Source organism: Candidatus Pelagibacter communis, assembly GCF_012932795.1.
Taxonomy (GTDB): Bacteria; Pseudomonadota; Alphaproteobacteria; order Pelagibacterales; family Pelagibacteraceae; genus Pelagibacter; species Pelagibacter ubique_S.
Map to the genome: position 1 here is coordinate 262,642 of NZ_LANA01000001.1, position 57,671 is coordinate 320,312.

60 protein-coding genes and 3 tRNA genes (1 of these 63 running past the window's edge) are annotated in these 57,671 nt (G+C 27.7%); 22 read left to right on the plus strand and 41 right to left on the minus strand.

Translation table 11 applies throughout. The features are described from left to right. The coding region (locus VP91_RS01380) for a DEAD/DEAH box helicase (protein ID WP_248289194.1) at positions 1-1,229 on the minus strand (1,229 nt) is incomplete at its 3' end. A 173-nt stretch (positions 1,230-1,402) separates the two neighbouring features. Between VP91_RS01380 and typA the strand changes: the two genes are divergently transcribed. Beyond that, positions 1,403-3,229, plus strand: a complete 1,827-nt coding sequence (gene typA, locus VP91_RS01385; protein WP_169035655.1) for a translational GTPase TypA — start codon at positions 1,403-1,405, stop codon at positions 3,227-3,229. Here the strand turns inward: typA and VP91_RS01390 are convergent. Continuing rightward, positions 3,226-3,873: a YczE/YyaS/YitT family protein gene (locus VP91_RS01390; protein WP_169035656.1), complete on the minus strand. Its 648-nt coding sequence runs from the start codon at positions 3,871-3,873 to the stop codon at positions 3,226-3,228. The two genes, typA and VP91_RS01390, sit on opposite strands and share 4 nt — an antisense overlap. A 94-nt stretch (positions 3,874-3,967) precedes the next feature. Between VP91_RS01390 and VP91_RS01395 the strand changes: the two genes are divergently transcribed. Beyond that, positions 3,968-5,404 (plus strand): hypothetical protein, encoded by a 1,437-nt coding sequence (locus VP91_RS01395; protein ID WP_169035657.1) that lies wholly within the window; start codon positions 3,968-3,970, stop codon positions 5,402-5,404. A 21-nt stretch (positions 5,405-5,425) separates the two neighbouring features. Here VP91_RS01395 and VP91_RS01400 read toward each other — a convergent pair whose 3' ends face one another. The 15 genes from VP91_RS01400 to VP91_RS01470 form a co-directional block, all read right to left on the minus strand. Next, positions 5,426-6,301, minus strand: coding sequence for a class I SAM-dependent methyltransferase (locus tag VP91_RS01400; RefSeq protein ID WP_169035658.1), 876 nt, complete (start codon positions 6,299-6,301; stop codon positions 5,426-5,428). Positions 6,302-6,339: 38 nt separating this feature from the next. Next, the gene (hisG, locus tag VP91_RS01405; RefSeq protein WP_169035659.1) at positions 6,340-7,029 is read right to left on the minus strand and encodes an ATP phosphoribosyltransferase; all 690 of its coding nucleotides are present in this window, start codon (positions 7,027-7,029) and stop codon (positions 6,340-6,342) included. Continuing rightward, positions 7,013-7,867, minus strand: a complete 855-nt coding sequence (locus VP91_RS01410; protein WP_169035660.1) for a sulfotransferase domain-containing protein — start codon at positions 7,865-7,867, stop codon at positions 7,013-7,015. The genes hisG and VP91_RS01410 overlap by 17 nt, the downstream gene beginning before the upstream one ends. Continuing rightward, the gene (locus VP91_RS01415; RefSeq protein ID WP_169035661.1) at positions 7,864-8,919 is read right to left on the minus strand and encodes an ATP phosphoribosyltransferase regulatory subunit; all 1,056 of its coding nucleotides are present in this window, start codon (positions 8,917-8,919) and stop codon (positions 7,864-7,866) included. Before VP91_RS01415 ends, VP91_RS01410 begins: the two co-directional genes overlap by 4 nt. Continuing rightward, on the minus strand, positions 8,897-10,294 hold the full coding sequence (gene hisS, locus VP91_RS01420) for a histidine--tRNA ligase (RefSeq protein ID WP_169035662.1): 1,398 nt from the start codon (positions 10,292-10,294) through the stop codon (positions 8,897-8,899). The genes VP91_RS01415 and hisS overlap by 23 nt, the downstream gene beginning before the upstream one ends. A 5-nt stretch (positions 10,295-10,299) precedes the next feature. Further along, positions 10,300-10,374 (minus strand) — tRNA-His (locus VP91_RS01425). 179 nt (positions 10,375-10,553) lie between these two features. Further along, positions 10,554-10,629: transfer RNA gene (locus VP91_RS01430), tRNA-Phe, on the minus strand. A 5-nt stretch (positions 10,630-10,634) separates the two neighbouring features. Continuing rightward, on the minus strand, positions 10,635-10,850 hold the full coding sequence (infA, locus tag VP91_RS01435) for a translation initiation factor IF-1 (protein ID WP_006997427.1): 216 nt from the start codon (positions 10,848-10,850) through the stop codon (positions 10,635-10,637). 2 nt (positions 10,851-10,852) lie between these two features. Next, positions 10,853-12,139: a histidinol dehydrogenase gene (gene hisD, locus VP91_RS01440; RefSeq protein ID WP_169035663.1), complete on the minus strand. Its 1,287-nt coding sequence runs from the start codon at positions 12,137-12,139 to the stop codon at positions 10,853-10,855. Next, positions 12,139-12,534, minus strand: coding sequence for a DUF2948 family protein (locus tag VP91_RS01445; protein WP_169035664.1), 396 nt, complete (start codon positions 12,532-12,534; stop codon positions 12,139-12,141). Before VP91_RS01445 ends, hisD begins: the two co-directional genes overlap by 1 nt. Further along, complete coding sequence (gene murA, locus VP91_RS01450; protein WP_169035665.1) at positions 12,534-13,793, minus strand: UDP-N-acetylglucosamine 1-carboxyvinyltransferase; 1,260 nt, start codon at positions 13,791-13,793, stop codon at positions 12,534-12,536. The genes VP91_RS01445 and murA overlap by 1 nt, the downstream gene beginning before the upstream one ends. A 2-nt stretch (positions 13,794-13,795) precedes the next feature. Continuing rightward, positions 13,796-14,353, minus strand: a complete 558-nt coding sequence (dcd, locus tag VP91_RS01455; protein ID WP_169035666.1) for a dCTP deaminase — start codon at positions 14,351-14,353, stop codon at positions 13,796-13,798. A 100-nt stretch (positions 14,354-14,453) separates the two neighbouring features. Further along, positions 14,454-14,651, minus strand: a complete 198-nt coding sequence (locus VP91_RS01460) for a hypothetical protein (protein ID WP_169035667.1) — start codon at positions 14,649-14,651, stop codon at positions 14,454-14,456. A 184-nt stretch (positions 14,652-14,835) separates the two neighbouring features. After that, on the minus strand, positions 14,836-15,546 hold the full coding sequence (locus VP91_RS01465) for a glycosyltransferase (protein ID WP_169035668.1): 711 nt from the start codon (positions 15,544-15,546) through the stop codon (positions 14,836-14,838). Positions 15,547-15,637: 91 nt separating this feature from the next. Beyond that, a complete protein-coding gene (locus tag VP91_RS01470; protein ID WP_169035669.1) occupies positions 15,638-16,366 on the minus strand; it encodes a TVP38/TMEM64 family protein in 729 nt (242 codons plus the stop codon). A 92-nt stretch (positions 16,367-16,458) separates the two neighbouring features. Here VP91_RS01470 and rpmH point away from each other — a divergent pair, with 92 nt between their 5' ends. The 10 genes from rpmH to VP91_RS01520 are packed head-to-tail and all read left to right on the plus strand — an operon-like array spanning position 16,459 to position 23,858. Continuing rightward, entirely contained in the window at positions 16,459-16,599 is a 141-nt protein-coding gene (gene rpmH, locus VP91_RS01475) for a 50S ribosomal protein L34 (protein ID WP_169035670.1), read from the plus strand. 4 nt (positions 16,600-16,603) lie between these two features. Beyond that, positions 16,604-16,948, plus strand: a complete 345-nt coding sequence (gene rnpA / locus VP91_RS01480) for a ribonuclease P protein component (protein ID WP_169035671.1) — start codon at positions 16,604-16,606, stop codon at positions 16,946-16,948. Continuing rightward, on the plus strand, positions 16,948-17,196 hold the full coding sequence (gene yidD / locus VP91_RS01485) for a membrane protein insertion efficiency factor YidD (RefSeq protein WP_169035672.1): 249 nt from the start codon (positions 16,948-16,950) through the stop codon (positions 17,194-17,196). The genes rnpA and yidD overlap by 1 nt, the downstream gene beginning before the upstream one ends. Next, positions 17,196-18,872: a membrane protein insertase YidC gene (yidC, locus tag VP91_RS01490; RefSeq protein WP_169035673.1), complete on the plus strand. Its 1,677-nt coding sequence runs from the start codon at positions 17,196-17,198 to the stop codon at positions 18,870-18,872. Before yidD ends, yidC begins: the two co-directional genes overlap by 1 nt. Then, positions 18,873-19,739, plus strand: a complete 867-nt coding sequence (gene argB, locus VP91_RS01495) for an acetylglutamate kinase (RefSeq protein WP_169035674.1) — start codon at positions 18,873-18,875, stop codon at positions 19,737-19,739. Further along, positions 19,736-20,413, plus strand: coding sequence for a pyrimidine 5'-nucleotidase (locus tag VP91_RS01500; RefSeq protein WP_169035675.1), 678 nt, complete (start codon positions 19,736-19,738; stop codon positions 20,411-20,413). The genes argB and VP91_RS01500 overlap by 4 nt, the downstream gene beginning before the upstream one ends. Before the next feature lie 22 nt (positions 20,414-20,435). Further along, positions 20,436-21,263 (plus strand): 2,3,4,5-tetrahydropyridine-2,6-dicarboxylate N-succinyltransferase, encoded by an 828-nt coding sequence (dapD, locus tag VP91_RS01505; protein WP_169035676.1) that lies wholly within the window; start codon positions 20,436-20,438, stop codon positions 21,261-21,263. Continuing rightward, positions 21,264-22,421, plus strand: a complete 1,158-nt coding sequence (gene dapE / locus VP91_RS01510; protein ID WP_169035677.1) for a succinyl-diaminopimelate desuccinylase — start codon at positions 21,264-21,266, stop codon at positions 22,419-22,421. Continuing rightward, positions 22,418-23,347 (plus strand): histone deacetylase family protein, encoded by a 930-nt coding sequence (locus VP91_RS01515; RefSeq protein WP_169035678.1) that lies wholly within the window; start codon positions 22,418-22,420, stop codon positions 23,345-23,347. The genes dapE and VP91_RS01515 overlap by 4 nt, the downstream gene beginning before the upstream one ends. Before the next feature lie 31 nt (positions 23,348-23,378). Beyond that, on the plus strand, positions 23,379-23,858 hold the full coding sequence (locus tag VP91_RS01520) for an SET domain-containing protein (protein ID WP_169035679.1): 480 nt from the start codon (positions 23,379-23,381) through the stop codon (positions 23,856-23,858). Here the strand turns inward: VP91_RS01520 and truA are convergent. Genes truA through VP91_RS01545 form a run of 5 tightly spaced genes read right to left on the minus strand, consistent with a single transcriptional unit; the run spans position 23,848 to position 27,973 of the window. Continuing rightward, positions 23,848-24,588, minus strand: a complete 741-nt coding sequence (gene truA, locus VP91_RS01525; protein WP_169035680.1) for a tRNA pseudouridine(38-40) synthase TruA — start codon at positions 24,586-24,588, stop codon at positions 23,848-23,850. The two genes, VP91_RS01520 and truA, sit on opposite strands and share 11 nt — an antisense overlap. Continuing rightward, positions 24,581-25,513, minus strand: a complete 933-nt coding sequence (gene fmt, locus VP91_RS01530) for a methionyl-tRNA formyltransferase (RefSeq protein ID WP_169035681.1) — start codon at positions 25,511-25,513, stop codon at positions 24,581-24,583. The genes truA and fmt overlap by 8 nt, the downstream gene beginning before the upstream one ends. A gap of 3 nt (positions 25,514-25,516) precedes the next feature. Beyond that, positions 25,517-26,035 (minus strand): peptide deformylase, encoded by a 519-nt coding sequence (gene def / locus VP91_RS01535; protein ID WP_169035682.1) that lies wholly within the window; start codon positions 26,033-26,035, stop codon positions 25,517-25,519. A 26-nt stretch (positions 26,036-26,061) separates the two neighbouring features. Further along, on the minus strand, positions 26,062-27,822 hold the full coding sequence (locus tag VP91_RS01540) for a hypothetical protein (RefSeq protein WP_169035683.1): 1,761 nt from the start codon (positions 27,820-27,822) through the stop codon (positions 26,062-26,064). Next, positions 27,797-27,973 carry a hypothetical protein gene (locus VP91_RS01545; RefSeq protein WP_169035684.1) on the minus strand — a complete coding sequence of 59 codons (177 nt, stop codon included), beginning with the start codon at positions 27,971-27,973 and terminating at the stop codon, positions 27,797-27,799. The genes VP91_RS01540 and VP91_RS01545 overlap by 26 nt, the downstream gene beginning before the upstream one ends. Before the next feature lie 58 nt (positions 27,974-28,031). Between VP91_RS01545 and VP91_RS01550 the strand changes: the two genes are divergently transcribed. After that, on the plus strand, positions 28,032-28,544 hold the full coding sequence (locus tag VP91_RS01550; protein WP_169035685.1) for a shikimate kinase: 513 nt from the start codon (positions 28,032-28,034) through the stop codon (positions 28,542-28,544). Next, the gene (gene aroB / locus VP91_RS01555) at positions 28,531-29,637 is read left to right on the plus strand and encodes a 3-dehydroquinate synthase (RefSeq protein ID WP_169035686.1); all 1,107 of its coding nucleotides are present in this window, start codon (positions 28,531-28,533) and stop codon (positions 29,635-29,637) included. Before VP91_RS01550 ends, aroB begins: the two co-directional genes overlap by 14 nt. Here the strand turns inward: aroB and VP91_RS01560 are convergent. Continuing rightward, a complete protein-coding gene (locus tag VP91_RS01560; RefSeq protein WP_169035687.1) occupies positions 29,626-29,886 on the minus strand; it encodes a BolA/IbaG family iron-sulfur metabolism protein in 261 nt (86 codons plus the stop codon). The two genes, aroB and VP91_RS01560, sit on opposite strands and share 12 nt — an antisense overlap. Positions 29,887-29,911: 25 nt before the next feature. Between VP91_RS01560 and VP91_RS01565 the strand changes: the two genes are divergently transcribed. The 3 genes from VP91_RS01565 to VP91_RS01575 are packed head-to-tail and all read left to right on the plus strand — an operon-like array spanning position 29,912 to position 33,212. Continuing rightward, positions 29,912-30,439 (plus strand): J domain-containing protein, encoded by a 528-nt coding sequence (locus VP91_RS01565; RefSeq protein WP_169035688.1) that lies wholly within the window; start codon positions 29,912-29,914, stop codon positions 30,437-30,439. Beyond that, complete coding sequence (gene cobS / locus VP91_RS01570) at positions 30,429-31,403, plus strand: cobaltochelatase subunit CobS (RefSeq protein ID WP_169035689.1); 975 nt, start codon at positions 30,429-30,431, stop codon at positions 31,401-31,403. Before VP91_RS01565 ends, cobS begins: the two co-directional genes overlap by 11 nt. Continuing rightward, entirely contained in the window at positions 31,404-33,212 is a 1,809-nt protein-coding gene (locus VP91_RS01575; RefSeq protein ID WP_169035690.1) for a cobaltochelatase CobT-related protein, read from the plus strand. On the opposite strand, the gene VP91_RS01580 is transcribed toward VP91_RS01575, so the two are convergent. From VP91_RS01580 to VP91_RS01590, 3 genes are all read right to left on the minus strand, one after another. Next, on the minus strand, positions 33,209-34,489 hold the full coding sequence (locus tag VP91_RS01580; protein WP_169035691.1) for an ActS/PrrB/RegB family redox-sensitive histidine kinase: 1,281 nt from the start codon (positions 34,487-34,489) through the stop codon (positions 33,209-33,211). The two genes, VP91_RS01575 and VP91_RS01580, sit on opposite strands and share 4 nt — an antisense overlap. Before the next feature lie 2 nt (positions 34,490-34,491). Further along, positions 34,492-36,549 (minus strand): DNA gyrase subunit B, encoded by a 2,058-nt coding sequence (locus VP91_RS01585; RefSeq protein ID WP_169035692.1) that lies wholly within the window; start codon positions 36,547-36,549, stop codon positions 34,492-34,494. A gap of 114 nt (positions 36,550-36,663) precedes the next feature. Further along, positions 36,664-36,753 (minus strand) — tRNA-Ser (locus VP91_RS01590). Positions 36,754-36,796: 43 nt separating this feature from the next. Between VP91_RS01590 and VP91_RS01595 the strand changes: the two genes are divergently transcribed. Further along, positions 36,797-38,647, plus strand: coding sequence for a hypothetical protein (locus tag VP91_RS01595; RefSeq protein ID WP_169035693.1), 1,851 nt, complete (start codon positions 36,797-36,799; stop codon positions 38,645-38,647). Positions 38,648-38,652: 5 nt separating this feature from the next. On the opposite strand, the gene VP91_RS01600 is transcribed toward VP91_RS01595, so the two are convergent. Together VP91_RS01600 and VP91_RS01605 are read right to left on the minus strand one after the other, a co-directional pair. Next, the gene (locus VP91_RS01600) at positions 38,653-39,525 is read right to left on the minus strand and encodes a hypothetical protein (RefSeq protein ID WP_169035694.1); all 873 of its coding nucleotides are present in this window, start codon (positions 39,523-39,525) and stop codon (positions 38,653-38,655) included. Positions 39,526-39,538: 13 nt separating this feature from the next. Then, positions 39,539-40,225 carry an acetyltransferase gene (locus VP91_RS01605; RefSeq protein ID WP_169035695.1) on the minus strand — a complete coding sequence of 229 codons (687 nt, stop codon included), beginning with the start codon at positions 40,223-40,225 and terminating at the stop codon, positions 39,539-39,541. A 66-nt stretch (positions 40,226-40,291) separates the two neighbouring features. On the opposite strand from VP91_RS01605, the gene VP91_RS01610 reads away from it, so the two are divergent. Both VP91_RS01610 and VP91_RS01615 read left to right on the plus strand, forming a co-directional pair. Further along, positions 40,292-41,269 (plus strand): SDR family oxidoreductase, encoded by a 978-nt coding sequence (locus tag VP91_RS01610; RefSeq protein WP_169035696.1) that lies wholly within the window; start codon positions 40,292-40,294, stop codon positions 41,267-41,269. Then, on the plus strand, positions 41,266-42,384 hold the full coding sequence (locus tag VP91_RS01615) for a DegT/DnrJ/EryC1/StrS family aminotransferase (RefSeq protein WP_169035697.1): 1,119 nt from the start codon (positions 41,266-41,268) through the stop codon (positions 42,382-42,384). Before VP91_RS01610 ends, VP91_RS01615 begins: the two co-directional genes overlap by 4 nt. On the opposite strand, the gene VP91_RS01620 is transcribed toward VP91_RS01615, so the two are convergent. Beyond that, a complete protein-coding gene (locus VP91_RS01620; RefSeq protein WP_169035698.1) occupies positions 42,381-43,184 on the minus strand; it encodes a DUF4422 domain-containing protein in 804 nt (267 codons plus the stop codon). The genes VP91_RS01615 and VP91_RS01620 overlap by 4 nt on opposite strands. A gap of 57 nt (positions 43,185-43,241) precedes the next feature. On the opposite strand from VP91_RS01620, the gene VP91_RS01625 reads away from it, so the two are divergent. Then, on the plus strand, positions 43,242-43,979 hold the full coding sequence (locus VP91_RS01625; RefSeq protein ID WP_169035699.1) for an FkbM family methyltransferase: 738 nt from the start codon (positions 43,242-43,244) through the stop codon (positions 43,977-43,979). Here the strand turns inward: VP91_RS01625 and VP91_RS01630 are convergent. From VP91_RS01630 to VP91_RS01675, 10 genes are read right to left on the minus strand one after another with little or no spacing between them, the layout of a single operon-like run. After that, complete coding sequence (locus VP91_RS01630; protein ID WP_169035700.1) at positions 43,974-44,780, minus strand: glycosyl transferase family 17; 807 nt, start codon at positions 44,778-44,780, stop codon at positions 43,974-43,976. The two genes, VP91_RS01625 and VP91_RS01630, sit on opposite strands and share 6 nt — an antisense overlap. Further along, a complete protein-coding gene (locus VP91_RS01635) occupies positions 44,777-45,796 on the minus strand; it encodes a Gfo/Idh/MocA family protein (RefSeq protein ID WP_169035701.1) in 1,020 nt (339 codons plus the stop codon). Before VP91_RS01635 ends, VP91_RS01630 begins: the two co-directional genes overlap by 4 nt. Positions 45,797-45,799: 3 nt before the next feature. Then, complete coding sequence (lepA, locus tag VP91_RS01640; RefSeq protein ID WP_169035702.1) at positions 45,800-47,605, minus strand: translation elongation factor 4; 1,806 nt, start codon at positions 47,603-47,605, stop codon at positions 45,800-45,802. 2 nt (positions 47,606-47,607) lie between these two features. Then, on the minus strand, positions 47,608-50,016 hold the full coding sequence (pheT, locus tag VP91_RS01645) for a phenylalanine--tRNA ligase subunit beta (protein WP_169035703.1): 2,409 nt from the start codon (positions 50,014-50,016) through the stop codon (positions 47,608-47,610). Continuing rightward, entirely contained in the window at positions 50,013-51,080 is a 1,068-nt protein-coding gene (pheS, locus tag VP91_RS01650) for a phenylalanine--tRNA ligase subunit alpha (RefSeq protein WP_169035704.1), read from the minus strand. The genes pheT and pheS overlap by 4 nt, the downstream gene beginning before the upstream one ends. A 43-nt stretch (positions 51,081-51,123) precedes the next feature. Then, entirely contained in the window at positions 51,124-51,480 is a 357-nt protein-coding gene (rplT, locus tag VP91_RS01655; RefSeq protein ID WP_169035705.1) for a 50S ribosomal protein L20, read from the minus strand. Between the two features lies 1 nt (position 51,481). Further along, a complete protein-coding gene (gene rpmI, locus VP91_RS01660; protein WP_168606837.1) occupies positions 51,482-51,688 on the minus strand; it encodes a 50S ribosomal protein L35 in 207 nt (68 codons plus the stop codon). 53 nt (positions 51,689-51,741) lie between these two features. Beyond that, on the minus strand, positions 51,742-52,287 hold the full coding sequence (gene infC, locus VP91_RS01665; RefSeq protein WP_169035706.1) for a translation initiation factor IF-3: 546 nt from the start codon (positions 52,285-52,287) through the stop codon (positions 51,742-51,744). Beyond that, a complete protein-coding gene (thrS, locus tag VP91_RS01670) occupies positions 52,288-54,204 on the minus strand; it encodes a threonine--tRNA ligase (protein ID WP_169035707.1) in 1,917 nt (638 codons plus the stop codon). Beyond that, complete coding sequence (locus VP91_RS01675; RefSeq protein WP_169035708.1) at positions 54,205-55,359, minus strand: glycosyltransferase family 4 protein; 1,155 nt, start codon at positions 55,357-55,359, stop codon at positions 54,205-54,207. It lies immediately after the preceding gene. 43 nt (positions 55,360-55,402) lie between these two features. Here VP91_RS01675 and VP91_RS01680 point away from each other — a divergent pair, with 43 nt between their 5' ends. After that, entirely contained in the window at positions 55,403-56,158 is a 756-nt protein-coding gene (locus VP91_RS01680; RefSeq protein WP_169035709.1) for an alpha/beta hydrolase, read from the plus strand. Here VP91_RS01680 and VP91_RS01685 read toward each other — a convergent pair. Both VP91_RS01685 and gltB read right to left on the minus strand, forming a co-directional pair. Further along, positions 56,129-57,004: an NAD-dependent epimerase/dehydratase family protein gene (locus tag VP91_RS01685; RefSeq protein ID WP_169035710.1), complete on the minus strand. Its 876-nt coding sequence runs from the start codon at positions 57,002-57,004 to the stop codon at positions 56,129-56,131. The genes VP91_RS01680 and VP91_RS01685 overlap by 30 nt on opposite strands. A gap of 1 nt (position 57,005) precedes the next feature. Further along, a protein-coding gene (gltB, locus tag VP91_RS01690) for a glutamate synthase large subunit (RefSeq protein ID WP_169035711.1) crosses the window boundary here: on the minus strand, positions 57,006-57,671 show its 3' end. Its footprint extends 3,840 nt past the window's final position; only the last 666 of its 4,506 coding nucleotides appear in the window; its start codon lies off the right edge, out of view; it ends in the stop codon at positions 57,006-57,008.

Below are 57,671 nucleotides of genomic sequence, written 5' to 3' on the forward strand. Positions count from 1 at the left end.
TTTTTCTCTCCATCTCTTGATGATCTGTCGGATCTTCCATAGCTAGATTTTTTCTCATCTCTGAATTTTCTTTTTTTGTTGTATGGAGGTTTTCCTTTTTTTCCACCTCTTGAATTTCCTCTTACTCCACGTGGTACGGGTTTAAAGTTTGGATCAATTAATTTACTAATTTCATTCCACATCGATCTATCATCTGGTGTAAGAAAAGTTAAAGCAGAACCTTCTGTTCCAGCTCTAGCAGTTCTTCCAATTCTGTGAACATAATCTTCTGGCACTTGTGGAAGGTCATAATTTATTACATGTTGAATTAATGGAATATCTAATCCTCTTGCAGCAACATCTGTTGCAATTAATATTCTCTTAAGTCCTTTTCTAAATGAAGTAATTACACGATCTCTTTTACTCTGACGTAGATCTCCATGAATAGCATCAGCTGAATGTCCTTCTTCTTTTAAACGCTTGACCATTTTGTCAGCACCTCTTTTAGTTTTAACAAAAACTAAAATTGACCCTTTTCTAGCTATAAATTGATTTACTAATTCATCATATTTTTTTTCTTTAAACACTTGAAGTGTTTCTTGTTTAATTTTTGCGATAGGAACTGATGTTGATCCTGTTGATATTCTTTCAGGCTTATTTAAATATCTTTCAGAAATTCTAACTATATTTTGAGGTAAAGTTGCTGAAAATAATAAAGTTTGATGATCTTTTGGAACAAATTTTAAAATCATCTCTATTTGTGGAGTAAACCCCATGTCCAACATTCTATCAGTTTCATCTAATACTAAATATTTAGTAGCTGACAAATTTAAGCTTTTTCTTTTTAAATGGTCATTAATTCTTCCTGGTGTTCCAACAATTATTCTGGATCTATTGCCTAGCTGTCTAAGTTGTTTTTGCATTGCCTCTCCACCAATAAGCAAAGCAGTTTTGATATTAATTTTATCACTTATAATACTTTTAATCGCAGCCATTACTTGAGTTGCAAGTTCCCTTGTTGGACACATAACTAACGCAAATGCATGTTTGTCTAATATTAATTTATTAATTAAAGGGATGCTGAATGCTAAGGTTTTTCCAGTTCCTGTTTGAGCTGTTCCCAAAACATCTTTTCCTTCTAAAGCAACTGGTATTGCCATGCTTTGAATTGGGGTTGGCTTGGTAAACTTCTTTTTTTCCAGTGAATTTTTTAACGAATCTTCTATTTTTAATAATTTAAAGTTTTCCATTTAGGTATTTAGATTTTTTAAAACTTAAGGAGATATGCTCTTAATCCTTTAATACATCTAATATATATTGGGATATCTATAGGTTTTTGAACTAATCACAAGAATTGTTTTTTTTAAAGAATAGCTTTTTTAAGTTTTCAAATAAGACATTTAATGTATAAGAACCTCAAATTATGGCTAATAATATTAGAAACATCACTATTATCGCTCATGTCGACCATGGTAAAACAACCATGATTGATAACCTGATGAAGCAAAGTGGATCATTTAGAGAAAATGAAGTTGTTGATGAAAGGCTAATGGACTCTGGTGAGCTAGAAAAAGAAAGAGGAATTACCATTTTGGCTAAACCTGCCTCAATTGATTGGCAAGGTTCCAGAGTTAATATTATAGATACACCTGGACACAGAGACTTTGCAGCCGAAGTTGAGCGTGTTTTAAGTATGGCTGATGGAGCGTTACTTCTTATTGATTCTGCAGAAGGTGTAATGCCACAAACAAAATTTGTATTAGCTAAAGCTTTAAAGCAGGGATTAAAACCAATTGTTGTAATTAATAAACTAGATAAAGCAGATCAAAGAGCTAATGAAGTTTTAGATGAAACTTTTGATTTATTTGTGAGTTTGGATGCAAACGAAGGACAATTAGATTTTCCTGTTTTATACGCAAGTGGAAGATCGGGATGGGCAAGTAAAGAAGTTGATGGCCCAAGAGAAAACCTACATCCTTTGTTAGATTTAATTATGGAGCATGTAAAGCCTGCTGAACTTGATAAAAAAAAACCTTTCGCAATGTTATCAACATTGCTTTACGCAGATAGTTTTTTAGGAAGAAGTTTAGTTGGAAGAATTTCACAAGGTACTGCAAAAGCGAATCAACCTATTAAGGCAATAAACCTTAAAGGTGAAAAAGTTGACGAAGGTAAGTTAACAAAAATATTTAGATACGAAGGAACAAAAAAAGTGCCGATAGAAATTGGTGAAGCTGGAGATATAGTTGTAATTGCTGGACTAGAAAAAGCTAATGTTGCGGATACTATTTGTGACCATGAGGTAAATGAACCTATTGCTGCAACACCAATAGATCCACCTACAATGTCTATCACTGTAAGTGTTAACAGTTCTCCTCTTGCAGGAACAGAAGGGAAAAAATTAACAAGTACTCAAATTAGAGATAGATTGGTTTTAGAGGCACAAAATAATGTTGGAATTACTTTTTCTCAAAATGCTAACGTTGATTCATTTGTAATCAGTGGACGAGGAGAATTAATGCTCGAAATTTTACTTACACAAATGAGGCGTGAAGGTTTTGAAATGACAGTTAGTCCTCCAAAAGTTTTATACCAGCAAGATGAAAATGGAAATCAGATGGAACCAATTGAAGAAATTACAGTTGATCTAGATGAAGAATTTTCATCAAAAATAATTGATTCCATGAATAGAAGAAAAGGTAAATTACTCGATCTTAAAGATACTGGAAAAGAAAAAAAACGATTAATTTTTCATGCTCCAACAAGAGGTCTGATGGGTTACACAAGTAGATTCTTAACTTTAACAAAAGGAACTGGTGTAATTAATAGAATTTTTCATGGTTATGGAAAATTTGAAGGTGAAATGGATGGAAGAAAAAATGGTGCTTTAATTTCAATGGCCACAGGAAAAGCTGTAGCCTTTGCAATATTTAACCTCCAAGCTAGAGGTGAGATGTTTGTAACTCACAATGACCCAGTTTATGAAGGAATGATTGTCGGATTAGCACCAAAACCTGGTGATATGATTATTAATGTTATGAAGGGAAAACAATTAACAAATATGAGAACACAGGGAACTGATGAAAACGTTGTACTTACCCCAGTGAGACAAATGTCAATTGCAGAACAGCTTAGTATGCTAAACACTGATGAAGCATTAGAAATTACCCCTAAATCTCTTAGATTAAGAAAGGCAATTCTTAATCCTAATGATAGAAAAAAGAACGAAAAATCTGGAACACCTCTTTAATTAAAAGATTTGCCAACTATAAATAACCCTAAGGCAACAGCTGGTCCAATTCCAAATGCAAATAGTAGAGTTCCAACCCCAACTGTTCCTCCTAAATACCAACCAATTGACATTACTGTAATTTCAAGAGACCCTCTAACAGCTGCAATTGGCAAATTTGTTTTTTTCTGCAAACCTACCATCAAACCATCTCTTGGACCAGCTCCCAAGTTTGCTACTAAATATATACCTCCACCAAACCCTACTATAAGAACTGCTACAGTAGCCAAGAGTATTTGATAAATATAATTTTCAGGTGTTGGAACATACTTAATGCAAATATCAATCATTAAACCAATAATTATTGCATTTAAAATTGTTCCAATTCCAGGTTTTTGATTCAATGGTATCCAAAAAATTAAAACAGCAATACTTATTAAGATAGTTATTATCCCAATAGAAAGATTAACATTCAATGAAATACCTTGTGCAAGAACAGACCAGGGTGAAGCCCCAGCAAAAGAGACTATTAACAAACCTTCACCTAAACCAAACAAAGTCAATCCAAAGCACAAAAAAAAGAAAGTTGAAAATTTTGGTTTAAGATTTAGGGGTTTTCTTGAACTCCATGAAACATTGGGTATATTCTTTATTGATAAAAACATATTACAGATAGGTATTTATCAGATAAACATTATTAGTAAATAAACTAATAAAAATAACTTTCAGTAACGAAAAAATTCATTTATTCTAATTTTGATGATAAAAAAATTAAATAACAAAAATCTAATTATTTATTTTTCTTTTTTCTTTATTTTGGTGGGTGTTTTTCTTAGATTCTATAATCTTAATTATGAAAATTTATGGTTTGATGAAATAGTTAGTTATTGGATAGCAGATCCAAAAATATCTTTTTTTGAAAGTTATCAAAGAAATAATATTGGTGAAGGTACTCCATTTTTATTTAATTTTTTAATCAAAATTTTACATATTATTTTTGGTTATTCACCAAATGTAGGTAGATATCTATCATGTACTGTTAGTGCATTAAGCATTATTTCAATAGTTTTTTTGATGAAAACTATAAAAAATAACAGTTCAACACTATTAATTATTTTTTTAGTTAGCTTTAATATTTTTTTAATAAAATACTCTCAGGAATTAAGAGTTTACTCTCTAGTATTATTTTTATCTTCTATGTTACTTTTATTTTACTTTAGAATGCAAAAAGAGAATATTGATGAAAAGTATATATCAATAAATTCTCTTTATTTTATAGTTTTCCAAATTTTATCAATTTTAGCTCACCCGTTCACTATTATCATTTTTGGTTCAATTATACTGTATGCAATTGTTATTTTTTTTTTAAAAAAAAAATTGAACAAACTATTAAATACATCAATCATAATTATCTCAATTTTTATCATTTTTTATTTGCCCTTTTATTTGATAAATACAGAGCCTTATCCAAGTTGGATTTCTCAACCTAGTCTAAAGTTTTATACTAATTTTTATTTTTCTAAGTTTTTTGGTTCTAGAATACTAGGTATAGTTCATTTTATTATACTATGTTTTCTTATCTTTAAATTTAGAAAAAAGTTTCTAAAAGACTTGGAACCATCAATTATATTAATATTTTTAATATTTTTTTCTTATTTTATTCCTATAATATTTGGATATTTATATGAGCCAATATTGGCCCCAAGATATATAATTTTTATCTTAATACCCATTTTAATTTTGATTTCTTATTTAACTTTTGAGCTTAAAGAAAAAAAAATAAGATATTTTATCATTTTTTTAATAATTATTTTAACATTAGGAAATCTATGGTCAGAGACAACTATTAAACAATTTTTAGAAGCAAGACCTAATCACAAACCACAATATTCTATTGCCTTAAAAAATATTAATGAATCTAAATATAACAAACTTGCTATAAACATGAGCTTTGCAGAAAAAAAGGATGTTCATTTTAATATAGCAATTAATAATTATTTTAAACAAATTATAACAAAAGAAAAACTGGATATAAAACTTATTAAAATTAATAATGATGAAAATTATTTTTGGCTTCTCTGCCTCACTGATCTTAATAGATCCTTATGTAACACTTTTGATAAAAGCAGATTTAAAGTTTTAGATGAAAAAAACTATAATAGTATAAATCTTAAATTAATTAAATTTTTGAATTAATATCTGCTCTCAGTAATAATGCTATTTTTTTCTTACAACATATAAATCTAAATCACCTAAATTTATTTTAAAATAAATTTTATTTAAAAAATTAATATTAGTTAATGGGCCTAAAATAAAATTTAAGAAAGGTAAAATAGTTTTTATTTTTGTTAAGAAATACATAACGCTTGTAGTATGTGTATCTGTAATTGTTTCAACTAATTCAAGTCCATTGTTTTCCATGAAGTTTTGTAAAAATGACTTTGTAAAATAAAACTTATGCATTGGCATTATCCAATGATAATGTTTACCCAACAATTTTGCTATAAAAGAATCCATATTATAAGTTGAGAAAATAAAAATACTTTTATCATTCATTTTATCTCTAATTTTCCTGAGATCTTCAAAAGGACGATCTAAATGTTCAATTACATGACTCATAATTATTACATCTAACTTTTCAATATCATCTAAGTGTTGATCAATAGATTTACTTTCAACATCCAAAGAGTAATTCTTTTTTGCAAATTCTACTGCATGACTTGATAATTCAATTCCTTTATATTTGTTTACCTCAGGACGAATAATTGAGCCAAATACTCCGTAGTAAGAACCAATTTCTAAAACTTCACTTGCTTTGTTTACATGTTTTAAAATTTTTTTAAAAGTATTTTGAAAATATCGTTTTTTGAATTCAATTGATTTAATATATTGTTCATCTATTACATCTCCATATAGTTTTTCAAATTTAATATTTAATAATTCTGAAAAAATTAAATTGCACTCAATGCATTTTATTAAATTTGGTTTTTGATATTGAAGACTTGTGCATCTCAAATCATAATCATCTGCTATAAATTCTTGATATTTATAGAGGTATTTTTTGTTTATATTATTACAATTTGGACATTTCATAAAGTTTGATTATATAACTTAAATCAAAAAAATTACTATTATTCCTTTGGAAATAATTTAATAAATTTTTTAATATTTTTTTTTTTAACAGATTTTTTTGCTACTATCATACAAGCTTGAGAACTAATAATTTTACCATCAATTAAAATTCTTAAATTATTAGCTCTTAATGTCTCTCCTGTTGATGTTATATCTGATATTATTTCTGATGAACCTGATAAAGGATATGCTTCTGTTGCGCCCAAACTATAGACTAACTTAAATTGTGTAACACCTTTTGAATATAAAAACTCTTTAGTCAAATTAGGATATTTTGTAGCAACTCTTATTCTTTGATTTTTTTTTTCTTTTAAAATAAATGCAATTTCTTCTAAATCTGCCACTGTTTGCACATCTATCCATTGACTTGGTATTGCCAAAACTAAATCAGCTAATCCAAAATTGTATTTTTTTATTACATTAATTTTTTTTTGAATATTGACATTACTTTCCTTAAGTAGATCGTAGCCTGAAAATCCTATATCTAATGAACCATCTGCTAATCTTTCAATAATTTCACGGGCATGTAGATAAATAATTCTAATATCTTTATATTTTTTGACAAAAGCAAATAAATCTCTTTTTCCTCTTTCAGAAAATAAATGAAGTTTATTTTGACTAAAAACTTTTATGATATCTTTTTTTAATCTTCCTTTACTTGGTATTCCAATATTAATCATTAATTTCATATCCCCATTTAATTAAATCTTCTCTAAAAATATCATTCATTTCTTTTTTAATGTCTTTTGGTAAAATTTTTTTCCAATCGTTATCTCTCCCCAAGTTAAAAAAAGTTAATTTTTTTCCAGTTTTTTGTCCTATTGGTGACTCTTTGAAGCCCTCTTTTTTTTCTTTTTCTTTTAAGATTTCAAATTTACATGTTTCGATACATTTTTTTGCTTTTTCTTTATTAAATGTAGTATTTAAGTTTCCTATTTTTATTAAAAAATTTATCACTTCCTCAAAAATTTTTAGTGGTTTTTCGTCAATATCTTCATATCTTACTGACAATACTGGAAACAACTTTGTATCAACCCAGGATTTATAGTGATTTTTCCATGAACTTAAAAATTGAAAATTTTTGAATTGATCATCTTCTTTCTCAAATAATAATCCTTTATCATCTAACATCCATTTAAGTGCTTCATGATAATTATGCTCATAATGATTCATTACAGATGTAATAACATTTCTTGGATCTCTGACTATGTATATGCAACCATTAGTATTTTTTAAGTTAGTAAATTTGTTTTTATTTACATTTAAAAAAGCGTTATGTGTTTTGAACAGTTTAAAACTTTTGTCTTCATTAATCTTATTCTGTGCATCGATCCAAAATTTAGATGAATCATCTAATTTAAAAAATTTATTTGGATAGTTCTTAAAAAAAATTTTTGCAGGAAATTGATATATCCTATTAATTATTTGAAAATTAAAAACTCCATCTGGACTATAAAAGTAAGCTGTCAATAAAGCCCTCAACCATGTATTTCCACTTTTTGGATATGATGCTAGCCATGTAATCATTTGTAATTTATATTTATTGCTGCTCCAACTGCTGGTACTTTTTTTTTTGAACCAAGGTTTGAAATTAGTTTATCGTATCTTCCTCCATTTATAATATTAATATTCTTAAATTTAGATTTAATATCAATTTTAAATACCATACCCGTGTAATATTCTAAATGACGCCCAAAAGACGTTGAAAATTCTACATTTAATTTTTGAATTTTATTTAATGAAGTTGGAAAATAATTTTGCTCTACAATTAAACTAATTCTATTTTTTTTAAAAAAAATATTGAGCTGTGAAGCAGCTTGATCTATTGGACAATTAATTTTAAGAAACTCTTTAATAATTTTTGATACGTTTTTGCCCCTACTTGCTTTTCTTGGATCTTTTATTTTATTATCAAACCTCTTTAAAATTTCTTGAATTGAACGTCCCGCAATTATGGTCTGTTGCTTTTCACTCAACATTTTTGAATATCTTTTTTTATCAACTTCAACAATTGTTGGATCAACATCGGAGTTTGTCTCTAATCTTTTTAAAAGATCATTAAAATACTCTTCTCTCCAAAAGTGCCTCAAAAGTCTTAGTTTCCATCGTTTTGGAATATCTAATTTTGAAATCAATAAATTGAAAATCTCTACATTACCAATTTTAAGGGTTCCCTTTAAATAGCTTAAATTTGATAAAGCCTTTAAAGCAGTATCGATAATTTCTTTGTCATCATTTTTTTCATCTTTAGATCCAATTATTTCAAAGCCTACTTGATCTCTAATAATAGAGTCTTTTTTATTATTAGACTTTCTATAAGCCTGACCACTATAAAATATTTTTTCCTTACTATTTAAATTTTTTTCTAAATACCTCAAACTCGATGCTATTGTTAAATCAGGTCTTAAACAGAGCTCACTACCATTTTGATCAACAAATGAAAAAATAAACTCTCTAAAACTCTCGCCCGATCTTTGGACGATATGATTTGCTTCTATTACTGAAGGTAAATTAATGTATTTAAACCCTTTAGATTTTATTGATCTAAGGATTTTTTCAGATAAATTTTTTGATTTCATTAATTAAGTTTTCTTTTGGAAATGTAATTTGATTATTTTCACCCTTAACTCCTAAAAGGTTTTTTATAGTAATAGTATTATCTTTAAATTCATTCTCTCCACATATAACTGCGACTGGGCACTGTTTTTTATTTGCATAAGTTAATTGTTTACCAAGATTTTTTTTACTATCTAAAAATATTTCAGAGTTAATGTCTTTGTCTCTCAAAACTTTTAAAATTTCATAATAATTTATTAAATATTTTTCATCCATTACACAAATAATAACTGGTTTTTTTTCATTAACTTCGATTTGATCAAGCTGCATCATTGCAAATAGTAATCGGTCAACTCCAATACTCACTCCAGTTCCAGGAATGTCAACTCCCTTAAATCTTGAAATTAATTTATTATATTGTCCACCTGAACAAATACTTCCTATATCAACTTGCTTACCTTTGTTGTTTGTTGTCTTGAAATTTAAATTTGTTTCAACACAAAACCCGTCATAATAAGCTAGCCCTCTAACAATTGTGAAGTTTGTCTTTATTTGATCTAAATAATCTCCGTAACTTACAATTTCCATCAAGTCTTCTAATTCTTCAATTCCTTCTTGAGATAAAGGATTTTTTAAATTTTCTTTTAATTCTCTTAAATCTTTTACTTTTAAAAAATTAATTATTTGTGAAGCTTGATCTTCAGTCAAGTCCGCACCCTTTGTAATTGCCCCACTTACATCTGCTCTTTCTTTTTTTAGTAAATCTTCAACTCCTTTTAAACCAAAGCCAGGCTTATCTAACTTATCTATTGCTCTCATGACTTTTATTTTTTTGTCATCAGGTATTTTGAGTTCTTCAATTAAACCTTGAATAATTTTTCTATTGCTAATGTTGACTACAAACTGATCTTTCTTTAATCCACATTCAATAAGTGTGCTTGTAATTAAATTACATAATTCTGCGTTTGCCTGTGCTGGATTAACATTACCTACAATATCACAATCCGCTTGAGTGAACTCACGATACCTTGCATTACCTGCTTTTTCATTTCTAAATACATTTTGAATAGCATATCTTTTATATGGTAATGGTAATTCTTGATTATTTTGTGCGACGAATCTGGCTAATGGACTTGATAAATCATATCGTAGAGTAATATTTTTTTCACCATCTTTAAATGAGAATACATCGGACATAAGATTACTGTCATCATCTGCCAGAAATGATCCAATATTTTCGCTAATTTCAAATGATGGAGTTTCAAGTGGTTCAAAACCAAACTTTACAAAATTATTCTCAATAATATTAATTAACTTTTTCTTGAGAATTAATTTCTTATTCCATTTATCTTCAAACCCTAGGGGTAACCCAGGAATTAATTTATTTTCTTTATTCATTTTTTTGGTACCCGCGCTTGGAATCGAACCAAATCCTATAGTTCCACAAACTATCGTACTAACCGTTATACTACGCAGGCATTCCTTGTTTTTATATTATTTTTGTGTGGATTAAAATTATATTATAAATAAATAGCCAACAGGCTATGGAAACAAACTCTATGAGTACTTTTTAAGGTCTGTCTATATGTGATATTTATAATCATGAGAAGTCTTTTAAACAATTCTAAATATTATTCAATACATAAATATAAGGTCGTGGTGGCCCCAACTGGACTCGAACCAGTGACACACGGATTTTCAATCCGATGCTCTACCAACTGAGCTACAGGGCCCCTTATTAACCTCTAAAAGTGATACGACCTTTGGTTAAATCGTAAGGTGTCATTTCTACTTGAACCTTATCACCTTGAAGTACTCTAATTCTATTCTTGCGTAATTTGCCTGCAGCATGAGCTGTAACAATATGGCCGTTTTCTAATTTAACTCTGAACATTGCGTTTGGAAGTAAATCCTCAACAATTCCTGAGAACGACAGCATTTCCTGTTTTGACAAATTTATTTTCTCCTAATTCTTTTTTCTACCGACTTAGCGTGTCCCGCTAAACCCTCGTAGTTTGCAAGTGTTATAACTGATGGACCAAGGGTTTCAATCCCTTTTTTTGATAGGTTTATATATGAAATTCTTTTATAAAATTCATTAACACTAACTCCACTTGAATATCTTGCTGAGGAATTGGTTGGTAATACATGGTTAGAGCCAACATTGTAATCTGTCATTGCCATTACAGCATATTTTCCTAAACAGATAGATCCTGCATTTTTGATCTTACCCACTACTTTTTTACAATTCTTAGTATTAAATTCTAAGTGTTCAGGGGCAATTTTATTTACTGTGTTAATAATTTTTTGGTCCGATTGCATATGAATTAAAATTCCATTATTGAATAAACTATTTTTTGCAATTGTGGCTCTAGGTAGTTCTTTTAGTTGGTGAATAATTTGATCATTAACTTTTTTAATAATTGATTTATCTTTTGAAATTAAAATACATTGGGCAAGATTATCGTGTTCTGCTTGACCTATTAGATCGCTTGCTATCCATTCAGGGTTTGAAAATTTGTCACAAACAATTGTTACTTCAGAAGGGCCTGCAATCATTCCTTCAATTCCAACATCTCCAAATACTTCTTTTTTTGCTGCAGCTACATACGAATTTCCAGGGCCAACAATTTTATCAACTTTTTTAATTTTCTTAGTTCCATATGCAACAGCTGCAATAGCAGATGGTCCTCCAATTGAATAAATCTCTTTAATCTTACATTTTTTAGCAGCATATAATACAGCAGGATTTTGTTTACCTTTTTGACCTGGATTAACCATAACTAGTCTTTTCACTCCAGCAACAATTGCAGGTACTGCATTCATTAAAACGCTAGAAGGGTATGAGGCTGTTGAACCAGGCACATAAATTGCAACCGATTCAATAGGTACGTATTTATACTCTAATTTGTTTTTTAATTTATCCGTATAAGAAATGTTTTTAAATTTTTGTAATGAATGGAATTTATAAATTCTATCATAAGCAAGATCAATTGCTTTTTTAACCTTTGGATCTAAAGACTGAATAGTTCTATTTATTTGTTTTATGCTTGGGGCAATAACACTATTTTTATTAAATCTCTTTTCATACTTTAAAATGGCTTTATCTCCATTTTTCTTAACATCTTTAATAATTTTAATAACTGAAACTGAACTAAGTTGGACTTTATCTTTTCGTTTAGACAGTAATATATCTAAAGTTTTGTCAAAGTTTTTATTTTTACTATCTAATATCTTAATCATTAATCAGCTTTATTTTGGTCATCTAAGGTTACTTCAATTATTTCTGTTGATAATGTAATATATGCGTTGTTTGTAAACATTAAGTTTATCTCATAATTGTCAATATTTTTTAAATAATCCATCCCAATTAACTCTAATTTTTCTTCTGGATCATTTTGTTTAATATTTTTAGATTTAACTCTATCCACAAATTCGAATTTACAAATACTAGTAACTTTTTTATATTTCTCATCCGTTTCTACTTTAGATCTATTTAATGATAATAAAAAAACCTTATTTTTCTGAAGATATTTAATTTGATCAACTTTAACTTCAGCTCCAGAACAGCAAGCTGAGATTACTTGTAATCCCTCATTGTCTGTAGCTATAATCTTTGATAAATATTTTTTATGCATTAGTTAATTCTCTTAATTTTAGCCCCTACTTTTCTTAATTTCTTTTCTAAATCTTCATAGCCTCTATCAAGGTGATAAATTCTACTAATTGTCGTTTTTCCTTTAGCACATAGAGCTGCCAAAACTAATGAGGCAGAAGCTCTTAAGTCAGTTGCCATAACCTGGGCTCCTTTGAATATTGTATTTCCCTCAATTATTGCCTTATTACCTTTAATTTCAATTTTTGCATTCATTCTTTTTAGCTCTGGAACACTTTGAAAACGATTTTCAAAAATATCTTCTTTAATCGTGGATCTCTTGTTTGCCTTACACAATAATACCATCAATTGAGCTTGAATATCTGTTGCCACTCCAGGGAATGGTGATGTTTTAATGTTTATATTTTTAATTTTTTTATTACCCTTAATAGTGATCTCATTTTTTTTTTTATTAATTTTTGCACCAACTTTTTTTAAAAGATCAATTTCTGTTTTAAGAATGCTAGACTCTATACCTGTTATTTTTAAATTTCCTTGGTTAATTGCACCTGCTATAAGCATGGTGCCAGCTTCGATTCTATCAAACATTATTTTATAGTTTGACTGTTTAAAAGTTTTTACACCTAAAATTTTAACCTGTCTTCTTCCGGTCCAAACAATCTTTGCACCAATACTACAAAGAAAATTTGATAAATCTTTAATTTCTGGTTCTATCGCACAATTAGACAGAACAGTTTGACCTTTTGCTAAACAAGCAGCAATCATTAAATTTTCAGTAGCACCAACAGAAATTTTTGGAAATTTAATTTTTGCTCCTACCAATCCATTTTTAGCATTTGCATTTATGTATCCATCAATTATTTTATATTTTACACCCATTTTTTTTAATGCTTCTAAATGAATATCAATAGGTCTAAATCCAATATTGCATCCGCCAGGGTTTGATACTATAGCTTTTCCAAATCGTGCTAGTAATGGACCTAACACGATAATTCCTGCCCTCATTGTTGACATTAAATTATAACTAGCTTTTGTCTTTATTTTTTTATCATTTACAATTACTAAAGAGTTTTTATTTTTTGATACTTTCACTTTTGAGCCCATCGACTCTAAAAGTTTAATCATTGTCTCAACATCTTTAACTCTTGGAAGGTTTGCTAAAGATATTTTTTTATTTGATAGTAATGTTGCAGCTAGAATAGGAAGAGATGCATTTTTAGAACCTGAAATTCTAATGTGTCCCTTGAGCTTTGGTGCTCCAAAGACTTCCAATTTTTTCATGATTATACTTTTGGTAAAGTTACTCCTGTTTGACCCATATATTTACCTTTACGGTCAGCATATGAAGTTTCTGGAGCTTGATCACCTTTTAAAAATAAGAATTGAGCAACTCCCTCATTTGCATAAATTTTTGCTGGAAGGGGTGTTGTGTTTGAAAATTCAAGAGTAACAGTTCCAAAAAATTCAGATTCAATCGGTGTTACATTAACTATAATTCCAGTCCTTGCATATGTGCTTTTGCCAACAACAATACACATGATATCTCTTGGGATTTTAAAAACCTCTACTGTAGTTCCTAATGCAAAAGAATTTGGGGGGATAATAATATATTCAGAACTTTTCTTAGTAACAAAATTATCTGAAGTAAATTTTTTTGGATCAACAATAGAAGAGTTAACATTATGAAAAATTTTAAATTCATCTGCTACTCTTGCATCATAACCAAATGAACTTAGTCCATAAGAGATTTTACCATTTCTTACCTGCTTATCTACAAAAGGAGAAATCATAAGCTCTTCTATTGCAAGTTTTCTTATAGATTTATCGGAAAGTACTGACATTATTTAGTTTTCTTCTTGTTTTTTTTTTGAAAAATTTTTCTTTTTTTAAGATTTTTTTTAAGAGCCAAACTCAATCTTTCATTTTTTTCTTTATCACTCATTATTTATCTGGATTTGTTAAAAAATCTAAAGTGATAGGTTTTGATGCATCTAAAGTTTTTTTTGGTTCCTCTTGTATTTTTGGTCCTTCTTTGGCTTCACGTTTAGCTTTTTTTTCTGCAAGCTTCTTTTCTCTTTTAGCTTGCTTCTCCATTAGCTTATTACCTTTTGTAGATTTATAATCGTAATGAATTCCCATAATTTTTATTTAAATACATATTAAATCATTATAATTGAAAAAATAAGGCAATATTTTGAAAAAATGATTTATTGTATAAATACTTTAGAATTTGACCAAAATGCCGCTATAGTTAAATGGTATAGATAGTTCATAGTATAGATAAATTTTAAGTTCAATTCTTAATATAGACATTATTTTTTGTTTATTTTCTGCTTTGCAAAGAAAGAATTATAAGATTTTTTAATGTTCGTATAATTTCAAATTTAGGTATTTTGGAATACCCCTTTAATCTATCCTTAAAAATAATAGGAATTTCCTTAATTTCAAAATTCATTCTACTTATTTCAGCAATTGTCCCCATAAAAAAACTATATCCCTTAGTTTTAATTTTATTAAGGTGGAAGTTTTTTAATTTTTTTATATTAAAACCTCTGTATGACGTTGTATATTCATTACAATCTATTCCTAACAAAAATTTCATTAGTAAATTTCCATACTTACTCATAATGAGCCTTCTACCTCTCATCAAACATTGACCATTTTCAATATATCTAGACCCTATAACAAATGGATAATTTTCTAAATTACTTAGAATATTTTTTATTTCAATTGGGTCATGTGAATTGTCAGCATCCATTGTGATCAAATAATCATAGTTATTTTTTAAGGCAAATTCATAAGCATGTTTGTGTGCAGTATCCAAACCAAGTTTACCTTCTCTTGTTATTAAATTAATATTTTTATTTAAGGAAAAAAAATTTTGAATAATTTGAGAGGTATTATCAGGTGAATTATCATCAATAACTAAAATATGAGAGTTGGGCGTATTAAGTATTATTGAATTTATCAAATGCTCAATATTTTCGGCCTCATTATAAGTTGCTGTAAAAATTAATACTTTTTTATTATTCATTGCAACCTAGATATACACATCAATTAATAACTTGCAATAATAGTTACTTCAAATTAATGAATTTATTAACTATTTTAAGAAATATTATTAATCAATTAATTTTATTTCTATAAAAGAATTTTCTTAAAAAAATTGAAATTACTACTAATAAAAAAAATGCAATAGTTGGCTTATAAATTTCTGGTGAAAATATTAAATCTTTAAAGTTTGGGGTTTCAAGGTTTTGCTGAATAACATTTTCTAAACCATCTCCTATTGATGTAATTAAAAAAATCTGAGGCATTATTCCTAATAATGTTGCCCAAAAAAAATACAATATTTTTACATTAAAAATACAAGGTAATATATTTGAAAAAGCAAATGGAATGCCTCCGATGAAACGATACACTAAGAGATATAAAAATTCTGATTTTTTAAATTTTATTTCTAAATTTTTAAATTTAGGTAAAAATTTTTCACTTACCAAATCTTTAAAAAAATAGTTAGCCATAATATATAAAATTGTGGCCCCAAAACTCATGCCTAAAATTACAATAAGAAGACCCAACCATTTACCAAAAATAAAACCACCTAGCAAAGCAACAGGAGAACCAAAACCACCCATTAATACCCAAAAAATAGTAGAAATTAAAAATGCTACTGAAAGAGAAAATAAATCATTTTTTTTTAGACTTAAAAAATAATCTCTATTATTTTTAATAAATTCATAACTTGTCAATTCTTCAAGTGTAAATTTTGATAAAAAAAAGTACAAAAAGGATGCAACAACTATTAGATAAAACAAACCTAAAGTTATTTTAACTTTTTTAGTTTTATTCATAATTTATTGACAATATTATAAAATCTTCTATTTGCTATTTATACATATAATTACTATAAAGAGCCAAATTTAATAATAATTTAACTAAGCATATGAAAAGAACTTATCAGCCATCTAACATTAAAAGAGCTAGAAAGCATGGCTTTAGGTCTAAGATGAAGACTAAAGGCGGTATCAAGCTGCTAGCAAGAAGACGAGCTAAAGGAAGAAAATCTTTAACAGTATCTGTCTAATTAAATGAGAAGCAAAATTGTTGCTCTTTCTAAAAACGAGGATTTCAAAAACTTACTTAAAAAAAAGAAAATCTCGAACAATTATATTACTCTTTTTTTTGGCACTCTTAAGAACAAAAATAATAAAAAGTTAAATATTAGTTTTATAACCAAAAAAAAACTGATTCGTAGTGCTGTAAAAAGAAATAAAGTTAAAAGAAGATTGAGAAATATCATGAACGAAGCTGTAAAAAAAATACCAATAAATTTTAACTATTCTTACCTTGTGATCGCGAAAATAACTATGCTAAACAATCAATATGCGATAATAAAGGATACTTTATTTCAAGATATAGAAAAAATTAAGTAATGAAAATTATATCAAACATTTTAATTAACCTGATTAAACTCTATAGAATGATTATAAGCCCTTACTTGACTCCCTCATGTAGATATCTTCCAACTTGTTCAGAATATGCAATTGAATGTTTAAGAACATATGGACTTATAAAAGGAATCTTAAAAAGCACTAAGAGGATTTTTTCATGTCACCCTATTAAAATTTTGGGTGGTGGTGAAGGATTTGATCCAGTAAAAAAAGTATCGGTTAAAAAGTAATGGACACTAGAAATGTAATAGCAGCAGTATCACTATCGGCAGCAGTAATTATTTTATACTCTCTTTTTTTTCAACCAGATCCAACAACTATAAAACAAAATTTAGTAGACCAAAAAAAAATTGAAAATAATTCAGATACACCAAGTTTAGATAAAGCTATAAATTCCACGAAACTTTCAAGAGCAGATGCATTAAAAGAAAATGATAGAATTAATTTTGAAAATGATAGTATTATTGGGTCTATTTCTTTAAAAGGTGCAGCGATAGATGATCTAACTTTCAAAGAATATAGCATTAAACTTAATGGAAGTGATAAAATAACTTTATTAAGTCCAAGAAATGTAGACGATGGTTACTTAATTGAAAGTGGTTTTGTAACATCTAATAAAAATATAGATGCGCCTGATGCTTCTACAGTCTGGGAAGTTTCTGGTAATAAAAAGTTAACTAATAATAGTCCCATAAAATTAACATGGAGTAATTCTCAAGGTATCACATTTGAAAAAAATATAAGTTTAGATGATCAATTCTTATTTACTGTAAGAGAAAAGATAATTAATAGATCAGATAAATCTTACAGCTTTTATTCATACGGACAAATTATTAGGAATAAATTACCAGAAATATCTGGTTTTTATATTTTACATGAAGGATTTCTATCTGTTCTTGATGATGAATTAATCGAGGAAGATTACGATGATATTCAAGAAAAAAAGTTCACCCAAACTGCACAAGAAGGATTTGTTGCTATTTCAGATAAGTTTTGGGTTACATCAGTTATACCCCCAAAGGGTAAAGAATTTAAAACAACTTTTGACTATAGAAATAAGTTTAGAGCCAATTACATATCCACTCAAGGTACAGAGGTTGGACCAAACAGCTCTATAGAGGAAAAAATTCAAATTATAGCTGCTGCGAAAAGAGTTAATGTCATTGATGGTTATGCTGAAAATTTGAATATAAATAAATTTGATTTAGCAATTGATTGGGGCTTTATGTATTTCATCACAAAACCTTTATTTTTTTTATTGGACTACTTCTTTAAATTACTTGGTAATTATGGTTTAGCAATTATTGCTGTTACAGTTTGTATTAGATTAGCTTTCTTTCCTCTGGCCAACTTTAGTTTTAAGAGCATGGGAAAGATGAAGCTTCTAGCACCTGAAATGGCTAGACTAAAAGAGATTCATAAAGATGATAAAATGAAATTACAACAAGCAATGATGGCTCTTTATAAAAAAGAAAAAGTAAACCCTATGTCTGGTTGTTTGCCTATCCTGGTTCAAATTCCAGTTTTCTTCGCATTATATAAAGTATTATTTGTAACTATTGAAATGAGACATATGCCATTTTATGGATGGATACACGACTTAAGTGATAGAGATCCAACATCTATATTTAATGTTTTTGGTTTAATTCCTTGGGATCCACCTTCTTTCTTATTAATAGGTGCATGGCCAATCATTATGGGTATTACAATGTTTATACAGCAAAAACTTAACCCTACTCCACCAGATCCCATACAAGCTAAAATTTTCATGTTCTTTCCAGTATTCCTGACTGTAATTCTTGCACCGTTTCCTGCTGGTCTTGTTATCTACTGGAGCTTCAACAATATCTTCACAATGATTCAGCAATATATAGTTCAAAGAAAAATGACTGTTAAAACAACTTAAATGTCATTGCTTAAAGAAGATGAATTAATAAATATTTTACCTAAAGACGGTCCAACAGTTGAAGAAGTAAAAAAATATCTAAAAAAATACAATAATGAATTTATTGTCATTAAGTGTGGTGGCAGTGTTTTAGTTGATCCAGAATTATTTAAAATTTTTATTGAAGATGTTGCTGTTTTAAACAAACTTGGATTTAATCCCATAGTTATCCACGGTGGTGGAAAAAGGATAAATAACAAACTAGATGAGCTTAATATTAAAAGTGATTTTATTAATGGACTAAGAGTTACAGATAAAAATATTATTAACGTAGTTGAAGATGTATTGATTGAATTTAATAAGGAAATTGTCGATGCCTTAAAGGATCAGTCTTGTGAAACAAGAAGAATTACCTCAAAAGAATATAATATAATAACTGTAAAACCTGAAAGTGATAAGTTAGGTTTTGTAGGTACCCCCACTTACATTAAAACTGATGTTTTAAAAAAAATTATTAAACATAATAAAGTACCTGTTATTGCACCACTAGGGTTAGGTGAAAACGATCAAACTTTCAATATCAATGCAGATACAGTTGCTGGTTCAGTGGCTAAAGAATTAAAAGCTAGAAGATTAATGATTATCAGCGATGTAGAGGGTGTACTAGATAATAAAAAAAAACTAATACCCGAAATTAACTCAAAAAAAGCTAATGAACTAATCAATCAAGATATTATATCTGGTGGAATGATACCTAAAATCAAAAATTGTTTAGATGTTGCAAGTAATGGAGTTAGAGGAGTGGTTATAATTGATGGTAGAAAAAATCACTCACTTCTATTTGAACTATTATCTGATAAAGGTTCTGGGACTTTGATTAGAGAATGAAAAATTTAATTGCTATAAAATACTGGATTTTTGATCTTGATAACACTCTTTACAGTGGTCAAACAAAAGTTTTTTCAGAAGTTGATAAAAAAATGTCTTCTTTTATTTCAAAGAAATTTAATATAGATTTAGTTAAAGCAAAAGAAATTCAAAAAAAATACTTCTATGAGTATGGAACAACATTATCAGGGTTGATGAATCATGATAAAATTGATCCACATGAGTTTCTTGAATTTGTTCATGATATAGATATTAGCTGGCTTCCAAAAGATAAAATATTGAGAGAAGAGCTGATTAAAATTAAAGAAAAAAAATATATTTTCACGAACGGCTCTCATGCTCATGTTAAAAATGTGACTAAACAACTTGGTATAGATGATTTATTTGATGGAGCATTTGACATTGTTGACTCTAATTTTATACCTAAACCAAAAATTGATCCTTATAAAAAAATCATCGAAAAATTTGATTTAGAACCAGCAAAATCAATATTAATTGAGGATATTGCTCATAATTTAGAGCAAGCTAAAAACCTGGGAATGAAAACTTGTTGGCTTGAGAATAATGAAACATTTGCAAAAAAAGATGCTGATAAACCTTATATTGATTATAAAATTAAGAGCTTGCCTTCTTTTCTTCAAGAAATTAATATATTAAAAGCTCAACAAAATTAACCTACAATAAATAAGTTAAACTATGAAAGAATTTGAAAATATTATCAACAAAGCTTGGGATAATAAAGACTCAATCAATGGACAATCTGATAAATCTATATTGGATGCAATTAACCAAACGATTGAACTTGTTGATAAAGGTGAACTAAGAGTCGCTGAAAAAAATAAAAACGATTGGATAGTTAATCAATGGGTTAAAAAAGCAATAGTGTTAAGCTTTAGAACTCATGAGATGGACTCATTGGGTGGCCCTTATAGTAGTTGGTATGATAAATCTCATTTACTTAAAGGTAAAACTTCAGGCTGGACTAAGGAAGATCATATAAAAGCTGGCTTTAGAATGGTTCCAAATTCTCCAGTTAGAAAAGGGTCTTTCATTGGAAAGAATGTGGTACTAATGCCTTGCTTTGTAAATATTGGCGCTTATGTGGATGAAGGAACTATGGTGGACACTTGGGCTTCAGTTGGATCATGCGCACAAATTGGAAAGAACTGTCACATATCAGGAGGTGCTGGAATTGGAGGTGTATTGGAGCCAATGCAAGCTAACCCTACAATCATTGAAGATAACTGTTTTATTGGAGCTCGTTCAGAAATAGTTGAGGGAGTAATTGTTGGAGAAGGATCTGTATTATCTATGGGTGTGTTTATTGGTCAATCTACAAAAATTGTTTACAGAGAAACTGGTGAAGTACTTCATGGAAAAATTCCACCATACTCAGTAATAGTTCCGGGTAGCCTTCCAAGTAAAGATGGCAAAGGTCCAGCTTTATATTGTGCAGTAATTATTAAACAAGTTGATGAAAAAACTAGATCTAAAACTTCTATTAACGATCTATTGAGAGCCTAAATGCCAATTTACAATGAAATCACATTAGCTAAAGAGCTAATAAGATTTCCAAGCATCACACCAATTGATGCTGGAGTAATGAAGTTCTTAGCTAAAAAATTAACTGCTATTGGATTTAAATGTAAGATTTTAGAGTTTAAAGATAAAAATTCTAAACCAGTTAAAAACCTATATGCAAGATTAGGTAATGCTCAACCAAACTTTATGTTTGCTGGCCACTTAGATGTGGTATCTCCAGGAAACATAAAAGATTGGACCATTAAGCCTTTTAGTCCTGCTATTAAAAAAAATCACCTAATTGGCAGAGGTGCCAATGATATGAAAAGTGCAATAGCAAGCTGGGTGGTTGCCGTAAATAATTTTGTGTCAAAAAACAAAAAAGTTAAAGGTTCTATTAGCTTGTTAATTACTGGTGATGAAGAAGGTGTCGCAATCAATGGTACTAAAAAAGTAGTTGATTACTTAAAAAAGAAAAAAGAAAAAATAGATTTTTGTTTAGTTGGTGAGCCAACAAATCCCAGTAAACTTGGTGAAATGATTAAAATTGGTAGAAGAGGAAGCATGAATGCCGAACTAACTATAATTGGAACTCAAGGACATGTCGCATATCCTCATCGTGCCAAAAATCCATCTACTACATTAATAAAAATACTAAATGAAATAAAACAAATAAAATTTGATAAAGGAACAAAAGATTTTCAACCAACAAATTTAGAAGTAACTAAAATTAATATTGATAATATAGCTGATAATATTATTCCAGGACTTGCAAAAGCTAAATTTAATATAAGATTTAACAATAAACACAAGTCTTCAAACTTAAAGAGTAGATTAAATAAAGTTTTTAAAAAAATAACCAAAAAAGATAAATCTAATTTTAAAGTAGAATTTCGTGTATCAGGCGAAGCTTTTTTAACTAAGCCTAATAACACAACTTATATGATTCAAAATGTAATAAAAAAAATTACAAAAATTAAACCAAAATTATCCACAACAGGTGGTACTTCGGATGCAAGATTTATTAGAAAGATTGCTCCGTGTTTAGAATTTGGTCTAGTAGGTAAAACAATGCACAAGATTGATGAAGCAGTATCTGTTTCCGATCTAAAAAAAATAACTAAAATATATTATAGTATTTTAGAAAATTATTTTAAATGAAAACTGGTTTAATAACCTCTGATACTTATCAAAATCATAATACAGGTGATGGTCATCCAGAAAAAATTGATAGAGTTAAAGTAGTTATCGATAATTTTAAAAAGTTAGGTAGTAAAGATTTAGTTTGGAAAAAGCCCTCAAAATTTGATCGATCAGTTTTGGAGTTAACTCACAATTCTGATTATATAAATTTTGTTGAAAAATCTTTTCCAAAGAAGGGATTGTCTTTTTTAGACGGTGATACAGTTGTTTCTCCAGGAAGTAAGGAAGCTACATCAGATGCTGTAGGATCAATCATTACTGCTATTGATGGTGTTCAAAATAATGAATTCAAAAATGCCTTTTGTGCAGTTAGACCTCCAGGGCATCATGCTGAAAAAAATAAGGCTATGGGTTTTTGTATTTATAATAATGTTGCCGTTGGAGCTAATTATTTAATAAATAAATATAAACTTAGTAAAATTGCTATTATTGATTTTGATGTTCACCACGGAAATGGGACACAAGATATTTTTAATGACAATGAAAAAGTTTTATACATTTCAACTCATCAATTCCCTTTTTACCCAGGCTCTGGCACAGAACAAGAAAAAGGTAAATATAACAATATATTTAATATCCCATTACCAGCTGGCACAACCTCTGAAGAGTATTTAAATGCTTATACATTTGTACTTAAAAAAATAGAGGAGTTTAAACCTGAATTTATATTACTATCAGCGGGTTTTGATGCTCATAAAAATGATCCCCTGGCTCAATTTCAACTTGAAAGCAAAGATTTTTATAAAATCACAAAAAGAACTTTAGAAATATCTAAATTATATTGTAACGGTAAAGTTGTTTCAATTTTGGAAGGTGGTTACGACCTCAATGCACTTAAAGAGAGTACAACGATGCATGTCAAAGCTTTGCTAGAATTTAATTGATAATTTTTTAATAGGTATTAAATAAACTATTATGAAACCTTACAGAATTAATAAATCGAATATTGATAAAAAAGGTCGTGGTCTTTACGCGACTAGAGATATTAAAGATGGAGAAAGAATTATTGACTATATTGGAAAAATTATTACTAAAAAACAGACTGAAGATTCTAAAAAATTTGATAATGCAAAACCAATTTATTTATTTAACTTAAATAAAAAATATGATCTTGATGGTGATGTATCATGGAATACTGCTCGTTTGATTAATCATTCTTGTTCTAATAACTGTGATTATAACGGCATAGGACTAAAATTATGGGTAATTGCAAAACAAGATATTAAAAAAGGTGAAGAGCTTACTTGTGATTATGGTTTTGGTTTTGATGAAGATTATAAACAATTTCCGTGTAAGTGTCGTTCTAAAAACTGTTGTGGCTATATTGTACGTGCTGAGTCAAGATGGCGTATTAATAAAAAATTTAGTATCAGCCGACAGCAACCTAATAAATAACTTTTTCTAAAAATAATCCTTCTGCAGGCGCAGGTGGTGCACAAAGTGTTCTTTTCTTTGATTTAAAAACAAAATCAAACTTTTTTATATTCCATTTTTTTTCAGCTAAATATTTTAAACAACCAACCATTGATCTCACTTGTTGCTGCAAAAATGACTGGGATTTAAATTGTATTTCAATTCTTCCTCTAATTGATCTTATTTTTACTGATTTCATAGTTCGAATTGGACTTTTGGCATTACAACTTGAAGATCTAAATGTTGAAAAGTCTTTAGTACCTAAAAATTTTTTTGCCCCTTTTTTCATTAATAAGATATCTAGTTTTTTAATTATGTGCCATCCTCTTCCTTTTTCTAAAGAAGGCCTGCTCAACCTATTAAAAATTACATACTTATAAATTCTTTGTTTTGCAGAAAACCTAGCATGAAAATTTAAATTTCTTTTTTTTATCTTTGATATTGAAACATTCATATTGTTTAGAAAGTGATTTATTGATTTTAAAAATTTATCTAGATTTTGAATTTTATTTTTACATTCAAAATGAGCTGATTGTTCCACAGCATGAACACCCGCATCTGTTCTACCCGATCCAACTAATATTATTTTTTCTTTTAAAAGTTTAGATAATTTTTTTTGAATTAATTTTTGAACAGATTTTCCTTTAGATTGAATTTGCCATCCTACAAAATTTGTTCCAACATACTCAATTAGAATTTGATATCTATGCATTATTCAAATTTGAACCTTTTTTAATCTGTGATCCAAGCATAAATTCACTTATATTTTGTGTTCTTTTACCTTGTCTTTGGATTTCAAGAATCCTAATTGATTTTTCATTACCACAGCTAACTTCTAAATAGTTGTCTAATACCTCTCCAATTTTACCGCTACTTTCAGTTAAGCTTGCCCTTAAAATTTTATATCTTTCACCATTATAAATAAAAAAAGCACCAGGATTTGGATATAACCCATTTATTTTACCAATAATACTCTCTGCATTTTTGGTCCAATCTATTTGACCTTCTTTTTTTTCAATTTTAGTCGCATAAGTTGCTTCATTATGATTTTGCTCTTTAAATTCTATTTTATCTTCTAAAATCTCATCAATATTATCTAATATCTTTTCTGCTGCTAATGTGGAAAGTTTTTCTGTCATTGTTTCTGAATTATCATCAGCTTCAATATTTATTTTATAAGAATTACAAACTGGTCCTGTATCTAACTTTTCTCGTATTTTCATAATACTAACACCTGTTTTTTTTTCTAAATTCATAATTGACCTTTGTATAGGCGCTGCTCCTCTCCATTTTGGTAGTAGCGAGGCGTGTATGTTAATAAAACCTTTTTTAACTAAACTTAGATATTCTTTAGGAATAATTTGTCCATAAGCTACCACAATTGCTATATCTGCATTCAACTCTCTTAAATATTCATACTCTACTTTATTATTTTTTAATGAAGATGGTGTTCTGTGTTCTATCTTTAGCGTTTCAGAAATTCCCTGAATGGGTGATTTATTAATCTTTTGCCCTCTTTGTGATTTTTGTGGAGGCTGTGTATACACAACTGATACTGGATACCCATTTTGATATAATGATTTTAAAATTGGCACTGCAAAAAATGGTGTGCCCATAAAGATAATTTTTTTTAACATCTTTTAAAGAATTTCTCTTTTAATCTTAATTTTAGAAAGTTTTTTTATAATCATTGATTTTTTTAATTTTGATAAATAATCAATAAATAAAATTCCTTCTAAGTGATCCATTTCATGTTGTATGCATGTTGCTAATAATCCATCTGCTTTTAATAATTTTATTTTTCCATCATAATTTAAATATTCAACCTCACATGAATTGGGTCTTTCTATCTCTGCAAATTGATCTGGCACAGATAAACACCCTTCTTCATATTTTGCTTTTTCTTCATTTTTATTTTTAATTACAGGATTGACAAAATACATTGGATTTTTTTTATATTCATCTCTACTAATATCCATAACTATAATTCTTTTTGGCACACCAACTTGGATTGCTGCAAGGCCAATTCCAGAAGCATCGTACATAGTATCCAGCATATCATCCATTATTGCTCGCTCTTCATCACCTACTTTATCAACACTCTGTGATACTTGACGTAATAATTTGTTTGGTTCTGTTAAAATTTTTCTAACTGTCATAATTATTGATTATTTTATTATAAATTCTAAACTTTTAAAGGAAGAACTTTAAGAAGAATTCTATTTCTAAGTTGGTCAGTATTTAGTTGATTAAGCGTGCTAATTATAAAATATAAAGTGTCTACGTCAATATTCTTTAAATCATCTTGCCCAATTACCTCGACAATACGGAGCATAGCATTACCCATGTCACCATTATCAATTAATATTTGTATATCAGATGGCATTTCTGCATCACTTATTTCATATAAATTTTTAAATTTTTCTGAAACCTTAATTCCATCTGATTTAAATGCTTCAACTAAAATAATATCTTTTTTTGAAAAGAAGTATTTTTTATTTTTCTTTATTTTTTTTAGTAAATTATTTAAATCTTTAGTTATATCTTTTGAAGATCCATCTTCTTTGAAATAATTGATCATTTTTGATTGATGTAGGATCTTATTGTTTATTTTAATGTTAGTTAATTTAGTTTCATCCTCATCAATATAATAGTTATAAAATGATGTATATTCTGAGGGAATTTCATCTTTATCAATTTTTTTTAAAAATTTTTTTAATTCTACATCAAACGCTTTTTCAAGGCCTTCATTTTTAAATGAGTTCTTTAAAGCATTTATTAATAATAATTTATTTTCAATTTCATTAGTAATTAATATTCCTTGGTAAATTAAAGCTCGTGACTCAATAGATGATAATACTTTTGTAGACTCTTTAATATTTAGTAATTGATTGATATTAAACTGAAACCTTTTATATAGTTCAAATAGTTCTTTTTCACTATAATGCTTTTCATGAGTAGCTTTTTCAATTCTATTAATTTTATCTAAGTCTGTAAGTTCAATATCTTTGATGCTACCTAACAAATTTGATGTTGATAAATATTTCCAAATTTTTTTTGAAGTGGAATTATTAGGCTCAAATTTAAATTCAGGATTTGTTCTGTGTGATAAATGAAAATCTAAAATTGTATCATCAGATATTTCTAAATCTGGTGTATTAGTAAATCCCATCAGAAAATTTATTTTATTTTCATAAAATTTATTTTTGAAACCTTGCTCTTTTTTTAAATCTAACATTAATTGGGCTTCTTCTTTTTTATTATCGTTAATCAAACAATAAATATTAAATTTTGATAAGTAATCATCTTGAATTGAGTTTTTAATATTAGAAAAAACTTTGCATGCCTTATTTATTTCAGATCTAGAAAGATAATCATCTACCAGCAGCTTGGCCAGTTTTGGTTGCTCATTAGCTATTTGGTTTTTGATCAAATAGCTTTCAATTAACTGAAAGTTAGAATTTTTAGTAAGCCAATTTGATTTTAATTCTAAAAATTGATCTTTAGAAATATTAATTGTAGGATAATGAGCGTTGGTTAAAAGTAAAATATTTAAAATTTCTGACGCGTCCTTTGAAAGACTCATTTTATTAATTCGTTTGAGTATTTTTAAAATTTGATCACCGTTAGATTTTGACCACATATTGATGTCTAATCCATTTTCTGCGGGATCATATAAGCCTACAATTTTAATTTCTTTTGATATTAATTCTTGATCCTCTTCAATATTTGGCTCATCATTTTTTTGAGATTGCATTTTATAAATACTATTTTGTTTAGTATTTTCTTCTTTATTTTTTTGATTGATATCAAAATTCTCTGATGTTTTTTTTTCTTCTATGCTCCATATATCTACAGGTTCTTGTGAGTTAACAGCAAGCCCAAAAAACAAATAAAATAAAATGGCTGTTAAATATTTTTTATTTAACAATTTTAAGTTTGGCATTTGGAATAGTTTTTTCAATTTCTTTATTAGGGGATGGAAATTCAATTTTACCTAAAAATATCACTGCAACAATAATAATAGATAAAACTAATGTCACCTTTATTAAAAGTCTTTTACCTGTTCCTGAGCTTGTATTTTTTGATAATTGCATATATTATTTAATAATTTCAAATTAAGACATATTTGTGTTTTTTCAATAAAGAAAGTTTATGCATTTAAATAAAAACCTCGTTTTTTTAGGCATGATGGGGTCTGGAAAATCTTCTATTGGCAATCTAATTTCTAAGAAATTAAATATTCCTTTTATTGATATAGATAACTTAATTGTAGAAAATGCAGGAATGAGCATTTCTGAAATATTTGAAAAAAAAGGTGAAGACTACTTTAGAAATTTAGAGGAAAAAATAACTCTCAAAAATTTAAAAAAGATTAAAAATGTTGTTTCTCTAGGTGGTGGTGGTTTTATCAATGCTAAAATTAGAAAAGAGGTTATTTCTAATCATTTTTCATTTTGGCTAAATTGGGATGAGTCAACTTTAATTAAAAGAATTAAAAATAGTAAAAAAAGGCCACTTGCATTTAAATTGTCTGATCAAGAAATCAGAGCACTAATTAAAGATAGATCAAAAATATACTCAGAAGCCGAGTTTAAAATAAACTGTAATAAACTTACAAAAACTGAGATAGTAAGAAAAATTATAAAAATTTATGAGTGTAATTAAACTTCAAATAAAAACTGGAAATCAAAAATATCCAATTTACATAGGGAATGATATTTTAGATAAACTTAATAAATTTTTAAAAGAAAACTTAATTAATTTTAATCAATGCCTTGTTATTGTTGATAAAAATGTGCCAAAAATACTTGTAAGTAAAGTCCTGAATACTTTACATAAAAAAAAAATATCTCTTTATTATTTCCATTCTAGTGAAAAAAATAAAAATCAAAAGATTGTTAATAGTATTTTAGATACCCTACTGAGTAAAAATTTTAATAGAAATGATTGCGTGATTTCTATTGGTGGTGGCATAACTGGGGATGTGTCTGGATTTGCAGCCAGTATTTTTAAGAGAGGGTTAAAATTTATTAATATACCTACCACTTTACTATCCCAAGTGGACTCATCAATTGGAGGAAAAACAGGAATAAATAGCAAATATGGAAAAAATTTAATTGGTTCTTTTTATCAACCTAGTTTAGTTATTTCTGACATTGTATTTTTGAAATCTCTTCCAAAAAGAGAGGTTATATGTGGTTATGGTGAAATTTTTAAACATGCAATAATTTTAGACAAAAAGTTTTTTTCATTTTTAAATAAAAATGGGTCTCAAATTTTGAATCTTAAAAGTCCATTAATAGAAAATGCAATTTTTAAAAGTTGTTCAATTAAAAAAAAAGTAGTTGAAGCTGATGAAAAAGAAATAAGTTTAAGAAAAATCTTAAATTTTGGACATACGTTTGCTCATGCTTATGAAGCAGCTTTAGGATTTTCAAAAAAACTTAATCATGGTGAGGCGGTTATACTAGGCATTAAAACAGCTGCAAAATTTAGTTTGTCAATTAATATTTTAAATATCAAAGAATATCATTTGATTGAAAGTCATTTAAATAAATTGAAGCTTCCAAAAAATATCAATAAATTTTTTACTATAAGAGATTTAAATAAAATTTTGTCTTTTATGAAAAAAGATAAAAAAAACAATACAAACAAAATTAATTTGGTGCTACTTAAAAAGATTGGATCTCCAGTATACAAATTGGAATTTAATGAAAAAAAAATTTATCTCTTTCTTAAAAAAGAATTAATTAAGTAATATTTGAATTGAATGAATGTATTCTTTTAATTCAAAATCTAAAACGTTATAAATTCGTTTAGTTGAAACTATCTTACTTGTTTTAGCCAGTTCTTCTGAGTTTATTGTCAGCTTTAGATGAAACTTTCCTTCTTGATGGCTTTTATGTTTTTTATGTAAGAAACTTTTATCTTCAATTTTTATATTCTGAATTACTATTTCAGCTTGAAGCTTATTTTTAACAATTGCAATTAATTCATTTATATTCATAAGTGTTATTTAATTACTATACAACATGAAAAATATTTGTGACTGGAATAATTGCTTTGAAATTGGTGAATATAAAGCTCCTATTGAAAAAGATAATAGCAAAAGCTATCGACTACTTTGTTTAGCTCACGTTAAGGAGTTTAATAAAAATTGGAACTATTTTAAAGGAATGGATGATGAACAAGTATTTAATTTTTTAAAGTCAGATATGACATGGCACAAACCCACTCAAAGTTTTGGCTCTTCAGATAATTTTTTCAAAATTCTTTGGAATAACACTTTAAAAGATGAGTTCGATAAAACCAAACTTAGAGGCCAGTATAATCACATGAATCAATTTAAATTTGACGCTAATGATATTAAGGCTTTTAGTATTTTGGGTGTTTCAGTCGGTATAAAATGGGAGAAAATACAAGATAAATTCAAAACTCTTGTCAAAAAATTTCACCCTGATATTAATTTAGGTAATAAAGACTACGAAGAAAAACTTAAACTAATAACTTTAGCTTACACACAGCTAAAAAATACTTATAGGAAAAAAATTGACGCCTAATTTAAATATACAGCCAGATATCAAAATATCTTTAAAACAAAGTTTTGGAATAGACTCAGACATGGAGGTTAATGCCTTCTCAAAAAAAAGTGAATATGTACCTCAAATTGATAAAAATTATAAATTTGATAGAGACACTACACTTGCAATTATATCCGGGTTTGCTTTTAACAAGAGAGTTTTAGTTCAGGGGTATCATGGAACTGGCAAATCAACACACATTGAACAAATAGCTGCAAGGTTAAACTGGCCGTGTATTAGAGTAAACCTTGATAGCCATGTAAGTAGGATTGATCTTATTGGTAAAGATGCAATTGTTGTAAAAGATGGAAAGCAAGTTACAGAGTTTAAAGAAGGTATTTTGCCATGGTCTATTCAAAATCCAGTTGCTCTTGTATTTGATGAATATGATGCTGGAAGACCAGATGTAATGTTTGTTATTCAAAGGGTGTTGGAAGCTGAAGGTAATTTTACTCTGTTAGATAAAAATAAAGTAATAAAGCAAAATAAGTTTTTTAGATTATTTGCAACTTCTAATACAGTTGGACTAGGTGATACAACGGGATTATATCATGGCACACAACAAATAAATCAGGGGCAAATGGATAGATGGAATATTGTTACGTCTTTAAACTACTTAAGCCTTGATAGAGAAATGGAGATTATTTTAGGAAAAAATAAAAATTTGAATAATCCCAAAGGTAAAGAAAAGGTTTCCAATATGATTAAGGTAGCCTCTTTAACTAGAAAAGGCTTCATAGCTGGAGATATTTCAACAGTTATGAGCCCTCGAACTGTACTTCATTGGGCTGATAACGCTGAAATCTTTAAAGACACTGGCTATGCATTTAGAGTTACATTTTTAAACAAGTGTGATGATATAGAAAAAAATATTATAGCTGAATATTATCAAAGATGTTTTGGTGAAGAGTTACCAGAGTCGATGGTAAATATTCAGATTTAAATGAGCAATAAAGAAGATAATATTAAAGAACAATTTAAACAAGCATTAGTTTCTACTGCTAAAGTAATCTCAGATGATTACAAGATAGATATCAAAAAGATTGATAAAGATCTAAAATCAAAAAAAATAGATTTTTTTGACATGACAAATTTATCTAATAAAAATGATTTTATTAGATTAAGAGCAGAAACAGATTCAGCTGCTCTTAAAAAAAAATTTTCAAATAAAGAAACATTTACAAAAAACTTACCTAATAACCCTTCTTGTAAATCGCTCTACAATATTGCAGAAAAAGTTAGATATGAAATTTTAGGTGGAAAAATGCTAAAAGGAGTTAAAAAAAATTTGAATGAAAATTATAATCAAAAAATAGCCTCAGTTCGTAAAGATCAATTAAAAAACAAAGAAGATGTTTCTGTGACAGAAGCTTTTGAGTTTTATATGCTAAAAAAATTCTTAAACTTAGAGCTTAATGCTGTATCTACTAAAATGTTAAGTTTTTGGGAGAAAGATTTTACTTCTTCTATTGATAAACATTTAGATTTTTTAAAAAAAAATTTAGAAGATCAAAATAATTATGGTTTAAAATTTTCAGAAATTCTTGAAAATATGGATTTTTTTAATTCAAATAATGATGAGGACAAAGAAAAAGATGATGAGAAAGATGATCAGCAAGACAATAAATCTGAGAATAATGATGATAATCAATCTGATGGCAAAGAAAATGAAAATAACCAAGATGAAACTCAAACAAGTTTAGATGCAGGCTTTGATCTTAGTGCTCAACAAATGGACGAAAAGCTTGAAGATTCCACATCTCTCAAAGAGAGTGAAGAAAATGTAATGCAAAAAGCTAATTCTAAAAATATAGATCAAGAATATAAAATTTTTACAACAGAATTTGATGAAATTGCCAAAGCAGAAATTTTAGAAGATGTAAAAGAAACTAGAAAATTAAGAAAAAATTTAGATCAACAGCTTATTGGTTTTCAAGACTTAATCACAAAACTTGCAAATAAATTACAAAGACAATTACTTGCAAAACAAAATAGGGCTTGGGAATTTGACTTAGAAGAAGGTTTACTTGATAGTTCTAAATTAACTAGAATTATAATGGACCCATATAATTCATTATCCTTTATGAGGGAAAAAGATCTTGATTTTAAAGATACAATTGTGACTTTATTAATTGATAATTCAGGTTCAATGCGTGGACGTCCCATAACAATTGCAGCGCTTTGTGCTGATATATTGTCTAGAACTTTAGAAAGATGTTCAGTGAAAGTAGAGGTATTAGGTTTTACTACTAAAAACTGGAAAGGTGGAAAAAGCAGAGAAGCTTGGAATAAAACTGATAAACCAAAAAATCCAGGAAGGCTTAATGACTTGAGACATATAGTTTATAAAGGAGCAGATACTCAGTGGAGACAGGCTAAAAACAATATTGGTTTAATGCTTAAAGAAGGACTTCTCAAAGAAAATATTGATGGAGAAGCTATTACTTGGGCCTATAATAGAATTAAAAAAAGAAGAGAAGAAAGAAAAATTCTAATGGTAATTTCAGATGGTGCACCAGTTGATGACTCAACTTTATCTGTTAATTCTGGAGATTTTTTAGAAAAACATCTAAAAAAAATTGTTAAATTTATAGAAGCTAAAAATGATGTTGAAATTTTAGCGATTGGTATTGGTCATGACGTTTCAAGATACTACAATAAAGCTATTAAAATAACAGATGTGCATGAACTTGGAGATGTAATGATTTCTCAACTAAGTGGATTATTTCAAAATAAAAAAAAATTACACTAAATCTTTAAGAGATCTTTATTTTTCCATTTTATATTCACTTCTGCACCACTTCTTATTTTTGAATTTCTACATAAAATATTAGCATAATTTTTTTCGAGCAAAGTTTTACCTATAAAAATACCAAGACCAAGTCCTGATTTGGATTTTATAGAAGATTTAAATGATTTAACGTAAGGCTCACCAATTTTTCTTAGAACATCATTCGGGTATCCCTCACCATCATCTTCAATTATAATTTCTGTAATGTTATCATCACTTTTTATATCTATAAAAACTTTATTTTTTGAAAATTTATTTGCATTACCAATAAAGTTTCTTAATCCATAAACAATCTCAATAGATTTAGTAATATTAAGAGAATTGGAATACTGATTGAAATTTAAAATGAATTCTTTTTTACTTGTTTCTCTAAAAGACTTTATAATTTCGTTCACATAGTCAATTATTGTCAGATCTCTATCAATAAAATCATCTTCAATAGTAGGATTTAATGTTAATTTTTTCAATATTTCACTGCATCTTTCAATTTCACTTACTAAAAGATCAATATCTTTTCTAATTTGGGGTTTATCTTTAAATTGTTTCAATAAATCTGATGATATAATTTTCATCGTTGAAAAAGGTGTACCTAAAGAATGAGCGGCAGCTGCAGCTTGACCACCAAGTGATAATAATTCATGTTCTTTAGACATAATTTCTTCCATTTTATTTAAAGCTTCTTTTCTAATTCTAGACTCCTTGCCAAAAGTTAAAGCAAAATAATTTAAAAAAATTAAGGCAACAATTAAAGAGATAGGAATCGAATAATAATAATAATTATCAACATGGAAATGTTCACTTACTGGAAATGGTAGTGGTTGATTAAAAAAAGTAAGAAAAACAATTAGTAAAATGGTGATAGTAACTAATAACAAATTACTTTTAAAGCCCAAATATGATGATGAAAAAATAGTTGGTATTATTAAAAAAATTGAAAAAGGATTAGAAATTCCACCAGATAAATAAAGCAAACAACTTAATTGTGAAATATCAATTAATAAGAAAAAAAAAGCTGTTTTGTCTAGCAGTTGTGTGTTTTTATCGCCATAAAGTAAATACAGATTGCTTAATATTCCAGCCAAAATTATTAAGTTTCCTAAAACTAAATTAAATTTTAAACCGAAAATAAAATAAATCAGATTTATAGTAATTAATTGGCCAATAATAGCTATTGATCTTAAGTTTATATAAGTAGATTTTTTTAATGAAAAGTATTTTGAAGTTTCGAAAAACTCCATTATTAGATATCTAGATTTTGAACATTAATTGCATTTGAAACAATAAAATCTTTTCTTAAAGAAACATCGTTTCCCATCAAAGTATGGATAAGATGTTGGTCTTTTTTTAGGTCTTTTGAATATTGAACTTGTAGCAAGTTTCTTGTTTCAGGATCTAAAGTCGTGCTCCATAATTCTTCTGGATTCATTTCCCCTAACCCCTTAAACCTTTGAATGCTCATTTTTGACTTTTCCTCATCATAAGCTTTACTAAATTGTTTTGTTCCTTTTTTAATTTTTTGTAATTCTTTATTATTTTTTAAAATATAATTTTCTAATTCGCTTTCATCTTTTATATAAATTCCTTTTGTACCTTTATTAATCTTAAATAGTGGTGGTTGAGCGAGATATACATGTCCATTTTCAATTAATTTATTAAATGGTTTATTGTTAAAAAATGTTAATAATAAAGCTCTAATATGTGAACCATCTACATCAGCATCGGTCATAATAATAATTTTCCCATATCTTAGATCTTTTGTATCTATATTTTCAACCTTTGGATCAAGGCCAAGAGCATTAATTAAAGTAACAACTTCGTTAGAAGACATCATTTTAGCTAATGATTTTGTTCTATGTTCACTTCCATCTCTATTACCATTCTTTTTAAGAGCAACTTCCTCAACATATGTATTAAGAATTTTTCCTCTTAAAGGTAAAACTGCTTGGTTTGCTCTGTTTCTTCCTTGTTTTGCTGAGCCACCTGCAGAATCTCCCTCAACTATAAATAGTTCTGTACCTTCTTGTTTACCTATCTGACAATCAGCTAATTTACCTGGTAAGCCACTTAATTCCAAAGCACCTTTTCTTCTTACATTTTCTCTAGCCTTTCTGGCTACGTCTCTTGCAAGTGCTGCTTGCATTACTTTTGCTAAAATAATTTTAGATGTAGTTGGATTTTGATCAAACCATATTGATAATTTTTCACTAATTATGCTTTCAACAATCATTCTAACCTCAGATGAAACTAATTTATCTTTTGTCTGAGAAGAAAATTTTGGATCAGGTATTTTTGCTGAAATAACACATGTTAGACCTTCTTTAATGTCATCACCTGATATTGTTAACTTATTTTTTTTTAATAAATTATGTTCAGTGGCGTATTTATTAATTACCCTTGTTAATGCACTTCTAAATCCAAGTAAGTGAGTTCCACCATCCTTTTGATAAATATTATTTGTATAAGGATATATATCCTCTCCATAGCTCGCGTTCCATTTTAAAGAGCATTCAATTTCAATATTGTTTTTTTTGCCTTCAATATAAATTGGCTTTTTAAATAAATCATTTCCTGCTTTATTGGTAAGTTTTTCTCTTTTTGCATCTAAAAAATCTACAAATTCTAAGACACCACCATCAAATTTAAATATAATTATTTTTTCTTTTTTTTGATTTAAATCATTAACTGTTATTTTTACTCCCTTATTTAAAAAGGCCAGTTCACGCATTCTTTTTATTATTATACTTGGTGTGAATTTTATTGAAGAAAATATTTCCTTTGATGGTAGAAATGTTATTTGTGTTCCAGTTTCTTTTGATTTTCCTATATTCTTTAATGGCGCTTTAGAAACTCCATCTTTAAATTCTATAAAATATCTTTTTCCATCTCTATCTATTTCTAATTTTAACTTTTCTGATAATGCATTTACAACTGACACTCCAACACCATGTAACCCACCTGATACTTTGTATGAATCATGATCAAATTTTCCTCCAGCATGCAGTTGTGTCATAATAACTTCTGCTGCTGACATTTTTTCACCCTTATGCATGTCGACAGGTATACCTCTTCCATCATCTCTAACTGTAATAGTTCCATCAGAATTAATTTTGACATCTATACTTTTACAGTAACCAGCTAATGCTTCATCTATAGAGTTATCAACAACTTCATAAACCATGTGATGCAAACCTGTTCCATCATCGGTGTCACCAATATACATTCCAGGTCTTTTTCTTACTGCTTCTAAACCCTTAAGAACCTTGATGGAGTCTGCTTGATATGTATTTTTATTTGTCATTTTTATTTTATGGAAAGATTATATATAACATTTTTTATTATAAATTGATTGGAATTTTTTAATCAAATATTATTTGATAAGTTAAATTAGTACCTAAAAATAAAGCTTATTTACTGGCGGAGAGAGTGGGATTCGAACCCACGGTACCTTTGACAGTACACACACTTTCCAAGCGTGCGCCTTAAACCGCTCGGCCATCTCTCCTGTAATATTTATTTGAATTAAAGTATACTGTTATAATAATTAAATGATGTTTAAAAGTTTATTCAATAAGATTTCTATAATAATTCCTTTAATAGTTTCTATAATTTTGGTGTCTTCGCTCTGGAAACTAATTCAATTTCAATACCATAATCCAACTGAAATAATTGGTTATTATAGCATATTTCAACATAGTCACTGGAACGACAATATTAGGTATATTATTTTTATTACCATTCCATTGGCTACTTTTTTCATAACGCTCCTATTAAAAAAAAAATTAAATTTTCAAGAAATAAAAGATAGCTTTATTCTTAACAAAAAAATTAGAAATAATGACAATATATCCCTTTTTTATTTATTCTTATTATTATCCTTGTTAATCATTTTCTTTCTATCGGCAGAATTTAACACAAATAAGCTTGATTTATTTCACGAAGGACAAGCTTTAATGGGTGGATTAAATTATGAATTAAAAAATCAACTTTGGTCAGGTTCTTTTTTAGTGACAAGTTTATTTGTTGATGTCTTAAGTGCTAAAATATCTTGGTCATTTTTTGATTTTCAGACTATAGGCTCTTACAGGGTATACATCTCATTTATCACTCAAGTGAGTGCTTTTATAATATTTATTTTTTTATTTTATTTTTGCAGTCGATTTCATTTAAACAAAAATTCTAAAACTTTAATATTTTTATTCTTATCTATTTTTTGTTTTTATTTAGTAAAAAACTACACTTTGGGGTACAGAGAAATACCTATATTTATTTATTTAATATTTTTAATGAAAATATTAGACACAAAAAAAATTTCAATCTTAGATACAATTGTTTTAGGTACATTACCATTATTTGCTATTCTTTGGAGTTTAGACAGGGGTATTTTCTTAATTGCTTCTTACCTACCACTATTTATTCTATTGGCTATTAATGATCATCTCAAAAAAATATTGAGTATACTTTTTATTATAATATCTACATTCATAATATTTTTTTTTATAATTGGATCTACTGAGTTTAACAATTTTATTATAAACTCTATAAATATACTAACATCATCAGATTTATTGAATGGTATAATACATCCAACACCATTTTCTAATGAACAAGGTTCGTCTAGAGCTACAAAAAGTTTATTAATAATTATTTTAAATGGCTTTATTACAATCAATATTTTTTTTAACAAAAAAATTAATTTTGATAAAAACCATAAATTATTTATAATACTTTTTTATATATTCAGCCTAATATATTATAAAGTGGGTCTTACTCGTTCTGATGGTGGTCATATAAAGCAGGGTTCTAGCTTCAACTTAATACTTTTAATTTATTTTTTTTCTTTTTATTTTTTTAATTTTCTAGAAAAAAAATTTTTTTATAATAAAATAAAAAATATTTATTTTGTTATAACTTATTTTTTAATATTCATAATATTTACTTTTAAAAATATTCCTAATAATTTTTTTAATAATATTTACGAATTTAATGAACGCCTTAATAAGTATATTGCTGAGAGTGATTATAAATATTTGCAAGATGAAGAAATTGAATTAATTAACTTACTTAAAATTCTCACTAAAGATGAAGATTGTTTTCAAGTATTTTCATATGAAACAGCAATTCAATATTTCCTGAAAAAAAAAACTTGCACTAAATTTTTTCATATAATGAACTTAGGCAATAAAAGTAATCAATTAAATTTTATTGATCAATTGAATATAACTCAGCCTAAATATTTATTATCTGGAGGAACATACCAAAATATTGGAAATATGAAGGGTCATGATAATTTTGAATTAACTCCAAAAGATAGATTTCCTTATATAAATCAATATATTTTTCATAATTACAGTATTTATAACGAAATAGGAGCCTGGAAAATCTTAATTATCAAATAATTAAATTATTTTTTAAACAAACCCATAAATTTGTTTTTTCTTCTACTAAAATTTTTCTTTTGTCTGTCCCAAAATCTTTTAACAATATTCCTCTGTTTGTCTCTTTTTGCAATTATGGGAAAAAATTCTAAATGATCATATGTCCTATTTCCTTGATTATCTATTGCCCACTCTGACTCGTATGCAGATAGTAATTTTGATTCAGCTTTTTTTACTATTATAGACAAAACACTCTGTGAATGACGATGTTGGATAAACTCAGGTATGGATTTATGTAAGAATTTTTCCTCATCATCATCAATTAAATCAAATCTATTTTTAGTAATTTCATAATGTTCGTTCATTATTTCCAGTGATCTTTTACATTTTTTGACAAAAAATGATCCACCCCACACCTGTGGGCTTCTTATTATTGGGTCGTCATTTTTTAACCCAAAAAATTTTATTAGATCTGATTTTGTATATTCGTATTCCATATAGTTCGGGTAGCTAAAATTATTATTTTCCTCAAGATTCTTGTATTGAAATCCCAAGAAACCAGTTGGCTCTTCTTTTAACATTTCTATATATTCTAATAATCTTTTTTTTCCATTAAGATTAAAATGACACCCAACATCACACCAATGATATATATCTCCATCATTTAGTTGTGCCAAAACTTTTTTATGAAAATAAGTTTGCCAAACCCAATACCCATAACCTTTTATTTTTCCTATTTCTAATAATGATTTAACATATTTTTTAAAATCATCGTTTAAATCACTTTGTTCAAAAAGAAAAATTTTGTCATAAATTTTCATATTTTCAGCTTGTTCTTTAAATCTTTTTGCAGATCTTTTTAAATCAGAACTATAAAATGTGGATAAATAAATCTTCATTAGAAATTAGGCTTTATTTAAATATTTTTAAATCAACTTTATGAACAATTTTTTTTAAAAACTTTGCTGGATTTCCTGCTACAACTTCATTTTTTTTAACATCCTTTGTAACTACGGCTCCGGCTCCTATATAGGCCCCTTCTTCAATTTTTATCTTTGGCATTACGGTTGCATTCATTCCAATAGTTACAAAATCTGAAATATAGGTATTTCCACCTATTACTGCTCCTGGCATTATATGTACCCCGTTACCAACTTCACAATGATGTTCTAGTATTGAGCCTGTATTTAAAATTGAATAATCTCCCACAGTTGATCCTGTTTGAACAACTGAATTTGGGAAAAGTTGTATTCCTTTTCCTAATAATTTTTTATTATCAAAATAGGCATTTTTACTAATTATATCTAATGGTTTAATTTTTTTTTTTTCTAATTCTTTAGATATAAAGTATCTAGCCATTCCAAGCTCATTACCAATGCATACAACAAAATGATAAGAGTTTTTAAAAAAAAATTTTAAATCAATTTTTTTATTTGAAAATTTAGCATTTGATTTAAATTGAGTTTTCAACAAATTTGGATCGAACACATATTTAACCACAAGTGAAGTGGTGTCAGCTAAAATCTTATCTTTTTCAATAAGATCATGTATAATTCCAGCTTTAAATTTACCACCCCAAAAAAGAATATTTTTACTCATTTCATATAATTATAAAGATAATTTGATTATATCAAATATATATATATTTATTAATCTATTTATTTTATGAAAAATATTTTGGTTTTAGGCTCTGAGGGTTTTCTTGGCTCCGTTCTGGTGCCCTATCTGTTAAAAACTGGTAACAATATCATTGGAGTAGATAAATGTTTTTTTGGAAAAAATAATACTAAATCAAATAAATTTAAGCTGCATCAAATAGATTATAAAAACATGTCCAAAGAATTTTTTTTTGGTTTTGACGTTATTATTGATTTAATAAATATTTCAAACGATCCTGCATCTGAACTTAATAGAAAATTTACAAATATTACTAATTATTCAAATAAAATTAATCTCTATAACAAAATTAAATCAAGTAAAAAACTTCAACGATACATCTATATGTCTTCTTGTTCTGTCTATGGTAATAATCAAAACTTAATTACAGAAAAATCTAAACCGAAACCGATATCTTTATATTCAAAACTTTGTTTAAAGTATGAAAAATTTTTAAAATTAAAAAAAAAAATACCTTTCACAATTTTAAGACTGGGTACTTTGTACGGATGGTCAGAAAGAATGCGATATGACATAGCTATTAATAAGATTATAAGAGATATGTTGTTTTTAAAAAAGATAGAAATTCTTGGTGGCACACAGGTTAGATTTTTTTGTCACAATGAATTTGCTTGTACTGCAATTAATAAAATCATTGCTGAAAATAAAAAAAAAACTCTTAACAAAGTTTTTAATATAGGAAATTTTAATACAAATATTATTTTATTAACTAAAAAAATATTAAAAATTACTAAGTATAAAGATGTAAATGTTTACCATGAAAAAAATACTATAGATAAAAGATCTTACAAAGTTTCAATAAATTCATCTAAACAGTTTTTAAAAAGAAATTCAAATTTCGATAAATTAACTAATAAATCAATTCTTGATACTTTTAATAAAATCAAAAAAGATAAAAAACCATTTGCTAAAAAAAAAATTACTTTAACAGTATATAAAGAATTTTTAAAAAAAAATAGAATATGATTCCATTCTATAAACACAACCTAAATAATAAAAAAAATTATCTCAAGCAAACTCTAAACAGCTCATATTTAACTTCAGGACCTGTATGTGAAAGAGTAGAGAAGCTTCTTTGTAAAAAATTTAATAAAAAATTTTCTTTTTTAACAAATTCATGGACCAATGGTCTAATAAGCATTTTATTATCTGTTAAATTAAAACCAACAGATGAAGTAATAATACCTGCCTGCACATTTGTTGCTTGTGCAAATGTTGTGGAAATGGTCGGAGCTAAAGTGATACTAGCGGATATTGATGAAAAAACAAAATTGTTAGATGTTAAAGATTGTTTAAAAAAGATAACTAAGAATACTAAAGTAATAATGCCTGTACATTTATATGGTAACTTATTTGATACTAAAAATTTAAAAAATAAAATTAGAAAAAATATTATAATAATAGAGGATTGTGCTCATTCTTTTTGTGGTGAATATAATAATAAAGTAATGGGTACATTTGCAGATTTTGCAGTTTTTTCATTCTATGCAACAAAAAGCATTACTTGTGGGGAAGGTGGAGCAATAATTACAAACCATAAAAAATATGCTGACATTATAAGATCTGTGTCCAATAATGGAATGACAAAACCTGCATTTAAAAGGTTTGTGAATAACAAGTATATTCCATGGGATGTATATAATTTTGGATTTAAAGCAAATTTAAGCGATATCAATGCTAGTATTTTAGAAGACCAAGTATCAAGTTACTCAAAGATTGCTATCCTAAAAAAAAAATTATTTAAAAAATATAGATACAATTTGAATAATATTAAAGAAGTTTCTTTACCAAGTGAAAATAAAAATAAAAATAGAGATTATTACTTATTCCCTATAGGTGTTGACAAAAAATATAGAAACAAACTTATTGAGCATCTATTAAAAAATAAAATTTTTGTCACAGTTAACTTTAGATCAATCAGTGAATTACATTATTACAAAAAAAAATATAAAAACACTAAGTGTCCTAGAAGTGAAAAATGGGGTAAGGAAACAATTAGTCTTCCCTTTCATGTAAAAATAACTGAAAAAGAAATTAAAAAAGTCTGTGAACAAATAAAAAGTTTTTTTCTGAAGAACTAATTTTTAAAATCTATAAAAGTCCAAGGCCAATTGATAAAATTGGAATATTTTTTAAACCAAAACGATAGGTATCTTTCAGCTAAATAAGCATATAATCGTTGTGTATCATATCCATTTAAATTCTCGAAACCAAAAATTTTTTCACATTTAAAGAGCCATTCAAATAGATCTGTAAACCATTTATTAATTATTAATGGTTTGGCAATAAACATTATATGTGGATTATATTCACAATTAGTATTTACATAATTTTTAAATTCATCCCTGTCATTATCATTCATAACTTCAATTGCTTTACTTAAATTTCCATAACCATGATGCATATCAAAATGAAATTTGATCGTTTGTTTTTTGTCATTAAAAAAAATTTTAGGATTTCTAATTAATGACCTAAAGCCTCTTTTTATCATTTTTATTTTTTTTACTTTATTTATCTTAATTGAGTCACAAATTATTGCATTATAGCCACTCCATTCATCTTGCACTTCATCAAGTAGATTTTCACTGAAATTAACTTTATCAATTTTATCTTTTAAAAAATTTTTCTTTAACCAGTACCTTCTTTTTTGACAGAAACCTATCCAATCATTACTCTCTACATTAAGTAAATTTTTCCAATACCAGTAGTGAAACGTTAATTCAGAATAATATTTTTCTTTAGAAAAAATATTATTCCTATTATTACTTAAGATATAATTTTCTGGAGGATTTTCTTTTCCTACCCATCCAATATTATATTTTGTATTATCTAAAAAATTTATAACTTTGTCAGTAACACAATAAATTTTTAAATTTGACATATAGGTTTTAATTTAAACTATTTTTAACAATAAAATTGAATATAATAACAATACTTGATGAAAAATAAATTATTAAAGAAAATCTGTGGAATTTTTGGATATCGACTATTAGATAAAAAAACATTCAAAAATAATAGAATTATAGCCCAAAACTCAAGTTTAAAAATAAAAAATTTATTAGAATTTTATTTTAGTAGAAATAAAATAAACAATATTGTTCAGGTAGGAGCTAATGATGGTTTATCTTTTGATGAACTCAATTATTTTATAAAGAAGTATAAAACTAAGAGTTTACTTGTTGAGCCTATATTGGAAAATTTCGAAAAATTAAAAAAAAATTATATAGACAATGAATTTGTTACTTTTGAAAATTCTGCAATTTCAGTAAATAATGAAATATCATATTTATACAAAGTTGATCCAAAATATCTTCACAAATATGATAATCATATACCTGCCATACCATCATTTAATTTAAAACATTTGACAGATCATGGTGTTAAAAAAAGTCATACAATAAAAGATGCTGTCAATTCAATTTCAATTAAGGAGCTTTTTGATAAATATGAAATTAAAAAGTTGGATCTTTTTTATTTAGATGCAGAAGGATATGATGGAAAAATTGTTTACGACTTTCTATCAAAATTTGAGATTAGGCCACTAATTATTTTTGAGTACGTGCATATAGAAAATGTTTTATTAGAAAAAATAACTGTCAAACTAACCAAAAATAAATATTTATATTTTCAAATAGAGGAAAATCTTTTTTGTTTGCCAGAAGAGAAATATTTATAAAATAAATTTTTTAAATTTCATTTGGTTATCTTTTATATATTTAGGAAAACTTTTATCTAAAGTAATTTTTTCATATTTATGATTTCTCCCAAAAAGATCTATACGACTATCTATCTTTTCTCTAATATTTTTTATAGATGTATATTCATCTTTGTTGAATTCTGTATGTGCAAATGATTTTAATTTTAATGAGATTTGTTCTGGTTCCATCACATTATTGAAGTGCCAACCTCCATCATTAAAAATTTTAATGCTTTTTTCTTTATCTATTCTAAAAAAATAATATGTTAAGTTTTTTTTTTTTATTTTTTGTCTCATGAAATCTATTGACTTTAAATATTTCTTTTTTGTCACTCTTGTACCTTCCCAGGGACTTTCAAAAGAATTGAATAAATTAAATTTATAATTAAAGCACTTTTGTAAAAATATTCCGTATTTTTTTTTTAAATCAAAATCTTTTAATAAATTTGGATTTGGAATTTCATCTGGATCAGAAAAAAATATATAATCATCATTATTAGCAAAACCTAAATTTTTTAATAAAAATTCTCTTTGTAATGCTTGATTTTGCCACGGACTATTATTTTCAGGAAATGGCTCGTCCATTACTAGATAAATTATCTTATTTTTTATAAAACTTTTTTCTTGTTTAAAATTTAATTTTTTTTGTCTTCCTTTGTGATCATATCTGGACTCGCAGATCACAAAATAATCCACATATTCATTTAGAATATTATACCTTAAATTAAAAATAAAATTTTCCTCAAAAAAAGTAATACAATCTATTATTTTATTTTTCATTTTAACCAATCATCTAATATTTTCGTATTCCGAAATGTATCATTTATACTTAAACCCGGAAAATCTGGCTTATTTTTGTTTTTTATAATTGAATTTGATACGGCTTCTATTTCACAAGTGTAAATATTATTTATCGATTTAATCTTAATTTTTTCGCTTTTTTCAGACTTTATTATAACGATTGCTTCTTCAGGTGTCCATGTATGTGGGATAATGATATTTCCTTCACTGCCTATAATTTCAGTTATCTGTCCTAAGTCTTCCTCAAAAGATGCTTTCATTTTTGCTACGAATCCACTTTCAAAGTGAAGATCAGCTGAAGAGTGAATATCTACTCCCGAACTTATAAATTTTTTTTTTATATTTTTGATTTTTGTCTTTGCTAGATTATTTTTAATTTCTAATGATCCAATTAATAAGCTAAATGATATTAAATAACATCCTAAATCTAGTATCACACCACCACCTAATTGTTTATTAAACAATCTATTATCTTGTTTAATTTTTTTTTTTCTTTTAAAACCAAACAAATTTTTTTTACTCATTATGTTAATTCCAAAATTGGTGTTCATTGATAAAGGTTTTCCTATTCTTCCTTCTTTGATCATTTCTATAACCTTTAATGTTTGTGGATGATAAACATACATAAATGCTTCTGAAAAAAATGTATTAATAATTTTTTTTTTAATACTTTCAATTTCAAAAAAATTTAGTACAGCTGGTTTTTCTACTAAAATATTTTTTTTATACTCTATACACTTAAGTATCCATTTAAAATGTAAAGAGTTAGGTAATGAGATATAAACAATATCGATATCTTCAGATTTAATTAGGTCTTCATAACTGTTAAAACAAAAATGATTTTCTATATCAAATTTATCTTTAAAATGTTGAACTTTATTCTTATCACTACTTGCAATTGCTACTAATTTTGCTTTTTTTGAAAACTTAAATGCATCAGCAAACTTTGAAGCCATTATTCCTAAACCAATAATTCCCCAATTAACCTGTTTCAATTCTTATTCCTTATTAATTTTTAAAACACCAATAAATGCTTCTTGAGGAATTTCCACTTTTCCAAATTGTTTTCCTCGTGCTTTTCCTTTTTTTTGTTTATCTAATAGTTTTCTTTTTCTATCTCTTGCACCACCACCATGAATTTTAGTCAATACATCTTTTTTAAAACCCTTGATAGTTTCTCTTGCTATAATTTTGCCACCAATCGCAGCTTGCACAGGTATCATAAAGTTGTGTCTAGGAATTAAATCTCTTAATTTTTCACATACTTCTCTTCCAACTATTTGTGCAAAATCTTTGTGTACCATCATTGACAAAGCGTCGACTGGCTCTGCATTTACAAGTATACCTAGTTTTACTAATTCTCCCTCTCTGTGATCTATGATTTCATAATCAAAGCTTGCATAGCCACTTGTCATTGATTTTAATCTATCATTAAAATCAAACACTACCTCATTTAATGGAATTTCATAACTTAAGACCGCTCTATTTCCAGAATAACTTAGATTAGTTTGAACTCCTCTTTTATCTTGGCAAACCTTTATAATGGGTCCAAGATACTCATCTGGAGTAATGATTGTCGCTTTAATCCATGGTTCTTCAATGTAATTAATTAATGTAGGTTCAGGTAAGCTTGAAGGGTTTTGCAATTCTATTACTTCACCTTTATTCATGTGAACCTTATAAACTACGCCTGGTGTTGTAGTTAATAGATTAATGTCAAATTCTCTCTCCAATCTTTCTGTGATGATTTCCAAATGTAGCAGACCTAAAAATCCACATCTAAAACCTAGCCCTAAAGCTGAAGAAGACTCTGCTTCATATGAAAAACTAGCATCGTTTAATTGTAATTTTCCAAGACCATCTTTTAATTTTTGATACTCAGAGCTATCAACTGGAAATAATCCACAAAAAACCACTGGTTTACTTGGTTTAAAACCTGGCAACGCTTCTTCAGGTGGCTTACTCGCGTCACAAATGGTATCTCCAACTTTTGTTTCTGATAATACTTTTATCCCTGTTGTTATAAAACCAATTTCTCCAGCATTTAACTCATTAATGTCATTAGCTTTAGGTGTAAATACGCCTACTTTTTCAACAATATACTCTTGGTTAGTAGACATCATTTTTATCTTCATATTTTTAGAAATTTTTCCATCAATAACTCTAACTAAAATAACCACCCCTAGATAAGTGTCATACCAACTATCGACTAATAAACATCTTAAATTAGCATCTTTCTCACCTTCTGGAGATGGTAATGAAACAATAATTTGTTCCAAAATATCTTCAATGCCTTCACCTGTTTTACCAGAGCAAGGAATGGCATTTTCTGTATCAATACCAATCACATCTTCTATTTGTTTTTTTGTTTTTTCTAAGTCTGAGGCAGGTAAATCAACCTTATTTAATACTGGGACTATCTCATGATTAATATCCAATGCCTGGTAAACATTTGCTAATGTTTGAGCTTCAACACCTTGTGTACTATCAACTATTAAAATTGATCCTTCACATGCATATAAAGATCTGCTAACCTCATAACTAAAATCTACATGCCCTGGGGTATCGATAATATTTAAAATGTATTTCTTTCCATCTTTAGCTTTATAATTAAGCTTTACCGTTTGGGCCTTAATTGTTATTCCTCTTTCACGCTCAATATCCATAGAATCCAAAACTTGCGCTTTCATTTCTCTTTCAGTAAGTCCACCACAGCTATGAATTATTCTATCTGCAATAGTTGATTTGCCATGATCTATGTGCGCAATAATTGCAAAGTTTCTGATGTGATCAATTTTTGACATGACTATGATCTAATCTTTGCGTCTGTTTTTGATTCTACAGTTGAAATAATAAGCTGATTTATTTTATTTAAATCTTCTTCATTTAATGTTTTTTCTAAAGATTGAATTGTAACATTTAATGCAATTGATTTTTTACTATTATCAATATTCTCACCCTCATAAACATCAAAAACTTTAACAGACTTTATTAATTCTTTATCTACATTCCTAATTATCTCTATCAATTCTTGAGCTTTAAAATTTTTATCTAAAACAAAAGCAAAATCTCTCTCTGATTTTTGGAAGTCAGAATATTTATATTGAGTTTTCTGATTTTTTAATGATTTTTTTTGCTGTTTTATATTGTCTAAAAATATTTCAAACCCTACTAACGCTTCAACTTTAATATCTAATTTTTTTAATATAGTTGGATGGATATCACCGAAAAAAGCTACTACTTTTTCTTTACTTTTGTTTAGAAATATTCTTCCAGATTTACCAGGATGATAATAATTTGGTGTTTCATCATCTATATATAATTTATCTTTGTTGTAACCAGCCTCAACTAAGCTTTGAATAACATCCCTTTTTACATCAAAAACATCCACTAGTCTTCCTTGCTCTACCCAACTCTGTCTTGACAGTTTTCCAGTTCTCAATCCACTTACTATTGTTTGTTGTTCACCTGGTTTAGACCCTGAAAAAGTTGGACCTATTTCAAATATTGATAAATCTTTAAATCCTCTAAATAAATTCTTATTTATATTAATAATTAAATTTGAAAAAATAGAACTTCTCAATACATTTAAATCTGCACTTATGGGATTAATTATCTTAATTTCTTTATTGTTTTCAATAAATAATTTATTAACCTTACTATCAGTAAAAGACCATGTAATCGCTTCCAAATATCCTTTTGATGCAATAGCCCTCTGTAAAAAATGAAATAATTTTTGGGTTTTGTTTAAGGTATCTTTGTTTCTAACTTTCTCAGGTTCGATCATCTTAATTTGGTCGTAACCTTTAATTCTCACTAGTTCTTCAACAATATCTATCTCTTGTAAGATATCAGGTCGCCACGTTGGGACTGTTAATAGTAATAATTTTTTTTGTTTTTTTATTCCAAAACCTAAATTAGTTAGTATTTTGATTATTTCTTTTTGATCAATTTGAAAACCTGTCATTTTTTCAAATAATTGTATGTCAAATTTTACAAAGCTTTTTTTTATATTTTCTATTTTTTTAATATCAAATTTGCTAATTTCCCCTCCACAAATTTTTTTAATTAATTCAGCAGCTCTCTGAAGTCCTTGTTCTATTGAAAGTGGATCTATTCCTCTTTCAAACCTAAACTTAGCATCTGTGTCTATATTTAAAATTTTAGCCGTTTTTCTAATTGATCTTGGATTAAAATAGGCTGACTCAATTAATACATTTTTTGTATCTAGTTCAGTTCCAGATCTAGTTCCTCCAATTATTCCTCCCAAGCCTAATACTCCAGAAGCATCTGCAATAACACACATACCGTCTTCAAGATTATAATCTTTTTCGTCTAAAGCTTTAAATTTTTCACCTTTTTTAGAATTTCTAACAAGTATTCCTTTATCTATTTTATCAACATCATAAACGTGCAATGGTCTATTTAAATCAATCATTACATAATTTGTAATATCGACTATTGCAGAGATGGGTTTTTGACCTAATGACATTATCTTTTTCTTAAGCCAGTCTGGACTTTCAGTATTTTTTACTCCGGTAATTAAACAACTTCCAAAAGAATTACATCCTTGGTTTTTTTCTTTAATTATTTTTATACTGACTTTTTGTTTATTTTTTTGAATTAACTTCTCTGTTTTTAGTTTTTTTAATGTACCAGAACCTGCTGTTGCTAAATCTCTAGCTATTCCTCTAACTCCCAAACAATCTGCTCTATTTGGTGTAATAGATATGTCAATTACGTTTACACTATTTTTAGGTAAATAATTTTCACCTATCTTTTTTTCATATTTTTTTGAAGAAAGCTCTATAATACCATTACTTTCATTTGATAATTTGAGCTCAGCCTCTGAACAAAGCATACCATACGACATTACACCTCTTATTTTGCTTGCTACTAATTTAATTTGACTCTTAGGTACAACAGCGCCTGGAGGTGCATAAATTGTCAGTAATCCTTCTTTTGCGTTAGGTGCACCACAAACAACTTTCACAGGATTATCTGATCCAATATCTACGTCACAAACTTTAAGCCTGTCTGCATCAGGATGCTTTTCAGCCTTTAAAATTTGAGCAATTATGAAGTTATCTAGTTCACTTGGTTGGCTGTAAACATCTTCTACTTCCAAACCAACATCTGTAAGTTTTTTAATAATTTGATTTTCATTGAGCTTGGTATCTAGATGTTCTTTTAACCAATTTGTTGTAATCTTCATCTACTCAGACCCCTATAATTTGTAGGCACATCTATAGGGTCAAAGCCAAAGTGGTTTAACCACCTGTAATCACAATCAAAAAATGCTCTTAAATCATTTATACCATACTTGAGCATTGCTAATCTATCTATACCTATCCCAAATGCATAGCCTTGGAATTTATCAGGATTAACTTTTACATTTTTTAAAACGTTTGGATGAACCATTCCACAACCTAGAATTTCAAGCCATTTATCTCCTTCACCAATAACTATTTTTCCATCTTTAATTTCATATCCAATATCTACCTCGGCAGACGGTTCAGTGAAAGGAAAGTGGCTTGGTCTAAATCTCATTTTAATTTTATCAACCTCAAAAAACTCTTTAATAAAATAATTTAAACAGCCTTTAAGGTGACCCATGTTTATATCTTTATCAATATGTAGTCCCTCAACTTGGTGGAACATGGGAGTATGAGTTTGATCACTATCTGATCGATATGTTCTGCCTGGTGCAATGATTTTAAAAGGAGGTTTGTCATTAAGCATAGTTCTTATTTGAACTGGAGAAGTATGTGTTCTTAATAATAATTCTTTTTTTTCATCTAGATAAAATGTATCATGCATATCTCTTGCAGGATGGTTGTCAGGCGTATTTAATGCTGTAAAATTATTATATTCATTTTCGATATCGGGTCCTTCTTTAACACTAAATCCAATTTCTGAAAAAATTGAAGAGATTTCGTCTATGACTTGAGACACTGGATGAATTTTTCCTTGAACAAAAGGTCTCTCAGGTAAAGTTATATCTATTTTTTCTTTTTCTAATTTTTGATTAATTTCTTTTGTTTCAATATCATTAATTTTTGAAGTTATTAAATTTTGAAGCTCGTCTTTTACTGAATTTAAATCTGATGCGAATTTCTTTCTTTCTTGTTCTGCTACTTTTCCAAGTTGTTTAAATTTAGAGCTAATTACTCCATTTTTTCCAAATAGATCTGTCTTAATTTGATTAACTTGATTTGAGTCTAAATTTTCTTTTAACTTTAAAAGAAATTCATCTTTTATTTTTTTAATATCAGACATATAGAGAGATTATTTCTTCACCGAAGAAAAACAATAGTGAAGATTAATTTAATGCTGATTGAGCTTTTTCTACGATCGTTTTAAAGGCTTCTGGGCTGTCGTATGCTATTTCAGCTAATATTTTTCTATCTAGCTTAATTCCACACTTTGTTAAGCCATTAATAAATTTTGAGTATGTTAACCCTTCAGATCTAACACCGGCATTAATTCTCTGTATCCATAATGATTTAAACTCTCTTTTTTTTGTTCTACGATCTCTGTAAGCATACTGCATAGCTTTTTCCATAGCTTGCTTTGCAACTCTTATCGTATTTTTTCTTCTGCCCCATTGTCCTTTGACAGCTTTTAAAACCTTTTTATGTTTAGCATGACTGGTTACACCTCTTTTTACTCTTGCCATTTTATCCTCTTAAACTGTAAGGCATGTATGATTTAACTATTTTGCCATCTTGTTTTGACATTGTAGTCGTGCCTCTTAATTTTCTGATTTGTGAATTTGTTCTTTTAATCATCCCATGTCTCTTTCCAGCTTGAGCCATCATGACTTTGCCTGTAGCTGAGATCTTGAATCTTTTTTTTGCTGAACTTTTAGTTTTTAATTTTGGCATATTTCTGCGGTCTTATACAAATATTGCGATAGATTTACAACCTCTATTAAGCCTTATAAAGGCTGAATAACCATAATCATTTGCTTACCATCAAACTTTGGGTGCAACTCTACTTTACCAATATCTTGCATATCAGCTTTTATTTTATCCATTAACTCTCTACCTAAATGAGAATGCTGTAGCTCTCTACCTTTGAATCTTATTGTAAATTTTACTTTATCACCTTTTCCAATAAATTTTTTAGCATTTTTAACTTTAAAATCATAATCATGTGCTTCTGTAACTGGTCTCATTTTTATTTCTTTTAATAAAACAATTTTTTGTTTTTTTTTTGCAACATTTGCTTTCTTTTGGGCATCATACTTAAATTTTCCCATATCAATAATTTTACATACTGGTGGTTTAGCATTTGGAGCTATCTCTATTAAATCTAGGCCTTGCTCTTTAGCCATTGATATGGCTTCATTAGTATTTATTATTCCTATATTATCACCATCACTTCCTATAACCTGAACTTCTGGTGCTGTAATCCTATTATTAGATTTGGGCCCTCTATCCTTTGTTCTTCTTTGAAAGTAATTTTGTTTAAAATCTGGCACTTAGTTTGAGGATGCTTTGTTTAAAGCTGAGAATTTTTTTAAAAATAATTTTAAATCCATATTTTCTTGTTTGTTAGTATCTAATCTTCTAATCGTTACTGAGTTACTGTCAACTTCTTTTTTACCACAAATCAACAAAAGTGGTATTTTAGATATAGAATGTTCTCTAATTTTATAATTTAAATTATGGTCTTTTAAATCTACTACAGAGCTAATCCCTGCGTGATTAATTTTTTCGTTAACTTCTTTTGCATAAGTATTAAATTCCTCAGAAATAGGAATTACAACTACTTGTAAAGGAGTAATCCAAAATGGAAATTTTCCTGCATAGTTTTCTATTAGTATTCCTATAAATCTTTCTAGTGAACCAAACAATGCTCTATGAAGCATTACAGGAATTTTTTTTGATCCATCGTTGTCAACAAAAGATGCATCTAGCCTTCCTGGCAAATTTAGATCTACCTGTAAAGTTCCACACTGCCAATCTCTACCGATAGCATCTCTTAAAACAAATTCAATTTTTGGACCATAGAAGGCTCCTTCACCTTTATTAATTGAATATTCAAGTTTTGATGCTTTAACAGCATCTAATAAAGCTTTTTCCGCCTTATCCCAAACGCTATCATCACCAACTCTTAGATCTGGTCTATCTGAATATTTCAATATTACATTTTCAAAACCAAGGTCTTTATAGATATCTAAAATTAAATTTGTGACAATTAAACACTCTTCAGTTATTTGGTCTTCTGTACAAAAAATATGTGCATCATCTTGGGTGAAGGCCCTAACTCTTAGTAAGCCATGTAGCGCTCCTGAAGGTTCATATCTATGAACTTTTCCAAATTCTGAAATTCTTAAAGGAAGATCTCGATAACTTTTTAAGCCTTGATTAAATACTTGGATATGACCTGGGCAGTTCATTGGTTTAATTGCAAATATTTTTTCATCTGGTGTTTCTGACGTGTACATATGTTCGCCATATTTTTCCCAATGGCCAGACTTCTCCCATAGAGCTCTATCTAAAATTTCAGGGGTATTTACTTCTTTATAGCCAGCTTTGTCTTGTCTGCCCCTCATGTAAGCTATTAACTTTTGAAATAGTTTCCAGCCTTTTTCATGCCAAAAAACAGATCCTGGACTTTCTTCTCTAAAATGAAATAAATCCATTTCTTTTCCAAGTTTTCTATGATCTCTTTTTTCAGCTTCTTCTATTTTTTTTAAATATTCATCTAAATCTTTTTGTGAAGCCCAACTTGTTCCATAAATTCTCTGCAACATTTCATTATTAGAGTTACCTCTCCAATAAGCTCCTGAAACTTTTGTTAATTTAAAATATTTTCCAACTTTTCCTGTTGATAATAGATGTGGTCCTCTGCACAAATCATGCCAATCTCCATGAAAATATATAGATACATCTTCCCCTTGAGGAATACTTTCAATAATTTCTGCTTTATATATTTCTCCTTTTTTTTTAAAGTGCGATATTGCTTTATTCCTACTCCAGACCTCCCTTGTAGTTGGAACATCTCGATCAACAATTTCTTTCATTTTATTTTCAATTTTATTCAAGTCTTCCTCTGTGAAAGGTTCTTTTCTTGAAAAATCATAATAAAATCCATTTTCTATAATTGGACCGATAGTAACTTGAGTCCCTGGAAAAAGTTCTTGTACAGCCATTGCAGTTATATGTGCAGTGTCATGACGAATAGTCTCTAAGCCTTCTTTATCCTTAGAAGTGAAGATCTTAATGTAGCAATCTTTATCTATGACATAACTTAAATCTTTAAGCTCCTCATTAACACTAATAATTACAGCTTGTTTTGATAATGATTTACTAATCTTTTCTGCTACCTCTAGTCCTGTTACCTTTTTGGGAAAATCAATACTTTTTCCATCTGGTAGTGTAATTAATGGCATTTAATTTAATAATTTTTTATACTCTGAATATGTAGAAAAACACATTTTTTCAACATTAAATTTTTTAATTACATTTTTTCTACCTTCAATGCCAATTAATTTCAATCTAGATTCATCTAAATTTAAAACTTCTATAATTTTTTTACTCAAAGACTGGGCATTATTTGACTCAAACAAAAAACCAGATACATTATTTCTTATTGTTTCATTAGAACCTCCAATATCGCTTGCAATTATAGGTTTTTCCATAGATTGCGCCTCGATTGCAACTCTTCCAAATGCTTCTGGTTCTATTGATGCAGAAACAACTAAACTTGAAACTTTATATGCTAAAGGCATATTTTTACAATGTTCCACGAATTTTATCTGAGGTATTAGCCTGTATTGCTCAGCTAATCTTTTTATCTTTTTACTATAAACATCTCTACCTTGGTCACTTCCCAAAATAACAGCATTATAAGTTTGATGCCCTAGGTTTTTATTAACAAGATTTAAGGCTTCAATAAATAATTCTTGGCCTTTCCACGCAGTTAATCGACCAGGCATTAAAATTAACTTTTTATCTCTCGTTACACCCCAATTTGAAAGAAGCTCATTCTCTTCAGTTTCAATTGTTGTTGATGGGTCAAAATAATCAACATTAATTCCTCTAAATATTACTAAAAATTTCTTTTTTAAATTCAAATAATTAGAATAGTTATTTTTAATGTGAGAAAAAATAAAGTTTGACCCTGCTATTATTAAATTAGACCTGACCATTATAGAATTATAGAATTTTTTAATTGGGTTTTTAAAATTATATGTTCCATGAAAAGTGGTAACAAATTTTCTTCTTGTAAATTTTGTTGCAATTAAACATGCCCAGGCAGGAGCTCGACTTCTCGCATGAACAATAGAAATATTACAAAATAATATAATAAAAATTAAAGCTATTGTATTAAAAAGTATTAAAATTAGATTCTTGCTTTGAACTGGGAGCTTAATTAATTTTACTTTTTTATGATCAACAAATTTTGTTAGTTCTCCTCCACTAGTGACAATGTAAGAGGAACAATTATTTTCTGGCAAATAATGAGCAAGATCATAGCAGCCTGTTTCTGCACCACCATAACCAAGTTTGGGAATTACCTGCATAACTTTTAATTTTGATGACATTTAATACAAGTTATATATTAAGAATTAAATGTAATAAACTTATATGAATAAATTTAAATACCTCAAAATCTCAAAAAATAAGCAAATAAGATATTTATGTAATAATTATAAAGAAAAAACTTACATCATCTTTTTACATGGTTTTATGTCAAATATAGAAGGTGAAAAACCTAAAGCTATTTTTAAGTACGCCAAAAAAAATAATTTTGGCTTTCTTGCTCCTGAATACTCAGGTCATGGAAAGTCTACAGGTACATTTATAAAAGGAAATATTAGCAAATGGTCTGAAGAAGTTAAAATAACAATCAAAAAAGTGGTTAAAAAAAATAAATTTATACTAGTAGGTTCAAGCATGGGGGCATGGTTATCACTTAATCAATTTAAGTATTTTAAAGAACAAATTATAGGGTTTTTAGGAATTGGTTCAGCACCTGAATTTTTAGAGAATTTGATGTGGAAAAAGTTTACAAAAAAGATGAAAAATGAAACCATTAAAAAAGGAATCTATAACTTAAAACATGGTGATTATGAGTATCCAATCACCTACCAATTAATAAAAGATGGTAGAAAAAATAAAATCTTAAATAAAAAAATTAAATCCTGTATCAGTGTGACTTTAATTCATGGAGGCAAAGATGAGGTTGTTCCAACAAGTTATTCCAGAAAAATTCTCAGATTATTTACTAAAGCTAATAAAAAATTAATAATAATAAAAAATGGTGATCACAGTTTATCAAACAAACACGGCTTAAAAAGAATACTCTTAGAGTTAAATAAAATTACTTCTAATATAGTTTAATCCTTCGATATAACTTGGAAATTTTAAATTGTAATTAAAATGACTTTTCATCTTTTTGTTACTAACTTTCTTGGACTCATTATAAAAATTTTTTAGCATCTCACTTTTAATTTGATCAACTTCAATTTTTTCAATATTTTTAATATTTAACATTTTTGCTCCAAATAAAGCAACATCTTCAGATGGAGAAGGTTTATCATCAGATAGATTGTATATTTCTCCTGATTTAAATTTTGATAAAGATCTAAATAATATGTTTGAAATATCATCCACATGAATTCTAGAAAAATAATGATTTTTTTTATTGATCAATTTCACTTCTCCTGATTTTAATCGTATTAAAATATTTTTTTCATTAGAATAAATTCCAGATAACCTAAATATCTGAACTGGTATTTTGTTATTTTTTTCTAAAGAGACCCATGCATTTTCAGCTTTTAATCTTGCAGTACCATTATTTGAGGTTGGGTTTGTTTTGCTATTTTCATTAACCCATTTTCCCTTATGATCGCCATAAACGCTAGTAGCAGATAAGTAGGTTATCCATTTTACTTTGGAACTTTTTATAAATGTAGAAAAATTTTTTACAACTAAGTCTTCTTGATTTTGTGGTGGAATAGAAACTAAAATATGATCTGCTTCTTTTAACTTTATAATTAACTTTTTATCAAATTCATTACTATTAAATAAGTAGTTATTATAACTAATATTGTTAAAGTTTTTTTTTGAAGACTCACTCCTTGACGTAACTGACAAGTTAATATTATATTGTTCAATACTAAGCTTCTTTATAAAATTTTTTGCTACTTCGCCAAAACCAAAACAAAAAATATTTATTTCCTCCATTTTAACTAACTTCTTTTATAATTGATTTTAAACTTATTGGGTTTTTTAGTTTATCAATCATTTCTTTTGGACAAACTTGAATAAAATTAGAAATCTCTTTATCAAAATTTTCTATTATTTTTTTAGAAAAATCTGAATTTGTCTCCTGCTGATGCTCTTGAACTAATTTTTTTAAATATGCTATCCAATAATCTGTTTGGGGTGTTTGCCATACTACAGTCTCTGGATTTACTTTTTTTTCAAATTTCTTATTTATATCATAAATAAATGCCATTCCACCTGTCATCCCGGCTCCAAAATTGTCTCCTACATCACCCAAAACTATAACTGTACCACCAGTCATATATTCACAAGCATTAGAGTCACAGCCTTCAATAACCGAAATTGATCCTGAATTTCTTACAGCATACCTTTCTCCAGCTTGACCTGCTGCAAAAAGTTTTCCAGATGTTGCTCCATACAAAACCGTATTCCCTATTATAGTATTCTCATGTGAAACTAAATTACTTTCATCTGGAAGTTTAACTACCACTGTTGCTCCTGACAAACCTTTGCCAACATAATCGTTAGCGTCACCTTTTAGAATAAGTTTTAAACCTTTGATTCCGAATGCTCCAAATGATTGCCCTGCTGATCCTTTGAATTTTAAAGATAAAAATCCATCTTC

Bases quoted from the DNA above. Each gene is read 5' to 3' on its own strand.
- typA (WP_169035655.1), top strand. From the start codon at position 1,403: ATGGCTAATAATATTAGAAACATCACTATTATCGCTCATGTCGACCAT.
- VP91_RS01390 (WP_169035656.1), bottom strand. From the start codon at position 3,873: ATGTTTTTATCAATAAAGAATATACCCAATGTTTCATGGAGTTCAAGA.
- VP91_RS01395 (WP_169035657.1), top strand. From the start codon at position 3,968: ATGATAAAAAAATTAAATAACAAAAATCTAATTATTTATTTTTCTTTT.
- VP91_RS01400 (WP_169035658.1), bottom strand. From the start codon at position 6,301: ATGAAATGTCCAAATTGTAATAATATAAACAAAAAATACCTCTATAAA.
- hisG (WP_169035659.1), bottom strand. From the start codon at position 7,029: ATGAAATTAATGATTAATATTGGAATACCAAGTAAAGGAAGATTAAAA.
- VP91_RS01410 (WP_169035660.1), bottom strand. From the start codon at position 7,867: ATGATTACATGGCTAGCATCATATCCAAAAAGTGGAAATACATGGTTG.
- VP91_RS01415 (WP_169035661.1), bottom strand. From the start codon at position 8,919: ATGAAATCAAAAAATTTATCTGAAAAAATCCTTAGATCAATAAAATCT.
- hisS (WP_169035662.1), bottom strand. From the start codon at position 10,294: ATGAATAAAGAAAATAAATTAATTCCTGGGTTACCCCTAGGGTTTGAA.
- hisD (WP_169035663.1), bottom strand. From the start codon at position 12,139: ATGATTAAGATATTAGATAGTAAAAATAAAAACTTTGACAAAACTTTA.
- VP91_RS01445 (WP_169035664.1), bottom strand. From the start codon at position 12,534: ATGCATAAAAAATATTTATCAAAGATTATAGCTACAGACAATGAGGGA.
- murA (WP_169035665.1), bottom strand. From the start codon at position 13,793: ATGAAAAAATTGGAAGTCTTTGGAGCACCAAAGCTCAAGGGACACATT.
- dcd (WP_169035666.1), bottom strand. From the start codon at position 14,353: ATGTCAGTACTTTCCGATAAATCTATAAGAAAACTTGCAATAGAAGAG.
- VP91_RS01460 (WP_169035667.1), bottom strand. From the start codon at position 14,651: ATGGGAATTCATTACGATTATAAATCTACAAAAGGTAATAAGCTAATG.
- VP91_RS01465 (WP_169035668.1), bottom strand. From the start codon at position 15,546: ATGAATAATAAAAAAGTATTAATTTTTACAGCAACTTATAATGAGGCC.
- VP91_RS01470 (WP_169035669.1), bottom strand. From the start codon at position 16,366: ATGAATAAAACTAAAAAAGTTAAAATAACTTTAGGTTTGTTTTATCTA.
- rpmH (WP_169035670.1), top strand. From the start codon at position 16,459: ATGAAAAGAACTTATCAGCCATCTAACATTAAAAGAGCTAGAAAGCAT.
- rnpA (WP_169035671.1), top strand. From the start codon at position 16,604: ATGAGAAGCAAAATTGTTGCTCTTTCTAAAAACGAGGATTTCAAAAAC.
- yidD (WP_169035672.1), top strand. From the start codon at position 16,948: ATGAAAATTATATCAAACATTTTAATTAACCTGATTAAACTCTATAGA.
- yidC (WP_169035673.1), top strand. From the start codon at position 17,196: ATGGACACTAGAAATGTAATAGCAGCAGTATCACTATCGGCAGCAGTA.
- argB (WP_169035674.1), top strand. From the start codon at position 18,873: ATGTCATTGCTTAAAGAAGATGAATTAATAAATATTTTACCTAAAGAC.
- VP91_RS01500 (WP_169035675.1), top strand. From the start codon at position 19,736: ATGAAAAATTTAATTGCTATAAAATACTGGATTTTTGATCTTGATAAC.
- dapD (WP_169035676.1), top strand. From the start codon at position 20,436: ATGAAAGAATTTGAAAATATTATCAACAAAGCTTGGGATAATAAAGAC.
- dapE (WP_169035677.1), top strand. From the start codon at position 21,264: ATGCCAATTTACAATGAAATCACATTAGCTAAAGAGCTAATAAGATTT.
- VP91_RS01515 (WP_169035678.1), top strand. From the start codon at position 22,418: ATGAAAACTGGTTTAATAACCTCTGATACTTATCAAAATCATAATACA.
- VP91_RS01520 (WP_169035679.1), top strand. From the start codon at position 23,379: ATGAAACCTTACAGAATTAATAAATCGAATATTGATAAAAAAGGTCGT.
- truA (WP_169035680.1), bottom strand. From the start codon at position 24,588: ATGCATAGATATCAAATTCTAATTGAGTATGTTGGAACAAATTTTGTA.
- fmt (WP_169035681.1), bottom strand. From the start codon at position 25,513: ATGTTAAAAAAAATTATCTTTATGGGCACACCATTTTTTGCAGTGCCA.
- def (WP_169035682.1), bottom strand. From the start codon at position 26,035: ATGACAGTTAGAAAAATTTTAACAGAACCAAACAAATTATTACGTCAA.
- VP91_RS01540 (WP_169035683.1), bottom strand. From the start codon at position 27,822: ATGCCAAACTTAAAATTGTTAAATAAAAAATATTTAACAGCCATTTTA.
- VP91_RS01545 (WP_169035684.1), bottom strand. From the start codon at position 27,973: ATGCAATTATCAAAAAATACAAGCTCAGGAACAGGTAAAAGACTTTTA.
- VP91_RS01550 (WP_169035685.1), top strand. From the start codon at position 28,032: ATGCATTTAAATAAAAACCTCGTTTTTTTAGGCATGATGGGGTCTGGA.
- aroB (WP_169035686.1), top strand. From the start codon at position 28,531: ATGAGTGTAATTAAACTTCAAATAAAAACTGGAAATCAAAAATATCCA.
- VP91_RS01560 (WP_169035687.1), bottom strand. From the start codon at position 29,886: ATGAATATAAATGAATTAATTGCAATTGTTAAAAATAAGCTTCAAGCT.
- VP91_RS01565 (WP_169035688.1), top strand. From the start codon at position 29,912: ATGAAAAATATTTGTGACTGGAATAATTGCTTTGAAATTGGTGAATAT.
- VP91_RS01575 (WP_169035690.1), top strand. From the start codon at position 31,404: ATGAGCAATAAAGAAGATAATATTAAAGAACAATTTAAACAAGCATTA.
- VP91_RS01580 (WP_169035691.1), bottom strand. From the start codon at position 34,489: ATGGAGTTTTTCGAAACTTCAAAATACTTTTCATTAAAAAAATCTACT.
- VP91_RS01585 (WP_169035692.1), bottom strand. From the start codon at position 36,549: ATGACAAATAAAAATACATATCAAGCAGACTCCATCAAGGTTCTTAAG.
- VP91_RS01595 (WP_169035693.1), top strand. From the start codon at position 36,797: ATGATGTTTAAAAGTTTATTCAATAAGATTTCTATAATAATTCCTTTA.
- VP91_RS01600 (WP_169035694.1), bottom strand. From the start codon at position 39,525: ATGAAGATTTATTTATCCACATTTTATAGTTCTGATTTAAAAAGATCT.
- VP91_RS01605 (WP_169035695.1), bottom strand. From the start codon at position 40,225: ATGAGTAAAAATATTCTTTTTTGGGGTGGTAAATTTAAAGCTGGAATT.
- VP91_RS01610 (WP_169035696.1), top strand. From the start codon at position 40,292: ATGAAAAATATTTTGGTTTTAGGCTCTGAGGGTTTTCTTGGCTCCGTT.
- VP91_RS01615 (WP_169035697.1), top strand. From the start codon at position 41,266: ATGATTCCATTCTATAAACACAACCTAAATAATAAAAAAAATTATCTC.
- VP91_RS01620 (WP_169035698.1), bottom strand. From the start codon at position 43,184: ATGTCAAATTTAAAAATTTATTGTGTTACTGACAAAGTTATAAATTTT.
- VP91_RS01625 (WP_169035699.1), top strand. From the start codon at position 43,242: ATGAAAAATAAATTATTAAAGAAAATCTGTGGAATTTTTGGATATCGA.
- VP91_RS01630 (WP_169035700.1), bottom strand. From the start codon at position 44,780: ATGAAAAATAAAATAATAGATTGTATTACTTTTTTTGAGGAAAATTTT.
- lepA (WP_169035702.1), bottom strand. From the start codon at position 47,605: ATGTCAAAAATTGATCACATCAGAAACTTTGCAATTATTGCGCACATA.
- pheT (WP_169035703.1), bottom strand. From the start codon at position 50,016: ATGAAGATTACAACAAATTGGTTAAAAGAACATCTAGATACCAAGCTC.
- pheS (WP_169035704.1), bottom strand. From the start codon at position 51,080: ATGTCTGATATTAAAAAAATAAAAGATGAATTTCTTTTAAAGTTAAAA.
- rplT (WP_169035705.1), bottom strand. From the start codon at position 51,480: ATGGCAAGAGTAAAAAGAGGTGTAACCAGTCATGCTAAACATAAAAAG.
- rpmI (WP_168606837.1), bottom strand. From the start codon at position 51,688: ATGCCAAAATTAAAAACTAAAAGTTCAGCAAAAAAAAGATTCAAGATC.
- thrS (WP_169035707.1), bottom strand. From the start codon at position 54,204: ATGCCATTAATTACACTACCAGATGGAAAAAGTATTGATTTTCCCAAA.
- VP91_RS01675 (WP_169035708.1), bottom strand. From the start codon at position 55,359: ATGTCATCAAAATTAAAAGTTATGCAGGTAATTCCCAAACTTGGTTAT.
- VP91_RS01680 (WP_169035709.1), top strand. From the start codon at position 55,403: ATGAATAAATTTAAATACCTCAAAATCTCAAAAAATAAGCAAATAAGA.
- VP91_RS01685 (WP_169035710.1), bottom strand. From the start codon at position 57,004: ATGGAGGAAATAAATATTTTTTGTTTTGGTTTTGGCGAAGTAGCAAAA.